This window comes from Acidiphilium sp. C61 (assembly GCF_905116885.1).
GTDB lineage: Bacteria > Pseudomonadota > Alphaproteobacteria > Acetobacterales > Acetobacteraceae > Acidiphilium.
In genome coordinates, this window is sequence record NZ_CAJHNI010000005.1 from 2,240,991 (window position 1) to 2,298,661 (window position 57,671).

Below are 57,671 nucleotides of genomic sequence, written 5' to 3' on the forward strand. Positions count from 1 at the left end.
TATCACTGGTCCTCGATCCTCGGCGGGCGGGGCTGGGGCTGGGCGACCGCCTTCGTCAACCTGCTCGGGCTGATCTTCGTCGTCGCCTCGGTGAATGTCGGCGCCTACGACCTGTTCACCAGCCTGATCCTCGGCAACATGTTCCATATCGACACGTCGCACTGGGGGTTCTGGCAGCAGACCGTCGCCGTCGTCCTGATCACCGCGAGCCAGGGCGCGTTCAACCACATGGGCATCCGCACCACCACGCGGCTGACCGATTTCTCCGGCTACCTGATCTTCTTCATCGCCATCGTGCTGACCATCGCGATGCTGGTGGGCGCGCAGCATTACGATTTTTCGCGGCTGTTCACCTTCATCAACTATTCCGGCAAGGCCGGCGGCGGCGTGGTGCCGCATAGCGGCAACCTGTTCTACCTCTTCATGCTCGGCCTGCTGCTGCCGCTCTACACCATCACCGGGTTCGACGGCGCGGCCCACACCTCGGAGGAGACGGTGAACGCACGGCGCACCGTGCCGCGCGGGATCATCAATTCGGTGTTCTGGTCGTTCGCCTTCGGCCTCGTGATGGAGGCCGCGATCCTGCTGGCGATGCCGGATCTCGGCAAGGCGGCGGCGCAGGGCGGCAACGTGTTCTTCAACCTGCTCGCCGGGTTGCCGGTGATCCTGCCGGTGAAATACCTGCTCTATGTCGGCATCGTCGTCGCCAACTATCTCTGCGCGCTGGCGGGGGTGACCTCGACCTCGCGGATGATCTTCGCCTTCGCCCGCGATGGCGGGCTGCCGGGCCATGCGATCTGGCGGCGGGTAAGCCCGACGCACCGCACACCGGTCGGCGCGATCTGGCTCACGGCGGGGCTCTCGGTCGCGGCGACGCTGTATTCGCCGGCCTTCGCGGCGCTGGCGGCGGGCTGCGCGATGTTCCTCTATATCTCCTATGCCATGCCGGTCGCGGCCGGCCTGCTGGCGGAGGGCAAGACCTGGACCGAGTTCGGCCCGTTCCGCCTCGGCGCGCTCTCGAAGCCGCTCGCGGTGATTTCGATCATCGGCGTGTTCGTGCTGATTTATATCGGCATCCAGCCGCCCAACGACATCCTGATCACCTACGGTCTCGGCCTGATCGTGCTGATGCTGGTGCTCTGGTTCGGGGTGGCGCGGGTGCGCTTCCCCGGCCCGCCGATCAGCCGCGAAGCGATCGCGCGCCGGGCGGCGGAAATCGCGGCCGAGGAACGCGCGGTTCATGAAGGGGCGGGAGGCTGAGATGGCCGCGACCCTGCCCACACACCTGCTGATCGGCGGCGCCTTCGAGCCGGGCGCGGGCGCGCCGGTTCCGGTGATAAATCCCAGGACCGGTGCGGTGATCGTCGAGATCGCCGAGGCGGATGCCGGCCAGGTGGCCCGCGCGGTGGAAGCCGCCGGGCGCGCCTTTCCCGCTTATGCGGCGCTGCCGCCGGGCGAGCGCGCGGCGATGCTGCTGCGCCTCGCCGATGCGATCGAGGCGGAGGCGGAAGACTTCGCCGCGCTGGAGGCGCTGAATTGCGGCAAGCCGCGCCCGGCCGTGCTGCGCGACGAGATTCCCGCCATCGTCGACTGTTTCCGCTTCTTCGCCGGTGCTGCGCGCTGCCTTTCGGGCAGTGCGGCGGGCGAGTATCTCGCCGGCCATACCTCGATGATCCGGCGCGATCCGATAGGCCCGGTCGCGCAGATCGCGCCGTGGAACTACCCGCTGATGATGGCGGCGTGGAAGATCGCCCCGGCGCTCGCCGCCGGCAACACGGTCGTGCTCAAACCCTCGGAACTGACGCCGCTGACCGCGCTGAAACTGGCGCGTGTCGCCGCCGGCATTCTGCCCGAGGGCGTGCTCAACGTGATTTCGGGGCGCGGGACGAGCACCGGCCAGGCGCTGATCGACGCGCCCGGGATTGCGATGATCTCGCTGACCGGCTCGATCGGCACCGGCGAGCGGGTGATCCAGGCAGCGTCGGCCTCGATCAAGCGCACCCATCTCGAACTCGGCGGCAAGGCGCCGGTGATCGTCTTCGACGATGCCGATATCGACGCCGCCGTCGCCGCGGTGCGGGATTTCGGCTATTACAATTCCGGGCAGGACTGCACGGCGGCCTGCCGGGTCTATGCCGGTGCGAAGGTCTATGACCGGTTCGTGGCCGACCTCGCCGCGGCGGTGGCGCAACTCCGCTATGACCGGGCGGATGATTCGGAAAACGACATCGGCCCGGTGATCTCGGCGGGCCAGCGCGAGCGGGTGGGCGGCTTCGTCGCCCGCGCGGCCGCGCTGCCGCATGTCGAGATCGTCGCCGGCGGGCGCGACGCGGCGGGGGCCGGGTTCTACTACGAACCCACCGTGGTCGCCGGCGCGGCGCAGGACGACGAGATCGTGCGCCGGGAGGTGTTCGGCCCCGTCGTGTCAGTGACGCGCTTCACCGATCCCGAGCAGGCGATCGTCTGGGCGAACGATTCCGATTACGGCCTCGCCTCGTCGGTCTGGACGCGCGATGTCGGGCGGGCGATGCGCCTGGCCGCCGGGCTGCGCTACGGCGCGACCTGGGTGAACTGCCACTTCATGCTCGCCAACGAAATGCCGCATGGCGGGCTGAAGCGGTCGGGCTACGGCAAAGACCTCTCGGCCTATGCGCTGGAGGACTATACCGTGGTCCGCCACGTCATGGTCCGGCTGGACTGATCCCGCCCGCGCCGGACGATGCGTCAGGGTGCTTCTTTCAGGTGGAAGGATTTCGGCCGGGTCAGATGCTCGAAGCCGATCCGCGACAGGGTGCAGCCGCGGCCGGAATCCTTCACCCCGACCCAGGCCAGCGCCGGGTCGAGATAGTCGCAGCGGTTCATGAACACGGTGCCGGTGTCGATCGCGCCGCCGATGCGGGTTGCGGCCTCGATGTCGCGGGTCCAGACCGAGGCGGTGAGGCCATAGGGGCTGTCGTTCATCAGGCCGATCGCCTCCTTGTCCGAGCCGACCTTCATGATGCCGACGACCGGGCCGAAGCTCTCGCTGCGCATCACGTCCATCCGGTGATCGACATTTACCAGCACCTGCGGCGCGAGATAGGGCGTGCCGGGTCGGCTTGCGGGGAACCGCGCCTCGTCGATCAGCGCCGCAGCACCGGCGGCGAGGGCGTCGGCGATCTGGCCGCGCACGAAATCGGCGCCGGCGGCGTTGACCATCGGGCCGAGCGTGGTCGCGGCGTCGAGCGAATGGCCGAGGCGATAGGCGTTGGTGGTCTCGACGACGCGGGCGATGAAATCGTCATATACGGCGGCATCGACATAGATCCGCTCGATCCCGCAGCAGGACTGGCCGGAATTGAAGAAGGCGCCGTCGACCAAATTGTCGGCGGCGTGGACGATGTCGGCATCGCGCCGGACATAGGCGGGATCCTTGCCGCCGAGTTCGAGGCCGATGCCGGCGAAGCGGTCGGCGGCGGCGCGGACGACGCGATGGCCGGTCGCCACCGAGCCGGTGAAGGCGATGAAATCGACGCGCGGATCGCGGATCACCGCCTCGGCGTCGGCATTGGCGAGGTGGAGCACCTGAAAGACATGCTCGGGCAGGCCGGCGGCGGCGAAGGATTCTGCGAAGCGCTCGGCGCAGAGCAGCGTCTGCGAGGCCTGTTTCAGCACCACGGCGTTGCCGGCGAGCAGGGCGGGGACGACGCTGTTGACGGTGATCAGATAGGGGTAGTTCCAGGCACCGATGACGAAGACGACGCCGAGCGGCTCGCGGGTGATGAACCGCTCGAAACCGGCGACCGGCGTGGGTCGGACCGGTGCGAGCGACTCCGCGGCGAGCGAGATCATCATCCGTGCGCGTTCGGCAACGCCGCGGATCTCGCCCGGCGTCTGGCTCACCGGACGTCCCATCTGCGCGCTGATCTCGGTGGCGATCGCGGCGCCATTGGCGGTGAAATGCGCGACGAAGCGCTCGCAGATCGCCATCCGCCCGGCAAGGTCGACGCGCCGCCAGGCCTTCTGCGCGGCGGTGGCCCGCTCCAGCGCCTGCTCGATCTCGGCCGGCCCGGCAAGGGCGCGGGCGGCGACCTCGGTGCCATCGGCGGGGGAGAGGATGCGGTGAATCCGGGGATGCTCGGCCACGGTTGGACCTCCATTCTGCGCTTGATCAGTCTGCCATGCCGCCGCGCGGCCCGGCAATGACATCAGAGCGCAGACTGGCGGGCGGCTTGCCAATGCGGGCCTGGCAATCGCAAGCCAGGATGATCGCGGCAGAGTCGTGAAACCGGCTGGCGCGATCTGTGGTCTTCTGGATAATTATACGTGCCGGACGCCAGGATATCTGATGCTTTCCGGCTCGATGCCCGGCATGCGGGCAGGACAGGAGACAGACGTCATTGCAATGCGCCGAGCGTGTATTCGGCCACTTCACGGGGAGAGATTCACGATGACCATCGACTATCAGATTCACGACCTTGGTGATTTTCGTCTGCAGGGCGGGGCCACGCTGCGCGGATGCCAGCTCGCCTACAAGACGTTCGGCACATTGAACGCCGACAAGAGCAATGCCATCGTCTATCCGACCTGGTATTCCGGCCAGCATCATGACAATGAGTGGCTGATCGGTGCCGGGCGTGCTCTTGATCCGGCAACGCAGTTCATCATCATCCCGAACATGCTCGGCAATGGCCTGTCCTCCTCGCCAAGCAATACGCCGGAACCTTACAACGGACCGCGTTTCCCGAAGGTGACCGCGTATGACAACGTGCGCGCGCAGCATCATCTCGTCACTGAAAGATTCGGCATTTCACGGCTCCGGCTGGTCACCGGCTGGTCGATGGGCGCGCTACAGACGTTTCACTGGGGGGCGATGTATCCCGACATGGTCGAACGGATCGCGCCATTCTGCGGATCGGCAAAATGCTCGCGCCATAATTTCGTGTTTCTCGAAGGGGTGAAGGCGGCGCTCACGGCCGATGCCGCGTTTGCCGAGGGCTGGTATACGACCAAACCGGCGAAGGGCCTCAGGGCGATGGCGCGCGTGTATGCCGGGTGGGGGTTTTCCCAGGCTTTCTATCGCGAGGAACTCGACCTGAAGACGCTTGGCTATTCCTCGCTGGAGGATTTCCTGATTGCCTTCTGGGAGGGGTTCTTCCTGCCCAAGGACGCGAACAATCTGCTGGCCATGCTGTGGACCTGGCAGAATGGTGACATCTCCGCCAACGAGCTCTATCACGGCGACTTTCGCAAGGCGCTGGGCGCGATAAAGGCCAAGGCGCTGGTCATGCCTGGCCAGACCGATCTGTATTTTCCGCCGGAAGACAGCGCGTTCGAGGTGAAGCACATGCCGAATGCGACGCTGGTGCCGGTTCCATCCATCTGGGGGCATTTCGCTGGCGGACCTGGGACCAGCGTGCAGGATGTCGAATTCATCAACCAGAAATTGAAGGAACTGCTCGCCAGCTGACGCTTGGCACGCCACCTGCGGACGCGTGGCCCGTGATCGAAAGCGCCAAAGCCATGTCGCATTTCGATCAGGCCGCGTGTTCAAGGGCGAGGCCACTCCGCCCGGCGCGGATGGTCTCGGTCTGGCGTTCTGCGGGCGTTGTGCGGGAATTCAGGCCATCGGCGTTTGGATCGCTTGAGTTTGATGGCGAAGAAGGTGTCCATCCTACAAGCAAATTAATATATCGATCAATCTCAATATAAAATTCATGATAATGTGAAAATACCTTTTTATCTACCCTGCAATTTTTCCTGCTTCGTTCGAATTCGAACCCATCGCAGGATGGCGCTTACCGACAACTGACTCTCCAACCGAGAGTGCCGAAACCACGACGACATCGTCGTTCACTGCTGCCACGCTTGGAACCGCCTTGTCGATCAGCTCTGGAGCTTCATGTCCATCGGACTGCGCCAATGGGCACACGGCTCCTGATCAATAGTATTTCCGATTGACCGGCTCAAGTGAGTGGTTAATGATGAACGTTAGTACATTCTTGTCTCCGCCGCCATGGTCGCCCCCCCCCCCCCCGATTCCGCTTCGCTCCATCGACGGCCACTGAGCGGCCTTATCTTCCTGGCATTCGGAGGACTGATGATCTGCTTGGCTCTGACCGGCCACTGAACTTGTACCTTGCTATGATCAGAGCCTCCCTCGCACAGCTATGTGTCAAGTGACAGGCAGTTCCTTAAACATTGGCATTGTGCAACGTCTCTCATTGAACGGCCACACCCTCGCCATAAAAATGCCAAGGCAGAATCGCTTCCGCTCCATCCTCCCGCTGACGCCAGGTTGAGTACGAGCGCTCACTCGGCCGCGAGCCTGACCTCAATCGGGATGCCCTCGATCGGACATTCCTCGGTCCCGAGGCTCGGCCGTGTAAGACCTTCGACCTTCGCGCGTACCGCCTCAGGATTTTCAATCCACTCGCGATAGAAATCGTAGGGGCAGACTGCCTTGCCAGGCTCGTTTTCGTGAGAATTCACCATTCCGGTATATCCACGATGGAGCAGTTTGAAGAGGTGGTTCTCCGACTGGCCATTACGGCGTGCATCACGCAGTAGGGACTTCGAAAGTTGCGCATACTGGATGCCATACTCCTCCTCCCCGCACTCGCCGAGCGTGCGCCCGTCGAACCCGATGATCGCGGAGTGTCCGAAATAGGAATAAACCCCGTCGAAGCCAGAGGCGTTGGCAACCGCGACATAGACATTGTTGGCCCAGGCCATGGACTTGGCCATCATGACCTGCTGGTCCTTTGCGGGATACATGTAGCCCTGGCAGCGAACAACCAGTTCCGCCCCCTTCATCGCGCAATCGCGCCAGATCTCCGGATAGTTGCCGTCATCGCAGATGATCAGGCTGATTTTCAGGCCCTTCGGGCCCTCGGTGACATAGGTCGTCGACCCTGGATACCAGCCTTCGATCGGCGTCCATGGCATGATCTTGCGATATTTCTGGACGACCTTTCCTGTGTCGTCGATCAGGATCAGCGTGTTGTAGGGCATCTTGCGCGGATGCTCCTCATGACGTTCTCCGGTCAGCGAAAACACGCCCCAAACCTTTGCCTTGCGACAGGCTTCGGAAAAGATCTCGGTTTCGTCGCCGGGAATGACGGAAGCAGTCTCCAACATCTCGTTACGGTCATACATGATGCCGTGCGTCGAATACTCGGGGAATATTACCAGGTCCATGCCGGGCAGACCGGATTTCATCCCGATCAGCATTTCAGCGATCTTCTGTGCGTTGGCCAGTACCTCGGCCTTGGTGTGCAGCCGGGGCATCTTGTAGTTGACGACCGCGACTCCGACCGTGTCGTTGCTTGCGGAAATATCACCATGCAGCATGAGCTTTTGTCCTTGAGAGGTGAAAGGGACGTGGCGGGCCGCCGGCCCAGCCACGCGAATCAGCAGCGGGCGATCAAACCGTCGGCGAGCCGAACGACAGCGATGGCGCGGCATGCGGCTTCTTGCACATGTCAGCACAATCGCTGTCGAGCGAGCAGCAGAGCGAGCAGATGCTGCCCTTGTGAAATGGGCATCCGGTCATGTCCTCCGGCTCGTATTCGAAGCCGCAGGCAACGCAGTTCATCGCGGTATGCCCGACACCCGGATGATAGGAGGGGTCACGCGCGATGTAGTATCTACCCTTAGTGATGACCGCGACGATCGGCGACAGCACGAACGCAACGGCCAAAGCGATGAAGGAGGAGAAGGCGGCCGCATAGGCGCCGAAGACACCGAAGAACGCGAGCACCGAGATGATCGAGGCGATCACCATCGAGCCGAACCCGACCGGATTGAAATTGTAGAGATGCGCACGCTTGAACTCGACGTAGGACGGGCTGAGCTTGAGCAGCGGCTTGTTGATCACGAGATCCGCCGTCACCGCGCCGATCCAGGCAACAGCGACGTTCGAGTAAAAGCCGAGGATCTTGCCGAGGAAGTGGAACATGTTGAGTTCCATCATCGTCAAGGAAATGCCGATATTGAGGAAGATGTAGACGAAGCGCCCCGGATGAGCGTGCAACAGGCGGGAGAAGAAGTTGGACCACGAAAGCGAGCCTGAATAGGCGTTCGTGACGTTGATCTTGATCTGGGAGAGGATGACGAAGAATGTCGCCACGCTAATCGCCAACATCCCGGCGCCGAACATCGAGGTGAAGCCGGCATGATACATCTGGATCGGCTCGTTCGCCTGCGCCAACGGGGTTCCGTGTGATACCGCGACGGAGGCAAAGAACGAGCCCATGAGCTGTTTGGTGGCACCGAGAATGACCCAACCGGGGCCGGCGCCGAGCACGGCGAGCCACCAGCCGATCGAGTTTTTCTCCGTCTTGTCCGGCATGAAGCGGAGATAGTCGGCTTGTTCGCCAATCTGCGCGATCAGCGACAGTGCGATCCCGGCGGCGGAGCCGAACAGCAGCGGATTGAAGCCTGAGCCGCTCGGCGACGAACCGGCGAAGCCAATCCAGCCAGAAATAGCATGCGGATCGACGGCGAGCACTGCGATCGGCGGACTGAACAGCAGAAACAGCCAGATCGGCTGGGTCCACACCTGCAGCTTGGAAAGCAGGGTCATACCGAAGGCAACGAGCGGAATGATCAATAGCGAGCCGACCGCGTAGCCGACGGGCAGCGGGATACCGAAATAGAGGTTGAATGCCTGCGCCATGATCGAACCTTCAAGAGCAAAGAAAATGAAGGTGAAACTGGCATAGATGACCGAGGTTATGGTCGAGCCCAGATAGCCGAAACCCGCACCGCGGGTAAGCAGATCAACATCGACATTGTATTTCGCGCAATAATACGCGATCGGAATGCCGGTCAGGAAAATGACCGTCGCCGCCGCGAGGATGCCCCAGAACGCGTTGGCAAAGCCGAACTGCACGGCGAGAGAGCCGCCGATCGCCTGGTCGGCAAGATAGGCAATCCCGCCCAGTGCTGCCGAGAACACGGCATATTGCGACCAGGTCCGGAAGCTCCGGGGCGCGTAGCGCAGGGAATAGTCCTCGATGACAGGATTATTGACGAAGCGGTTGTAGGAACGCCGCGGCGCGGCGGGAGACATCTTGCCCGGTGTCGTTGTCGACATGGTTCTGCCTTTCGAACGGAATAGAAGAATGCCGTGAATGGCAGAAGCAGATCACAGGACGCGCGCTTCGGGGCATGGGCCGTATTGCGATCCGGCCTTCGTGGAATCGCGTAATCGGGGCTACGTAGACCCGAGCGCCTTGAGAGCGGCGACGACGGCAGTCGCGCGGTTCTCGACACCAAGCTTGACGAATATCTGTTCGAGATGCTTGTCGACCGTACGTGGACTTACCGTGAGGATTGTCCCGATATCGCGGTTCGACTTGCCACGCGCGAGCCAGAGCAGCACCTCAGCCTCACGCGGCGTCAGCGCCGCATGTGCCCGGAGCCGCGCGAGATCGCCGGCCACATCCTCGACTGTGACACGGAGCAGAAACTCATCCGCACCAATCTGGCCAAGCAGCACGAGTTCCACCGCGCGCCCGCCGGGGTCGAGCAGCCGGGTCTCGCTGCTGACTTCACGGGCGATGCGCTCGGTCAGCCAGTCGGCCGCCGTCTTCGGCAGCCTTTCGCCAGCGCCGAGTCCGGTCAATTCAGCTGCCTGTCGGGTGCTCCACAGTACTTGCCCGCCGCGATCGGCCGCGAGGAGGAAGCGACCAGACGCATCCATTGCCGCCTGCACGCTTCGGGTGAGCCCTGCATTGGCAAGATGTACTTTGAGCCGCGCGACGACTTCATCCGGCCGGACCGGCTTGGTGACATAGTCGACGCCGCCAGCCTGCAATCCGTCGATCACGTTGTTAGTCTCGGTGAGGCCGGTCATGAAGATGACCGGCACGAGGCCGCACCCCGGAATCTGCTTCATCCGCCGACATGTTTCGAAACCGTCGATGCCAGGCAACATGGCGTCGAGCATCACGGCGTCAGGCGTGATGCGCGCCATCACCGCAAGCGCCATCTCGCCCTGTAGAGCGACGAGCACATTGTAGCCGGCCTTTTCCAGCGTCTCGCTCAGCAGGCCGAGCATCGCAGGATCGTCATCGACGACGAGGATTGTCGGGCGGAAACTCATTCTACTTCCCCGCCGAGAGAGGCGAGCAGCCCCGCCAATTCGACCAGCCGGAAGGCATCGAGCTTGGCACGTAGAACGCCGACCGGTGCCGCCAGGTCGGGATCGCTGTCGGCGATTTCGTCAAGCCGCGCCCGCAAGGGACGGAGAAATCCGATTTCGGCGAGGCGACGCAGATCAACGGCGTAGGGTGCCAGCCGCGAGAGGTCTGGCCTGCTCCCGGCGCCAGCCGGCAGGGGCTCGGATTGGTCGGACGTCCACTCGATGCGCAACGAGGCGCCGATCGTTGCCAGCAGCGACCGGAGGTCTACCGGCTTGGCAAGCGCGTCGTAGAACGGATGCGGGGCCTTTCGCCGGCGCACGATTTCACCCGCGTCGGCCGATAGCAGGATAATCGGCGTCGACTCGTGACCGCTTGCGCGAAGTCGTGCAGCGAGTTCGGCGCCGCTGATGTCGGGCATCGAAAGATCGACGATGAACAGGTCGGGGTTTGCTGATGCCGCGAGACGCAGACATCCCTCGGCATCCGGCGCCGTCAGTACATCAAAGCCGAGAGGGCCCAGCGCATCCACGATCAGGGTGCGGTGCAGAACGTTGTCGTCCGTCACCAGAATGCGGCGACGGCGTCCGACATAGCCAGTGAAGACCGGCCGGGGTGAAGCGACCATGACGCCGGGGCCGCGGTGCGAAAGCATCAGCCGCAACGTGAAGCGGCTGCCGCAGCCAGGCGACGAGGTTACGGTCACTTCGCCGCCCAGGATCTGGGCGAGCAGCTTCGTGATCGTGAGGCCCAGCCCGATCCCGGGCGGCGCCGCGCCATCGCCGGCCGACAGGCGCTCGAACGGCTCGAAGATGCGCGCGACATCGGCATCGGCGATCCCTGGCCCGGTGTCGCTGACCATGAACTCGGCCACCTCGCCCGGCACCCTGACGGTGAGCCGGACCTCGCCTTCCCGGGTGAACTTGATCGCGTTCGACAACAGGTTGATCAGGATCTGGCGCAGCCGCGTTGGGTCAGTCATGACCGTTTCGGGCAACGTATGCGGACAGTCGAACGTGAAGGTGATGCCGCGCCCTGCCGCCTGCAAGCTGAACATATCGGCGATCTGGGTCAGGAACTCGTGCAGGCGAACCGGCTGGCGCTCAAGCTCGATCCGACCGGCCTCGATCTTGGCAATATCCATCAGCCCCTCGATCAGGCCGGAGAGATGCTCGCCGGAGCGGCGTATGATCAGCATCTTGCGGCGAACGCCTTCGGGGAGGCTGCCGTCGATCTCGAGCAGCTGGGCATAGCCGAGGATCGCGTTCAGCGGCGAGCGCAATTCATGGCTGACACCAACGACGAAGCGACTCTTCGCCAGGTTGGCAGCTTCGGCAACCTCGCAGGCGCGCGCCCGCTCAGCGTCGGTTCGGCGATGAGCCTCGATTTCGGCAAGCAAAAGCGCAGTCTGCTGCTCGACCTCCTGCTCCACCGCCTGGCGGGATTCGCGGGCCAATACAAACAGCCACGACACCACGCCTGCGATGATCGCGAGCACGAAGAAAGCATGCCAGCCAGTGAGCACAAGCAGGGCGGCGGCATCCGGGTCTGTCGGCTGCGCGAGCCAGACCAGCGTCAACAGAACCAGTGCCAGGAAGCCGCATGAGGTCACGAACACAAGAATGAAACGCATGAGCGGCGGTGAAAGGTGCCGACGCAGGACGCCTGGAAGAACTGGTGCCAGCATCGAGGACAGTTGCGCGCCGTAGCGCCCGTGCGGCTTGCAGGCGTCGTTGCAGCGGGCCTCCAGCGAGCAGCATAGCGAACAAATCGGCGCCGCATACACAGGACAATGGGCCATGTCGGCGATCTCGAACTCTTTGGCGCAGACGCCGCATTGGCACTCTGCCCCCCCGGCATGATCCGGTGGCGCGCGCCGGGCGAGGTAAAACCGCCCACCGGTCGCCGCGGCAATCGCGGGGGCTGCAAGGATCGCGGTCGCGAGCGCCAGCACCGGCGCAAACGCATGCAGGACCGGGCCCATCACCCCCCGCATCGCGATTCCACCCGCCGTCACCGCGAGCAGCATCGCTCCGAGCCCCACGGGGTTGAGGTCATAGAGATATGCGCGCTTGAATTCGATTGCCGGTGGCGCAAGCCCGAGCGGCTTGGCGATCGCGAGGTCGCCAAAGATGGAGCCGACCCAAGCACAGGCCAACACCGAGTAGAAGGAGAGGATCGGCTCGATGGCATGGTAGATGCCAAGATCCATTAGCAGCAACGCGATCGACACGTTGAACCCCATCCAGACGATACGCCCCGGATGGCGGTGGGTCAGGCGGGAGAAGAAGTTCGACCAGGCGATCGACCCCGCATAGGCATTGGTGACGTTGATCTTCAGCTGCGCCACGAGCACGAGCGCCACCGTAAGCGGCAGAGCCACCCTGCCGATACCGGGCGGCAGGATCGTCTGCCACGCCACGAGATACATCACGACTGGCTGGCCCGCGGCGCGCCCGGCCCCGCTGTGTACCGCGAGGACGACAAGCAGTGAGCCGGCGAGCAGTTTGATAACCGCTGGCACCACCCAGCCGGGCCCGGCAAGCGCAACCGCACTCCACCAGCGGATGCGCCCGCCAGGCCGCGGTGATGGCAGAAAGCGCAGGAAATCCACCTGTTCGCCGATCTGGACCACCAACGACATAATAACCGAGAGGGCCGCTCCGAAGTGGAGAGGGTCGAACGGCGCACCATAGCTGTGCCAGACACCGAGATCGAGCCTGCCGGCGGCAGCGGCAATCATCAGACCCAGCAGCGGCATGAAATTGAGAACGAGCCATGCACTGCGGGTGCGAGACTGAAACCGGCTTATGAAAGTGATGCCAAACGCCACCATGGGCAGCACCACGAGCGCGGCAACGATGTTGCCCAGCCAGGCGGGGACGCCGAAGCAGTAGGCAAGCATCCCGCTAACAATCGACGCTTCTATCGCGAAGAATATGAACGTGAACGACGCGTAGATCAGCGAGGTGATGGTCGAACCGAGATAGCCGAAGCCGGCGCCGCGGGTCAGAAGATCGATATCCACCCCGGCCCGTGCCGCGACCGCGGCAATCGGCCCTGCCGTCAGTCCGATGAGCAGTGCGCCGACGATGATCGCCGGTATTGCGTTGCTGGCGCCATAGGCGAGTGTGACTGTACCGCCGATCGCCTCAAGGGCGAGGAAGGCGGTCGCACCGAACGCAGTGTCGGCAACGCGGCCAGGTGAAAAGCGGCGCGCCCGATTGGCCGTGAAGCGGAGAGCGTAATCCTCCATCGTCTCGTTGCCGACCCACTGATTGTAGGTCCGTCTCGGGGGCGTGATACGCTGGCGCACGTTCAAGCGCTGTCCTTTCGGTCCTGCGGCGTATCCTCCCCTGACAACCATCTCGCCGCTTCGGTGGAATGACGTGGCGGATCGTTGACTGATTCATCACCCGCGGAAGTGCTTATGCATATACGGCGAACGCCGTATTCAATCCCGGCCCGATTTTGTCGACGGTCTGTGCAGATTTTGCAGCACATAAAAGGAGCATTCCGTGACGGAAACCCTGATCAAGGTCGACCTTGCCGGTTCGCCCTACGACAACGACATGATCCACAATCGCTGGCATCCGGATATCCCGATGGTGGCCACGGTCAAACCTGGCGACGATTTCATCCTCGAATGCTTCGATTGGACCGGCGGGTTCATCAAGAACAACGAAAGCGCCGCCGATGTGCGCGACATTGATCTGAGCACCGTCCATTTCCTCTCCGGTCCGGTCGCCGTCGAGGGGGCGGAGCCCGGCGATCTCCTTGTCGTGGACATTCTCGACATCGGGACTCTCCCCGGTAATGAGTGGGGATTCAATGGCTTCTTCTCGAAGCAGAACGGCGGTGGCTTCCTGACGGACCATTTCCCGCAGGCCCAGAAATCGATCTGGGACGTCAAGGGAATGTTCACCAGCTCACGACACGTCCCGGGTGTGCGCTTTGCCGGGCTGATCCATCCGGGCCTGATCGGCTGCCTGCCGGACGCGAAGCTGCTCGAAACCTGGAATGCGCGGGAGAACGCACTCATCGCGACCAACCCGACGCGTGTGCCGCCGCTGGCCAATCCACCGTTTCCGTCCACCGCACACATGGGTCGGCTCACCGGCGAAGCACGCACCGCCGCCGCGGCGACCGGTGCGCGCACCGTGCCGCCGCGCGAACATGGCGGCAATTGCGACATCAAGGACCTTTCCCGCGGTGCCCGCGTCTATTTCCCGGTCTATGTAAAAGGTGCCGGGCTGTCGGTGGGCGACCTGCATTTCAGCCAGGGCGACGGCGAGATCACCTTTTGTGGCGCGATCGAGATGCCTGGCTGGATTCATCTCGGGGTCCACAGCCTGATCAAGGGTGGGATGGCGAAATACGGGATCAAGAACCCGATCTTCAAGCCGAGCCCGATCAAGCCGGACTATAACGACTTCCTGATCTTCGAGGGTATCTCCGTCGATGATCACGGCGGCCAGCATTACCTCGACGTGTTCGTGGCCTATCAGCAGGCTTGCCTGAACGCGATCAACTATCTGACGAAGTTCGGGTACTCTCCGGCCCAGGCCTATGCCATTCTCGGGACCGCACCGGTACACGGGCACATCTCGGGCGTCGTCGATATCCCGAACGCCTGCGCGACCCTGTATCTGCCAACCGAGATTTTCGATTTCGACATCAACCCCGGCGCCGAAGGTCCGACAGTGCAGGCCCTCGGCGGTGCCGACGTCCTGCTTGCGCCCGATCTCTGACGGAGGATCATGCCATGCCGGTCTATGATTACGAATGTAAGAGTTGCGGCACGTTCGAGGCGCTTGCGCCGATGGCAGAATACAAGCGCTGTCAGCCCTGTCCGGGATGCGGCGCCTCGGCTGAGCGGGTGCTGATCTCGGCACCAATGCTGACGACACTCTCGGCTGCGCGCCGCACCGCATTCGCGGTCAACGAGCGGAGTGCCCATGCTCCGGACACCAGCCGACGGAGCGGCCGTCACCCGGCCGGTTGCGGCTGCTGCAAACCCAAGACGAAGGCCGACGGCGCAACTGCGAACAAGTCCTTTCCCGGTCGGCGTCCGTGGATGATCAGTCATGCGTGAACAAAAGCGCGTCCCGCACCCGACGCCACGATGCCCGCCACCGTAACGCGGTGGCGGCGGTTCCGGTCTGGCGAAAAATGCCCCGTTTCAGTTGCCGGCTGATGGTCATGATTGACAGCCCTTGCAGGACCCAGCGATCTTTTAGGCGACATGACGGCAATCCGCATGCCGGCGGGATGTCGAGGGGGCCGGATGGAGGCGAAAGGACAGAAACGGCTGGGCGCGACCATTCCTGTGCAGCGGATTTTGTGGGGGCTTGGCGCCGCCAATGTCGTGGCCTGGATCTGGGCGGCGGCTGCGTTCGGCGGGGCACCGCGGCTGCTCGGCATGGCGGGGCTGGCCTGGCTGTTCGGACTGCGGCACGCGATGGACGCGGACCATATCGCGGCGATCGACAATGCGGTGCGGCGGCTGGCCGGGCGCGGCCGGGCAGCGAGCCTCGCCGGGCTGTTCTTCTCGCTCGGGCATTCGAGCGTCGTCGTGCTGCTGGCGGCGGCGGTCTCGTTCGGGGCGGGGGCGCTGCGGGGGCATCTCGACAGCGTGACGCGCTATGGTGCGTGGGTCGGCACGATCGTCTCGGTCGGGTTTCTGGCGCTGATCGCCGGAGCGAATCTCGTGGCCTTGCGGGCGGAGACACGCGGCGCCGCGGCGCCTGGAGGCGTGCTGAGCTGGCTGGCACGGCCGCTGTTCCGCCTCGTGCGGCGGAGCCGGGACATGTATGCGATCGGGTTCCTGTTCGGCCTCGGCTTCGACACCGCGACGGAGATCGGGTTGCTCGCGCTCTCGGCCGCGGGGACGGCGCACGGGATTGCCGCGTGGCGGCTGATGGCGCTGCCGGCGCTGTTCACCGCTGGGATGTCGCTGGTCGATACCGCCGACAGCGCGCTGATGACGCGGGCCTATGGCTGGGCGCTGCGCGACGGGCGGGTCCGGCGGCGGTATAACGTCACGTTGACGCTGGTATCCGCTGTCACCGCCGTGATCATCGGCGGCGTGGAACTGATCGGTCTGATGAAATCTTCGTTCGGGTACGGGCTCTCGCGGGCGGCGGCGCTGCTTGCCGCCCACTGGTCAGAGCTCGGCATGGCGATCGCGCTGATGCTGGCGGGACTGTTTCTGGCCGCGATCCGGCGCGCCCGGGCCGCGGCAAGGATTGCGGGCCGGAGTCCCCCGGGCGCGCCGCCCGGCTGATACCTGCCCCCCCCCCACGCGCCTGGTTCCCAAGCAGGGGTGATCGTATCAGCCCTGTGCGTCCTGTGTCGCCGCCGGGGCGGGCCGCCAGTCGCGGAAGTACAGGCGGCCCAGACTTGCAGCAAGATCCATCAACAGGAGCTGAGCCTGGTCCAGATAGTCGTGAAGATTGCCGGCGAGCAGGCGCTGTGTTGGCGCGACATAGACATACTCGCGCAGGTACTCCGCCTGTTCGAGCGGATCGCCGAGGCCTTGGAGATGATGTAGCCGGGCGAGATCGCCGAGATGCGCCTCGATCCGGCGAACACAGAGCAGCAGCGAGCGCGGAAAGGACGGATCGCGCAACAGGAAACTGACTACATCCCCGATCGAGGCGCGGGCAGAGGAGAGCTGGCGGAACGCGTGATACCCGGCTGCGGCCCGCAACACTGCATACCATTGCGTAATCTCGATGACCTTGCCGGTTTCTCCTGCCCGCGGCGAAAGCAGGTGATATTTGATGTCGAGCAGGCGCGTCGTCTGGTCCGCCCGTTCGATCAGCCGGCCCAGCATGTAGAAATGCCAGCCCTGGCCGCGATACATCGTCCCCTCAGTGATGCCGGTATGGGCCTGCACGGCTTCCTTGAGCCGGACGCAGAGACGGGAAAGCCTGTCGCCATCCAGGGCGCCAGGCTCGATCTGACTTACAAAGCGATGGAACATGTTGATCTGGCGCCACATCTCGGTGGAGATCAGGGACCGCAGCGTGCGCGCGTTGGTTCGTGCCGCGGCGAGGCAATAGGGCACGCCCGTCGGGTTTTCGCGATCGAGCAGATAGAAGCGCCTTACGATATCGGGATACTGCGACACATCCGCCCCGGCTTCGGCCAGTCGTTGGGCGTCGTCATTGATGGCGAGCAGGGCGGACCACGCATCGGCCTCGCGACCGGGGCTTTCAAAGCTCTGGGTCACGTCGATAAGTCTCGCGAGATTTTCGATCCGCTCCAGATAGCGTGCCATCCAGAACAGGCTTTCGGCATCGCGGGCGAGGAGTTCGGGCTCGGCGCGCATGTCAGTTGGCCGCCGCGCGACCGGGCTGGTCGGCGAGCACCCAGGTGTCTTTCGAACCGCCGCCCTGGGAGGAATTGACGATCAGCGAATCGCGCCTGAGTGCAACGCGGGTAAGACCGCCGGGCAGAACCCAGCTGTCGCGACCGGTTACGACGAAGGGACGGAGATCGACATGGCGGGGCGCGATCCCATCATCCGTCAGCGTCGGGCCGACGGAGAGCGGGATCATCCCCTGACTGATCCAGTTTGCCGGATCGGCGAGCAGCGCGGCACGAGCTGCCTCGAGCTCCGCCCGGCTGGCACGGGGGCCGACGGTGATGCCATATCCGCCGGATTCGCCAACCGGCTTGACCACCAGCTCATCCAGATGATCGAGCGTGTATGCGAGCGCATCCTTCTCCCGACAGATATTGGTATCGACATTGGGCAGAATCGGATCTTCACCGAGATAGTAACGGATGATGCGGGGCATGTAGGCATAGATCGCCTTGTCGTCGGCGACCCCGGTCCCGACGGCGTTGGCGATGGCGACATTGCCAGCCCGCCATGCATCGATCAGTCCGGGAACGCCCAGCATCGAATCCGGTCGGAAAACGGTGGGATCGAGGAAATCGTCGTTCAGGCGCCGGTAAATCGCATGAACCGGGCGCGGGCCGGCCGTTGTGCGCATGTAAACACGCGCGTTCTCGACATTGAGGTCCGACCCCTGGACCAGCGGAATACCCATTTCGCGCGCGAGGAAGACATGTTCGAAATAGGCCGAGTTATAGATGCCGGGCGACAACAGCACCGCGCGCGCCTCGAGATCGGGGACGGGGGCCATCTCTTCCAGCGCGGCCCGCAGACGATAGCCGTAATCATCGACAGGGCGGAGACGCATGCCGGCGGCCAGATCGGGAAAGGCGCGAAGCATCAGGTGCCGGTTTTCGACCACATAAGATACACCGGACGGCGTGCGGGCATTGTCCTCCAGGATCCGGAACGTGCCGGCCTCGTCGCGCACGATGTCGATCCCGCAGACATTCACATAGCTTCCATGTCGGATCGGAAACCCGATCATCTCCGGGCGGAAACAGGGGTTCTGAAAGACAAGATCGCCAGGAACGACACCGTCCTTCACGATTTTCGCATCACCGTAGATGTCGCCGAGGAAGGCGTTGATTGCGGCGACGCGCTGGATCGCCCCGGCCTCGATATGTTTCCATTCCGACGGCGTAAGAATGCGCGGTATGCAATCGAACGGAAGGATGCGATCGATCGCGGTACTGTCGGAATAGACCGTGAATGTGATCCCGAGATCGATCAGCTCGGTTTCCGCCGCCTCGGCGCGACTGCGCAAGGCCTCCAACCCGATATGAGACAGGCGGCGACGCAGAAGAGCCGGAACGTCACCATCATCTGGACGCGGATGGGTCAGTTCGCAAAAGAAGCCGCCCGGATTGTAGCGCGCGAAGAGATCAGCAGGGATATCGGCTTCTGTCAGCCCCGTATGCGCCATAAGTACCGCTACCTCCGCTTGTTTCAGCGCCGGGGCTCGGGCGGATCTGTCGCCGGCCGCCGGCGCGATGACGTTTGCGCTGCGCTAGGCCGTGTCTTTCTGGCGTTATCTGCTATCCTCATATCAAGTATGACATGCCTTTGGAGCGCTCGGCAATAACCCACGATGACCTCTCCGATGATCGACGATTCTGATATGCTGAAACGATGGATGATGGTGCTTAAGCGGCGCGCAACGTGACCGGGACCAATCCCGCAAGGCGCTTTCTCCCCTTCGCGATGACGTTGGGGACGCGGGAGCTGGCGGCGCGCAAGGCGGCGCTGCGGCGGATGGCCGCCGTCCAGCTACCGGGCGTCGCTCGCGCGCCGGAATACGACCCGTTGCCGGTCATGTTGCCGGGTGGGTTAGCCGCGCGGCTCGGGCGAGCCCTTTGCCGCCGGGCAGCGCTCCTGGGGGGTGCGATCGACGATCTATACTCCGTTCGCAGCCTCGTTGCGGCGGGCACCGTATCGGCGGCCACGCTGTCGGCGGCCGATGGCTGGCTGCGACAGATGGTTGGCGATGCGGGGCTCGTCGCACCACGGCTGGCGCTCTACGCCGCCGACCTCGCGATCGACGCCGTGGGTGGCGCTGTAGTGCTCCGCGACCATGTCGATATCGTGCCTGGACTCGGCCATGCGATCGCGCTGCGCCGCTTTACCGGGGCAGCGATGCCCGAACTGGTGCGGTCGGTCACGTTGGTCGGGCGGGGGCCGGTGATCGAACGCTGGCGGGAAGACCTCGCGCACTGGGCGGGCGGCGGCCTTGTCGCGCTGTTGGAGGGCGAGGCAGAAAGCGCTGCGGATGATGGGGCCGATGCCGCGCTGCTAGCCCGGGCGATCGGCGCGCCACGGTTGCGACCTGCGGATCTGGACTGTTTCGGCGAGGCGCCCGAATTCCGTACGCTCACGGGCAGCCGGCCCGTGCGGCTGCTGATCCGGCGTATGGCGGCATCGGCGATCGATCCGCTGGAGCAGGGCGGCAACCCAGCAGCCGGCATTGCCGGGGTGTTGGGTGCGCTCCGGCGCCAGCAACTGGCGATGCTCAATGCGCCGGGAAGCGGGGTCATCAACGAGCCAGCCATCGCCGCCAGTATCGAGGTGGCTATCGGCGCGGCGCACGAGGCGGCATTCGGTGAGCCGATGATGTTGTGTGCCGGGGCTGGGGCAGATCTGCCGATCGTCCCCCTGGCGCCTGAGTCGGACAGTGCGGCGATGGGAGAGGCTGCATGTGTGCTGCGCCTGTTCGCGCTGCACTGTGGCTCGACCGGCTGGGTTGCGTTGCCCGGCGGGCTGGGCCTTGCACAGGGACCGGACGGGATGACGCACATGAAAGACGTCTGGGTGGTCGATCGCGGCGAGGACGCGGAAATGCCACGCCTGCCTGTCCGCGGCGCGGTCAGCCTCGCGCGGGCGGCGACCTCGGTCTTGCCGAGCCGTGCCGCGGACGATCTGTTCTGGCTCGGCCGTGCGGTCGAACGGCTGGAGGCGGCGGGGCGCCTCTGCGCGCTGGCGCAGAGCGGATTGGCGGAGTCAAGCGCACTGCCGCATGAACAGTTTCAGCGCGAGCTGCTCCTCAGGTGCCTGGCACGCCAGCAATTGATCTCCCCCGATCTCGCAGGGCGCAACGTTACCGCGCGGCAATTGCGCGAGGCGATCAGGGGCGAGGCGGTGTTCGCACCGCTGATTGAGGCGGTGCGCCGACTTCTTGCGGCAACGTCCGACCGGTTCAGCCCGACGATGCTGGCCACGATCGAGGGCGCGCTGGAACGGGTGCTGGCCGCGCGGGCAGCCGGCCTCGTGAAGCTAGTGCCGGCCATCTTCGGATTCGCCGCCACTTGTGCCGGCGTGATCGGCGAGGACGCGGCGCGGGACGGAGCACTCCTGTTCGCAACGCTCGGCCAGCGTCTGGAACGGCTGTTCGGGCTGGCGGGCAGTTTCGCGATCCTGCTCGAAGAGGAAGGCGGGCGGCTGGCTGCGGGGGCTTCGCTGGCGATCGAACTGATCGATGCGGGGATGACCTGCGAGCAGCGCTACGGCGGCATCCCCGAACCCGATACGGCGCTTCGGTTGCTACTGGCAGATCCGGCCTATCCGCGCAGCCTGCTTTTCCAGGCGATCGCACTGGCCGAGGGCTTCGAGCGGCTGGACGCGGCGGCCGAAGCGGCGGAGGCCAGAGCCATCGGCGTCGCGCTGAAGGCTGCGGCGGGTTCGGCGTCGCCGCGAACGGCATTGGCGGCCGTCGAGGCGCGGGCGGCGGATCTCTCCAGCGCGCTGACGGGGCGCCTGTTCGCGCCGCCGGCGAGCTGCCAGCATCGTGATGGAGCAGCACCAGCGTGATCTACGACCTGACCCATCGCACGCTTTATAAATACTCCGAACCTAGCCTGTTTGCGCGGCATCTCTTGCATCTGCTGCCGCGTACCCGTTCCGGGCAGCATGTGCGGGAGGCGTGTCTGAGGATCCTGCCGGTGCCGGATTTCCGTTTCGAGGAGATCGATTATTTTGGCAATGCGCTGACGACGATCGTGCTTGTCGCTCCACACGATATGCTCGAAATTACGCTTCGGGCCGTGATCGAGGTCGAGGCGCCGGCGGCGAGGAACGCCACGGCTGCGGGCGGAAGGGCGTGTGGCGCAACGGCGGCAGAGATTGCGGAGTTTTCGGTGACGACGGCGCTGACCCGCGCGGATGCAGCGATTGCAGCCTTTGCGCACGACGCTGCGGCAGGGCGGGGCGATGCGTTCGGCGTCGGGCTGGCCATGATGCAGGCGATCCATGAACGCTTCACCTATCGTCCGGGCGTGACCTCGGTGGCGACCACGGCGGCAGCGGCGCTGGCGCGCCGCGAAGGCGTCTGTCAGGATTATGCCCACGTCATGCTGGCGGCGCTGCGTGTGCTCGGCTTGCCGTGCCGCTACGTCTCCGGCTGGCTGCGCTCGGGTGAGGCGACGCGAGGGGCGGAACAAAGCCATGCCTGGGTCTCGCTGTGGACCGGTCCCGGACGCGGCTGGGTGGATTTCGACCCGACCAATAACATCGTGGTGGGGTGCGAGCACGCGACCCTCGCCTGGGGGCGGGATTTCGACGATGTCAGCCCGGTGCGCGGTGTCATTCGGGGCGGCGGGCAGCATATCCCGACCGTCGAAGTGGCCATGCAGCCGCGCACTTCCAGCTGATGTCGAGCCTCCTCGCGGCGAGACCGGACGGCGCGGCCGATCCATACAATGACTCACCCGATGCCGCGAATGCCTGAACGCACCACCTGCGCCCTCGCTCCCGCTGGCGGTTTCGCGCTACACTTCGTGCCCTGGCCCTTCCATCACCGCGGAAGCGCGTTCTGGCGGGTTGAGCGAGAAAACAATGACCGAACCGACAGACCATCGTGACGGCGTCGCCTTCCCGCAGGAGCGGGCCGTGCCGGGCAATGCCCGATTTTGAGCACCGCGCGCACCTCCCGCACATCCGTCCAGCGGATCATTCCACCGCGCCGCGCCTATAACCAATGGGTCGCTGATGACACGATGGAGGATTATGCGCTGCGCTTCACGGCGTCCCATGCCCGGCGCTGGTCAGCCTTTCGCGTCGGCAATACCGCCCTCGGTGCGATTTCCTTCCTCGCCTGCGAGGCGATCGGCGGCGCGATCACGCTGAGCTTCGGGTTCGACAACGCGATCGCGGCGATTCTCGCGGTCGGAATAGTGATGTTCATCCTCGGCCTGCCGATCTGCCTGTACGCCACACGCTATGGTGTCGATGTGGATCTGCTCACCCGTGGCGCGGGCTTCGGCTATATCGGCTCGACGGTCACCTCGCTGATCTATGCTTCGTTTACCTTCATCCTGTTCGCGATCGAGGCCAGCATCATGTCGGTCGCGATTAATCAAGTGCTCGGCATCCCGCCGTGGTTTGCCAACGTGATGAGCGCCCTCATTGTCGTCCCGATCGCCTTTTTCGGCTTTCGTGCGATCAGCCGGCTCCAGGTCTGGACCCAGCCGCTCTGGTTGTTGCTCCAGTTCGGCCCGCTAGTCTGGTTCGCCTGGCGGCAGACATCCCTGTTCGGGGGCTGGCGCGATTTCGCAGGCATCGGTGCCGGACATGAGCTTGGGCACGGGCTTGCGCTGATCCCGTTCGGCATGGCCGCATCGGTCTTGCTCTCGCTCCTGCCCCAAATTGGCGAGCAGGTGGATTATCTGCGCTTCCTGCCAGAACGTAGCGACACCGGAACGTTTCGCTGGTGGAGCGCCATGCTGCTCGCCGGCCCGGGCTGGGTCGTGATCGGCTGCGCCAAGCTGGCTGCGGGCTCCTTCCTCGCCTATCTCGCCGTGACCCATGGAATCGAGGCAACTGAGGCAACCCAGCCGGCAACGCTCTATCATCTCGCCTTTCTCGACATCACCGGGCATAGGGCGCTGGCTGGCGCCCTGACGCTGGTCTTCGTCGTCACCTGCCAGATCAAGATCAACGTCACCAACGCCTATGCCGGCTCGATCGCCTGGTCGAATTTTTTCTCCCGGCTCACCCATAGCCATCCGGGCCGCGTGGTCTGGATGATCTTCAACGTGCTGCTCGCCCTGCTGTTGATGGAAATCGGCATCTTCCGGATAATCGACAGCATCCTAGGCCTCTACGCGAATTTCGCGATCGGCTGGATGGGCACGCTTGCTGCCGACCTGATGATCAACAAACCGCTCGGTTTCAGCCCACCGGGGATCGAGTTCAAGCGGGCACACCTGTTCGATGTGAACCCTGTCGGCATCGGCGCAATGGGGCTGTCGGTTCTCACCTCCACCGTCATGGGTCTCGGCGGGTTCGGCGCCGCCGCCCACGCGCTGGCCCCCTTCGCCGGCCTCGTTGTCGCCCTCGTTGCCGCCCCCGCGATCGCCATCGCGACGCGCGGCCGCACCTATATCGCCCGTACGTCCGCGGCGGACGATGCCACGCCGTCACCGCGGCGCTGCATCGTCTGCGAAAACCCATTCGAGGCGCCGGACATGGCGCATTGCCCGGCCTATGGCGGCGAGATCTGCTCGCTCTGCTGCTCGCTCGATGCCCGCTGCCACGACATGTGCAAACCGGCCGCGCCCTGGCAGACCCTCCTTAGCACGCGCGTGCGCGCCGCCGCCGCAAGCGTCTTACCCGCTCCGGTAGCCGACCGGATCGACCGTCGCATCACCTCGTTCCTCGCCGTCTTCGCCCTGCTCACGCTTGCGACCGGGGCGCTCCTGCTGCTGATCGGCCTGGAATACCGTGCGATCGACCCGGCAGAGCGCGAGACCATCGCGACCACGCTCTGGATCGTCTTCCTCGCTCTTTTCATCATTGCCGGCGTGATCGCCTGGGTGCTGGTCCTGGCGCAGGCGAGCCGCCGCGCCGCCGAGGCCGAGAGCGCGCGCCAGACCTCGATGCTGATGGACGAGATCGCCGCGCACGAACGCACGGACGCCGCACTCCAGGCCGCGAAGGAGGCGGCAGAGTCCGCGAACATCGCCAAAAGTCGCTATATGGTCGGTGTCATCCACGAGATTCGCGCGCCGCTGAATGCGATCTCCGGCTATGCCCAGCTGCTGGAGCGCGCCGGCACGCTCGACCCGCAGGACGCCGCCCGCATTATCCGCCGCAGCGCTGAGCATCTTTCCAATCTCGTCGACGGGCTGCTCGATATTTCCAAGATCGAGACCGGCTCGCTGCAGCTCCACCGCGACCGCATCAATCTCGCCGAGTTCCTCGACCAGATTGTCGACATGTTCCGCCTCCAGGCCGCGGCGAAAGGGATCGCCTTCATCGACGACCGGCCCTCGTTGTTGCCTCGACTCGTCCATACCGATGCGAACCGGCTGCGCCAGATCCTGCTGAACCTGCTGTCGAACGCAATCAAATACACTGCCTCCGGCCATGTCCGCCTCCGACTCCGCATCCGCAGCCAGGTTGCCATCTTCGAGATCGAGGATACTGGCTGCGGCATTCGCGCCGAGGACATCGACCGGATCTTCGAGCCGTTCGAGCGCGGGCATCTTCCGGCGGCGCATGTGGTTGCCGGCACAGGGCTCGGCCTGACCATCAGCAAGCTGCTTGCCAACGTCCTCGGCGGCGAGATCACCGTGACCAGCATCGAGGGACAGGGTAGCCGGTTCCGGTTGCGGCTGATGTTGTCCGAGGCTGAAGCCGGCGATGTGTTTGCCCCCGCCGACCGGCGCATCGCCGGCTATCGCGGCCCGCGCCGCACGATCCTGCTCGTCGACGACGACCCGGCGCATGTCGAACTCATGCACGAAATCCTCGATCCGCTCGACTTCGCAGTTTTTGCCGAGCCAGATGGCGCGCGCGGCCTGTCGCGTGCGCGCGCCATCGTACCGGACCTCGCGATTCTCGATGTCTCGATGCCGGGCATGTCAGGCTGGGAGCTTGCGTCCCGCCTTCGCGAGGACGCCATGGGCAGGGAGATGCCGATCATCATGCTCTCGGGCAACCTGCACGAACTGCCCGCCGCGGCCGCCTGTGCTACCGCTCATGATGCCTTTCTGGCCAAGCCGCTGGATATCCGCGCCCTCCACGAGACCATCGGCCACCTGCTCCGTATCGAATGGATCGAGGCGCCCACCGAAGCGGAAGCGCCTTCGGAGCCGGTGATGCGTGCTCCTCCGGCGACACCGCCTCCCGCCGCAGCACCGGCGGTGGCTCCGGAACCGCTCGCGGCGGGGGATCTGCGCGACCTTCTCGAACTCGGCCGGATTGGCTATCTCACCGGCCTTGAGGAAAAGCTGGCCGAAATTGCGCGGAAGGATCCAGACCGCGCCGGGACGGTCGCCTATCTCGGGGCGCTGGTCGGCGATTTCGCCCTCACCCGCTTCACCACACTGATCGAGGCATGGCTTGAGGATGCGGAGAACGATGCCGGAGCCTGACAGCATCAAGCGCCGCGATACGGTTCTGATCGTGGACGATTCGCCGGAAACGCTGGGGTTCGTTCGCAGGGCGGTCGAGGCCGCCGGCATGGCGGCTCTGGTCGCGACCGACGGCGCCAGTGCGCTGCGGCTGTTGCACCGGATCACCCCCGATCTGATCCTGCTCGATGCGGTCATGCCCGGGCTCGATGGTTTCGAGACGTGCCGCCAGATAAAGACGGACGCGGTTCTCGCGCCGCTGCCGGTGATCTTCATGACCGGCCTGGCCGATACCGGCGATGTCGTGCGCGGGCTCGAAGCCGGCGGTGTCGACTATGTCACCAAACCGATCGTGGTCGACGAACTTCTTGCCCGCGTGCGCGTGCATCTCGAAAATGCGCGGACCGCGCGCCGCGCGCGATCCGCACTCGATGCAACCGGCCGCTTTCTCATCGCGGTCGATCGGGAAGGCAAGCTGATCTGGTGCACGCCGCAGGCCGAGCCGCTGCTCGCGGGCGCCGATCCGGCGCGCGGTGCGGCGGGGTTCGTACTGCCGCCCCCGCTGGTGCGGCTGCTCGCCGAACCGCATGCGGTCCCGCTCGGTGAAACCATGCTGGCCGTCGGGGACAGGACCGTCTCGATATCGTATCTGAGTCGCACCGCGCCCGACGAGTTCCTGTTCCGCATGAAGGAAACCGGCTCCGGGCAGGACGAGGCATTCCTGCGTGACTATCTCTCGCTGACAATGCGCGAGGCCGAGGTGCTGATCTGGATCGCGCGCGGCAAGTCCAACCGCGACATCAGCGACATTCTCGGCATCAGCCCGCGCACGGTGAACAAGCATCTCGAACAGATCTTCACTAAGCTCGGCGTGGAGAACCGAGCCTCCGCCGCGGCACTCGCCGTGCACGCGATGAGCCGCTGAACACCCAAGCGTTGGCCGCGCTTCAGATGTTCACCAGATGCGCGACGTCGTCGGCCTTCTCCTCGCTCGTGCTTCCCTCGCGTATGATCTGGCCGCGCTGCATCACCGCGAAACGGTCGGCGAAACCCCAGGCGAAATCGAGATACTGCTCGACGATGACGATCGTCACGCCGAGCTGGTCGCGGATCCGCCTGAGCGCCTCCTCGATCTGCTGGACGATGTTCGGCTGGATCCCCTCCGTCGGCTCGTCGAGCAGCAGCAGCTTCGGCTGCCCGGCAAGTGCCCGCCCGATCGCAAGCTGCTGCTGTTCACCACCGGAGAGAAGCCCCGCCTTGCGCGAGGCGATGGTCGCGAGCTTGGGGAACATGTCGAACACATAGTCGGGCACGCGTCGGCTGGGGTCCGGGCGGCCATCCAGCGCGGCGAGGCCGGTCGCGATGTTCTCGGCGACGGTGAGCTGCGGGAATACATGCCGCCCCTGCGGCACGAAGCCTATGCCCGCCCGCGCGCGCAGATGCGGCGCCGCTGTCGTGATCTCGGTGCCGCCGAAGCTGATCCGGCCCGAGATGCTCTTCTTGATACCGACGATCGTCTTGAGCAACGTTGTCTTCCCTACACCGTTGCGGCCGACCAGCGCGAGGGCGCCGCCATCCGGCACGGCGAGATCGACGTCCCAGAGCACCTGCGAGCGGCCATAGGCAGCACTCACCCGATCAAGCGTGAGCAGCATCCTTCGCCCTCCCCAGATAGACTGCCTCGACCTCCTTGTCGGCGCGGATGTCGGAAACGCTGCCCTCCCGCAATATCCTGCCTTGATGCAGCACCGTCACCGGGCCGTCCAGTGCCTCGACGAAGCTCATGTCGTGGTCGATCACCACCACCGCATGCCGCCCGGCAAGCGAGCGGATCAGCGCCGCCGTCCGCGCGGTATCGTTCCTGCCCATGCCCGCGGTCGGCTCGTCGAGCAGCAACAGGTCGGCGTTCGTCGCCATGACCATGGCGATCTCGAGCCATTGCATCTCGCCATGCGCGAGACTGCCGGCGGCAACGGTGGCGCGGTCGGCGAGGCCGACCCGTTCGAGGATGTCCGCGACGCGTGCCGTCTCGTCCGGCGGCACGCGTGAGGAGAGGCTCTGCCACAAGCCGCGATCTCGGCGCGCCGACACAAGCAGGTTTTCCGCGACGCTGAGATTGGGCAGCACCCCGGGAGCCTGGAACTTGCGGCAGATTCCGCGACGGACGATCTCGTGCTCCGGCAGATCGGTAATCGCCTTATCCTTGAACAGGATCCGCCCGGCGGTTGCCCGCACGCGGCCGATGATCGTATCGCACAGTGTCGACTTGCCGGCGCCATTCGGTCCGATCAGGATCCGCAGCTCGCCCGGTTCCACCACGAAGTTGACATTGTCGAGGGCCAGAAATCCGTCGAAATCGACGCTCACGCCCTCGACGCGGAGCAGGGGAGGTGGACGCATCACCATCTCGTTTCACTCCGCGTTGCGCGGGCGCAGGAGGGCCAGCCCAAGCCGGCGCCAGCCAGTTGCCAGTCCTCGCAGCTGCACGAGACCCGCGATCCCCTCGGGCAGAAAGGTTACGACCAGCACGAACATCAGCCCGAGCGCATAGAGCCAGGCGGATGGGAGCGCGCTACTGATCTCGTCCTTGGCGAAATTCACCAGCAGCGTGCCGGCGACCGCTCCCCACAGCGCGCCTCGGCCGCCGACCGCGACCCAGACGACCATCTCGATCGAAGGGATCACGCCAACCATCGCCGGCGAAATCACACCGGCCGCAAGGGTGAACAGGGCGCCCGCGAGCCCTGCGAGCATGCCGGCGATGGTGAAGGCAAGGACTTTGTAGGGTGTTGGGTCGTAGCCGAGGAATCGCACCCGGTTCTCGCCGTCCCGCGTGGCCCGGAGCACGGCGCCGAACCGGCTCGCCATCAGCCAGCGAAGCAGCAGGTAGGAGGCGATCGTCGATCCAAGCGTGACGTAGTAGAGCCCGACGCCGAACCCGTTGGAGTTGGTGCTGAAGCCGAACAGCCGCGAGAAATTGGTCAGCCCGTTGAACCCTCCGGTCAGGGATTGCTGGCTGACCAGCAGCGTCGAGAAGGCGAGCGCCAGCGCCTGGGTGATCAGCGCGAAATAAACGCCGCCCACCCGCCGGCGGAACACGAGCCAGGAGAATGCGGCAGCGACAAGGCCCGGCACCGCGATTACCGCGATCACCGAGACCAGCGCCGAGCGGAATGGCACCCACGCCAGCGGCAGGGTGGCGATCCCGCTCCAGACCATAAAGTCCGGCAGGTCGTTCGCCGCGTGCCCGGCGAGCTTGAGATGCATCGCCAGCATGTAGCCGCCGAGACCGAAGAACACGCCCTGTCCCAGGCTGAGAACGCCGCCCTGGCCCCAGATCAGCCCGATTCCGAGGGCGAGGATCGAATAGGCGAGGAAGCGCGCGAGCAGTGTCAGCGAATAGGACGAGACGAGTGAGGGTGCCGCCAGGCCGAACGCCACGACGGCGAGGCCGATGAGCAGCGGGGTGCGCGCCCCCGGATCGGCCAGACGCGTGCGGATGGTTTCGATGATCATGGCATCCCCCTCAGCTTTCCAGCGCGCGCGAGCGGATCGCGATTACGCCCTGCGGCCGCACCTGGAGGAACAGGATGACGAAGACCAGGATGAGCACCTGCGCAACGCTGACATCGACGAAGATCTGCGCCAGTGCAGAGATCATGCCCACCATGAAGGCCGCGATCGTGGTGCCGGTCAGGCTGCCGAGGCCGCCGAGAATGACGACGAGAAAGGCCGGTACGATATAGCTTTGCCCCACCGTCGGCGTGACCGGGCCGAGCAGGGCCAGCACTACGCCTGCCATGCCGGCGATGCCGGTACCAAGGGCGAACACCATGAGGTCGATCCGCCTCGCGTCGATCCCCGTCGCACTCGCGACCGGCCGGTCCTGGTTGACCGCGCGGACATACAGCCCGAGCCGCGTCTTCGTCAGCAGCAGCGCGATGCCGCCGAGCACGGCCGCGGTCAGAGCGAGGATGAAGAGCCGTGCCTCCGGCACTGCGAGACCGGCGAGCGGGCCGTGCTGGATCCGGATTGCCTTGTCCAGCCAGCGCGGTGCGACCACCTCGACGCCGATGGCCCCGAACAGGCTGCGTGCCCCTTGCTGGAGGATCAGGCTGACACCCCAGGTCGCGAGCAGCGTATCGAGCGGGCGGCTCGACAGCCTGTGGATCACGCTCCACTCCAACAGGGCGCCGATCAGCGCCGCGCCCAGGAAAGCCACCGGCATCGCGACCAGGATTGCGAGCGGCCCGGGCACGACATGCAGCGTCAGATAGGCGAGATAGCCGCCCAGCATCAGCATTTCGCCATGTGCCATGTTGATCACCCGCATCAGCCCGAAACTCAGGGCGAGGCCGAGTGCCGCGAGCACGAAGAGCGAGGCGACCGAAATGCCGTTGAAAATCTGCCCCAGGAAGAATGCCGTCTCGGTCATGGTAGCGGTTCCGTCATCGGGATGACATCCGGTCCGGCCCGAGGGCGATCACCTGCTCCGGCCGGACCGTTATCAGGTCATGTCAGTGAAGCTTGCAGCTCTTGCCTGGGAAGGTGAGCGGATCGTAGGGCTGTGGCTCGATTTCTTTCGGCGAGCTCCAGACGATCTTGAATTGCCCGTCGGGCTTGAGCTCCCCGATATAGGCCTTCTGAACCATGCTCTGGTTCTGCGCGAACTTTACCTCGCCAAGCGGGCTGTTCATGAAACCGAGCTTCACCGCCGCGGCACGCACCTTGTTCGGATCGAAGCTCTTCGCCTTCTCCGCCGCCGCCGCCCAGATGTAGACGTCTTCGTAGCCATGGACCATCGGGTCGTCGACCACCTGGTCCTTGCCGAACTTCGCTTGGTAGGCCTTGATAAATGCCTGGTTCATCTGGTTCGGCAGGCTCATGTAGTAGTTCCACGCGGTGAAGCTGCCTGCGAGCAGGCTCGGCCCCATCGCCTTCGCTTCCGGCTCGGCGATCGAGAAACTCATGATCGGCAGTTTGTCGGTGCTGATGCCGGCGGCGTTGAGCTGCTTGAAGAAGCTGACATTGGAATCGCCGTTCAGCGTGTTGATGATGATATCGGGCTTGCTCTGCTCGATCTTGGCGATGACGCCGCTGAAATCGGTCCCGCCGAGCGGAACGTACTGCTCGCCGACGACCTTCAGCTTGTCGTGGATGATGTGCTTGCGCAGGATCAGGTTCGCCGTGCGCGGATACACATAGTCCGACCCGAGTAGGAAGTAGCGCTTGTAGCCCTTCTGTTCCGCCCAGGTCAGCGCGGGCAGCGCCTGCTGATTCGGCTGCGCCCCCGAATACATGATGTTGGGCGAGCACTCGTTCCCTTCGAACTGGACCGGGTACCACAGCAGGCTGTGGAATTTCTGGAAGACCGGCAGCATCGCCTTGCGGCTGGCCGAGGTCCATCCGCCGAAGACTGTCACCACGTGGTCCTGCTGGATAAGCTTGGTCGCCTTCTGGGCGAATGTTGCCGGCTCCGACGCCCCATCCTCCTTGATCACCGCGATCTTGTGTCCGAGCACGCCGCCTTTGGCATTGATCTGGTCGATCGCGAGAAGTTCCGCGTTCTCCAGCGGCACTTCGCTGATCGCCATCGTTCCGGAGAGCGATTGCAGAACGCCGACCTTCACCGTTGGTTCGGCGTGAGCGAGCGGCGCACACAGGGCAGTTCCGGCGAGCATGAGAAGGGATAGGCCCGCTTTTTTCAGACGCATCGATGATGACTCCCCACAGGGTATTTGTTCAGGGCGAAAACGTGGCAGAACGGTAGGCGTCATTCGTTGCCTCGCGGTATCGGGCATTTGACGTATGGCCGCCCCTTATCAGACCGGGCGAATTTGCACCGTCGCCCGCCGGAGGGCGGTGCTGTAATTTCGAGCGATGTCGGGGAAAATGTTCGTGGGCTCCAACCTTGTTGCAGTATCGCCTGGCAGCGGTGCCGGTTCGGCAGGGGGGGAGTGTGTCTCCGGCGGCCGCCAACGTGCGATCAGCGCAGCGAGGATCGGCGTGACACGGAGGGCCGGAAAGACCGTGCTTGGTCGTCTCCATCAATCCGGGTCGCTGCGCCTCCGGCTGCCACGCGAAACATCGGCATCGGCGCCGACCGCGGTTCTGCTGAACACGGCGGGCGGCGTTGCCGGCGGCGACAGCCTTTCGCTGGATGTCGATTGTGGCGCTGCTACGTCCCTGACTGTCACTACCCAGGGTGCGGAACGCCTCTACCGTGCGCTGCCCTCGGACCCTGCATCGCGCATCGTCACGAGCATTAACCTTGCGGACGGAGCCTGCTGCGACTTCCTTCCTCAGGAGACGATCCTGTTCGACCGTTGTTCACTCGATCGGCAACTGGTGATCAACATGACAGGCTCTGCCCGCTTTCTCGGCATCGAGGCGATCATTTTTGGCCGGGCAGCGATGGGCGAGACGGTGCAGACCGCCAGGCTGCGGGATTCGATCACCCTGACACGCGACGGCGTGCTGCGATTTCACGAGGTTTTCCGGCCGCCCGGGCAGGTCGCCGCCTGGCGCCAACGGCCAACCGCCCTCGGCGGCGCGGCGGCGATGGCAACGATCTTGCTAGCCTGTCCGGACGCGGGCGAGCGTCTTGTCCCCTTGCGCGATGCGCTGGCATCGTTTCAGCTGGGTGCAAGCGCCTGGGACGGGCTGCTCGTGGGCCGGATCGTTGCGGCGGATGGCGCCGAACTGCGGCGTGCCCTGCTCGCATCGATGGGCGTGCTGCGGCAGGGCCGGGCGATGCCGCGGGTCTGGTCGTGCTGAAGGGAGAGAACGGTGAACCTGACTCCACGTGAGAAAGACAAGCTGCTGGTGGCGATGGCTGCCGAGGTCGCCCGACGGCGCCTGGCAAGGGGCGTCAAGCTGAACCACCCGGAGGCGGTTGCCCTGATTACCGATTTTATCGTCGAGGGTGCGCGTGACGGAAGCAGCGTTTCGGCGCTGATGGAGGAAGGCGCGCATGTCGTCACCCACGCACAGGTCATGGAGGGTGTCGCCGAGATGATTCACGACGTCCAGGTCGAGGCGACGTTTCCCGATGGCACCAAGCTCGTCACCGTCCACCGGCCGATTCGCTAACGCGTCATCCGGTCGGCCAGGGACGCAGCGTTTATCAACATGAAAGCGTGCCGTATCCGGTCCGGCGGGATCGGAAAGGGCGCCAGGAGAACAGGATGATTCCCGGAGAAATCATTTGCGCCGATGAAGAGATCGTCCTGAACGACGGACTCGAGGGGATCGCGCTCGATGTCGCGAACACCGGCGACCGGCCGATACAGGTCGGCAGCCACTACCATTTCGCCGAAGCCAATGCGGCCCTACGGTTCGATCGCGAGGCGGCGAGAGGCCGCAGGCTCGACATTCCGGCCGGCACCGCGATCCGCTTCGAGCCTGGCCAGAGCCGGCAGGTGGTGCTGATTCCGCTCCGGGGCGCCCGCCGTGTTGTCGGGTTCCGGGGCCATGTCATGGGAGACCTCGACTGATGGCACGTCTCCCGCGCTCAGCCTATGCCGATATGTTCGGCCCAACCGTCGGCGACCGCGTCAGGCTCGCGGATACCGAACTCTTCGCCGAGGTCGAACGCGATTTCACGGTCTATGGCGAGGAGGTGAAATTCGGCGGCGGCAAGGTCATCCGCGACGGCATGGGGCAGTCGCAGCGCGCGCAGGCAGATGGCGCCGCCGACACCGTCATCACCAACGCCCTCATCATCGATCACTGGGGGATCGTGAAGGCCGATATCGGCATCCGTGACGGCCGGATCAGCGGCATCGGCAAGGCTGGCAATCCCGACATCCAGCCGGCCGTCACCATCGTGATCGGACCGGGCACCGAGATCATCGCCGGCGAAGGCAAGATCGTGACCGCCGGCGGCATCGATGCGCACATCCATTTCATCTGTCCGCAGCAGGTCGAGGAGGCGCTCGCTTCCGGCATCACCACCATGCTTGGGGGCGGCACCGGCCCGGCGACCGGTACCGCCGCGACCACCTGCACGCCAGGGCCTTTCCACCTTGCGCGGATGTTGCAGGCGAGCGAGGGATTGCCCGTCAATCTCGGCTTTGCCGGCAAGGGCAATGCGTCGGCCCCGGCGGCGCTTGAGGAAATGATTCGCGCCGGCGCCTGCGCGCTGAAGCTGCACGAGGACTGGGGCACGACCCCGGCGGCGATCGACACCTGCCTTTCGGTCGCGGATCGCCACGACGTGCAGGTGATGATCCATACCGACACACTGAACGAGAGTGGCTTCGTTGAGGACACGATCGCGGCCTTCAAGGGGCGGACGATCCACGCCTTCCACACCGAGGGCGCGGGCGGCGGACATGCGCCGGACATCATCAGGGTCGCCGGCTTTTCCAACGTCCTGCCCAGTTCGACGAACCCGACGCGCCCCTACACCGTCAACACGATCGACGAACATCTCGATATGCTGATGGTCTGTCATCATCTTGACGCCTCGATCCCCGAGGATCTGGCCTTTGCCGAGAGTCGCATCCGGCGGGAGACGATCGCCGCGGAGGATATTCTGCACGACCTCGGCGCGCTGTCGATGATGGCCTCGGACAGCCAGGCGATGGGCAGGGTCGGCGAGGTGATCACGCGCACCTGGCAGACCGCCCACAAGATGAAAGTCCAGCGCGGCAAGCTTGCAATCGGCGACGAGGCAAGCGATGCCGCCGCCGACAACGCGCGGATCCGCCGCTACGTCGCCAAATACACGATCAACCCGGCCATAGCGCATGGGCTGTCGCGCGAGGTCGGCTCCGTCGAGGTCGGCAAGCTCGCCGATCTCGTCATCTGGTCGCCTGCGTTTTTCGGTGTGAAACCCGATCTGGTGATCAAGGGAGGGGTGATCGCGATGGCGATGATGGGCGATCCGAACGCCTCCATACCCACGCCGCAGCCGGTGCATGCGCGCCCGATGTTCGGTGCGTTCGGTCGCACCCTTGCCGCGACATGCGTGACCTTTGTCTCCGCGGCGGCGTTCGAGGACGGCATCGGCTCGCGACTCGGCCTGTCGCGCATGGTTCGCCCGGTTGCGAATGTCCGCGGCGGCATATCTAAGGCCTCGATGATCCTGAACGGGGCCACCCCGCTGATCGAGGTCGACCCCGAGACCTACGACGTCCGCGCCGATGGCGAATTGCTCACATGCGAACCCGCCGCGGTCTTGCCGATGGCGCAACGGTATTTCCTGTTCTGATGCGCGCGCAACGAGTGATCCGGGCCGGTGGATGGCTAGGCGACAGCGCTACCGACAGCGTGACCCTCGATTATGACCGCCGTCACCGCCGGCGTCTGGTGCTGACCACCGATGGCGGGCGCAACCTTCTGCTAGACCTCGCGGAAGCCACCCATCTGCGAGATGGCGATGGTCTGGACTGCGGCGATAAGGGGATCGTGCGGGTCATTGCCGCACCCGAGTCGCTGATCGGCATCGCCGCGCCCCCAGCCCTGCTGATCCGTATCGCGTGGCATCTCGGCAACCGGCATCTCGATGTTGCCTTTCAGCCCGGCGACGAATGCGGTTCGCTCCTGATTCGCGACGATCACGTGATCGGTGATATGGTCCGCCGGCTCGGCGCGACGGTAACTCCTGTCACCGCCCCGTTCGACCCCGAGTCAGGGGCCTATGACGGGCATCATCATTGACGACCAGCGGCGGCATAGGGTCAGGCGGGCTGATTCGCCTGCTGACGCTGTTGTCGCCGGCCTTCCCGATCGGCGGCTTCGCCTATTCGCACGGCCTCGAACAGGCGATCGACGCAGGCGACATCGCGAATGACGCCCAGCTCACGGACTGGCTGGCGGCGATGCTGACCGAGGGCGGCGGGCGGAACGATGCGATCCTGCTCCGCTTGTCGTATCGGGCGGTGGCCGGCGATCCCTCCGGCGCCGACCTCGCGGCGATTGCACTGCTCGCCCGGGCCATCGCCCCCTCCGCGGAACTGGCGCTCGAAACCCTGCAGCAGGGTGATGCCTTTGCCATCGCCGCGTCACCCTGGATGCCCGCGGCGCTTGCCCGGCAGCTCCGCGATCTGCGCCCGCTCGCCTACCCGGTCGCCTTCGGCACGGTCGCCGGGGCACAGGATTTCGGCGAGGACACCGCCGTTGCCGGCTATCTGCATGCCTGGAGCGCCGGGCTGGTCTCCGCCGGCGTGCGGCTCATCCCGCTGGGCCAAACCGCCGGGCTGGCCCTGCAATCGAGGCTTGAGGCGATCATCCTGGAAGTTGCCGCGGCAACTTGCGACGCCTCCCCGGACGATCTCTGGAGCGCCTGTCCGCGTGCGGACATTGCCTCCATGCAACACGAAACAACACACACGAGGCTTTTCCGCACATGACAAGACATGGACCCTTGCGCGTCGGCATCGGTGGCCCGGTCGGTTCCGGCAAGACCGCGCTGATGGACGCTCTTTGCCGGGCCTTCCGCGATCGCTTCGAGATCGCTGCGATCACCAACGACATTTACACGCGCGAGGATGCGGAGTTCCTCACGCGCGCCGGCTCGCTGGTTCCCGAGCGAATCATGGGCATCGAGACCGGCGGCTGCCCGCACACCGCCATCCGGGAGGATGCCAGCATCAATCTTGCCGGTTGTGCCGAGCTTTCCCGCCGGTTCCCGGGGCTTGATCTGCTGCTGATCGAGTCCGGCGGCGACAATCTTGCCGCAACCTTCAGCCCCGAACTTGCTGACATCACGATCTACGTGATCGATGTTTCCGCGGGCGACAAGATTCCGCGCAAGGGCGGTCCTGGCATCACCCGCAGCGACCTGCTGGTGATCAACAAGATTGATCTCGCGCCGCTGGTTGGAGCCAGCCTCGAGGTGATGGACCGCGATGCCCGGCGCATGCGTGGCGATCGTCCGTTCGTGTTCACGAACATCAAGGCAGGAAACGGCGTCGACGCCGTCGTCTCCTTCATCGTGAACGCCGGCGGCCTCGACGGCCGGAAGCAGGACTGGCAACACGATACGCCCCCCGACTAGCCGCCGTGGACGACCAGTTTCCGACAGGATCGGTCATGATCCAGTCACCACGCACATGCTGTGCAGATCGAAGGAACGAGTGGATGAACGATGCCAAAACCGCCCTCGGGCGCAAGATATTGCAGATCAAGAAGGCCAAGGGCTTGAGCTGGACGGAGATTGCCGCGCGGCTCGGCCATTCGCCCGTCTGGGTCTGCGCAGCCTGTATGGGCCAGATGTCCATGACCGCCGAGACCGCCGAAAAGGCGGCAATGCTGTTCGGTCTCGATCCTGAGGAGGCCGCGCTGCTGGCAGAAATTCCTTATCGCGGGTCGCTGCCGACTGAGGTCCCGACCGATCCGCTGATCTATCGCTTTTACGAGCTGGTTTCGGTCTACGGGACAAGCTGGAAGGAATTGATCCAGGAAGAGTTCGGCGATGGCATCATGAGCGCGATCGACTTCGACATGGCGATCGAACGCCAGCCCGACCAGAAAGGCGACCGCGTGAAGGTTACAATGAGCGGGAAATTTCTTCCCTACAAGCGATACTAGGCCCTGTGGGTATCGAACTAAGCCGCTGACGCGGTAGTTGCGTCTGAAGCAGCGGCTTTCCTGACGTGGTCTGGCGCGAGGCTCTGGACTCACCTGATCCATGATGTGACGGCGAGGACGAGGCAGATGCCTGCGAGGAAGTTTCGTGCGGTTTTGTCGTAGCGTGTGGCGATGGCGTCGAAGGGCGGAATGGCACGCTGACGGTGATGCGGTTCGGTCAGTTGGTTATCGACCAGGGCGAGCTTGTGCTGCTTCGCTTTGCGGCGAAGGAGGTAAAGAACGGGCGGCGTCTCGAATGCGAATTGCCGTCGCACCTGCTGCCGCACTTTCGCTACTACGTCGACGAGATCCTGCCCTTGATGGGCGGAGCCCAACCCGGGCCCTCGTTCTGGCGAAACGTCGACGGCTCACCGTTCGAGTATGCCGGGATCATGCAGATGTTCCGCCGCCTGACCGCCCGGGAACTTGGGCAAGCATTCGCCCCCCACGCCGCGCGCAGCGGAATGTCGACCGCGCTGGCCGCGATCGCACCCGACCAGCCCGGCCTTGCGGCTTCGGTGCTCGGGTCGTCCGAGCAGGTCGTCGAGCGGCATTATCTCAAGGCGACCATGCTTGAGGCCTCACGTCAGGCCAATGCGGCGCTGGAGGCCGAGCGGGAGGAGCTCAGGCTGCGTGCCCGCACCCTGCTCGCGCGGAGGAGGGGGACTCACATATAGGCGCCATAAAATATCAATATAATCATATATTTATATAGATATATGTCTGTATTTATGCTATATTATTCATGCAGACATCCTTGCATCGCAACCCTGACGCACCCGCGTGGACTATACCACGCGGGGCGGTTCCGTCTGCCTGACCGGCACGATCATCCATGCCGGTGCGTCTCGGGCTGATGCTTTCTGGAAACTGAACATGACCACAACAACGCTGATCCAGGCGCTGCGTGCTGATGCGCGCGCGAAGCTGGAGCTCGTCCATACGCTGGACGATCTCTACAACGCGACCGCGGTGCTGGCCGAGCTCATCGGCCTCATGCGCACGGCGCCTGAAGACCGCCCCCATGCCGCGGCGGGAGATGATCCCGAGCGGCTCCTGGCCGGCGACCTTCTGATGCTGGACACGGCGCGCGCGGATCTCGTCGCGCGTCTCGATGCCCATGGCCGCGCCCTCACGGCCGGCCTGTTCGGCGCCCATCAGGCGGCCGACCAGACCTGACTGCAGCCCCACCCTGCACAACGCGGGGTGGGGTTTTTGGCTTTCTGGCGGACGTTAATCGCACCATCCCCAAAAATTTTTCGCATTTATCCCTTTGATAAAGACAATCCCTGTATTGATCTGTCATTGCTAAATAGCACTACGGAGATGCGAAGGATTATTCGTCTCGTAGAGGGCATCTACGATGATGACCTTGAGAATGATGAGGATAGGGGCTCATTTGGCTGGTGGATTTGGCCGAATGGGGAATTGGAAGAGTGTCCAGACGCGGGCACCCATGTCGATCTTACGTGGGAGGAACTGGATCAGGACTTCGAAATCGTTGGCAAATGAAAATCTCAATCCACGGAGGAATTCTACGGAATCCGTAACCAGAGTTCTTCCCAGCGCCTTTAGCGGCTCCGTCACCACCGCTTTCGCCACTATGCCCTCGATCACCACCTGCTTAACGTCAGCTAGACGAACCTCGATCCGACCTTGGTTTTTGAGTGTGGCTGCTACATATTGCCAATTTTGCTGATCACGGACGTGTGATGCTTATTAACCTTATCTACTGCCACTAGTCTCGCGGCGTGTCGCCATCACAACGCCCGCAGAATACGCCGTCATGGCATGCCTTCAGTCAGACCACGCGCAGCTTAAAGATGTCCGAACGGTCCCATAAAATTGTGATCCGGAGAGCATTATCGGAGTTTGGGACAAATTTGTGGGCAAATCTTGCCGAAAAAGGGAAAAATTATTAAATATCAAGATAATAAAAAGCGGGTCTGGCGGAGAGGGTGTCCGAATAAATTTTTATATAAATCACTGAAATAATTGAATTAATTTAGAGATATTAGATATTATCCCACACTAAAACCCTCATATTTACCTGCGCCCCCTCGAAAAAATGCCTCTTTCACTCAAACCAGCTCTGCAGAAAGCGCCTCGGCTTGTTCAAGGACATTTTGTACCGCAGTGTCTTGGAGGTCAGGGGGATAGCCATATTTCCGTAGGATACGCTTAACCCTCCGCCGAATATCGGCCCGCGCGGAGACCCTATGCGCCCAATCGACGGTGATATTTTTCCGGATATCCTCGACCAGCTCATGGGCAATGACCCGCAAGGCAGGCTCACCCATCAGGTCGCGGGCGCTTTGGTTGTCAGCCAGGGCGTCATAGAACGCTATCTCGTCAGGGTTAAGGCCGCTTTCCTCGCCGCGCTCGCGGGCCTCACGGATTTCCTGGGCCAGGTTGATTAGTTCCTCCAGCACCTGCACCGTCGTCACGGCATTGCCGTGGTAGCGGGCGATTGCCGCGTCCAGCCGGTCCGAAAAAGCCCTGGCCTGGATCACGTTGCGCTTGCCTTGGGACTGGACCTCGCCGTTGAGCAGCTTGCGCAATGCCTCGATGGCCAGGTTTTTCTGGTCCATGTCACGGACCTCGGCCAGGAACTCATCGGATAGGATAGAAATATCCGGGCGGTCCAGCCCGACTGCCGCCATGATGTCCACGATTTCGGTGGAGATCACGGCCCGGCTGACAATCTGTTGGATTGCCAGCTCTCGCTCGGCGGCGCTGCGGCCGGTGCTGGCGGTCGTCTTGATCAAGGCGGCCCGCACGGCCTGGAAGAACGCCACCTCATCGCGGATTTCGCGGGCCTCCTCGCTGGCGGCGGCTATGGCGTAGAGTTTGGAGAGAAGCAGAACCGCGTCGGCATAGTGGAGGTGGGCGCGCTTTTTCTCCTCTTCCTTGGATTTCTCCGCCGCCAGCTCCTGTTGCAGCGTCAAAATCCAGTCCATCGCCCTCGCCATCACGGTAAGGCGCAGTTGCGGCGTGGCGGCCTCGGCCATTGCCGGGCGGTAATCGAAGCCCGCGGCCGTGTCCGGGCGGAACATGTCGCGCACGACCTCATAGCGCTCCATCATCGTCGCCACGGCGGCTTCCTCATCGATGCCGGTCTGTGCCCGGTCAGCACCGGAATACTGGCCGAGCGCGGTCTTCAGGTTCTGGGCGATGCCGATATAGTCCACCACCAGCCCGGCCGGCTTATCGCGGAACACACGGTTCACGCGGGCTATGGCCTGCATCAGCCCGTGGCCCTTCATAGGCTTGTCGACATACATCGTGTGCATGCTGGGTGCGTCGAATCCGGTCAGCCACATATCGCGCACGATGATGAGTTTTAGCGGATCGTTGGGCTTTTTGGCGCGTTTGGCGAGCAGTTCGCGCCTTGTCTTGGGGCGCTTGCCTATATGTGGCTGCCAGGCCGCCGGGTCAGAGGCGGCGCCGGTCATTACCACCTTTATTACCCCGGCATCATCGTCGTCGCTATGCCATTCTGGGCGGAGTTTCACGATTTCATCGTAGAGCGCCACACAGATACGGCGGCTCATGCACACCACCATCGCCTTGCCATCAAGCGCGGCAAAGCGGGCCTCCGCGTGTTTGACAAGATCAGCGGCGATCAAGGCCAATCGCTTTTCGGAGCCGACAACGGCCTCCACGCTGCCATATTTGCGCCCCAGCCGATCTTCTTCGCCCTCAACCAAGTCTTCCGTCAGTTCCGCAATCTCGGCGTCGATCCGGGGCTTGTCTTCCTCGGGAAGCTCAATGCGGGCCAAACGGCTTTCATAATAAATCGGCACGGTCGCACCGTCGGCCACGGCGCGGCTGATGTCGTATACGTCGATATAATCGCCGAAAATCTGCGGCGTGTTTACATCGCCGGTCTCAATCGGCGTGCCGGTAAAGCCAATGAACGAGGCATTTGGCAAGGCATCGCGCAGGTATTTGGCGAAGCCGTACGAAACCTGGCCCCCCCTGGCGTTAATCTTGCCTTTGAAGCCGTACTGGCTGCGGTGGGCCTCGTCCGCCATCACCACCACGTTGCGGCGATCTGTCATTAGCAGGAAATCCCGCTCGTCATCTTCGGGCATGAATTTCTGAATGGTGGTGAAGATCACACCACCGGAGGAGCGGGTAAGCAGTCTGCGCAATTCATCACGACCCTCGGCACGCTGCGGCGTCTGACGTAACAGGTCTTTGCATTGGCCAAAGGTGTTGAAGAGCTGCTCGTCCAGATCGTTACGGTCGGTTAGCACCACGATGGTGGGGTTGTTCATGGCCGGGTGCAGGATCACCTGGCGGGCGTAAAAAGCCATAAGGAGGCTCTTGCCTGAGCCTTGCGTGTGCCACACCACGCCAATGCGCCTGTCCCCATCACTTCTTGTGGCTTGCACTGTGTGGTCTAAGGCGCGGCGCACGGCGTGAAATTGGTGGTAACCCGCGATGACTTTTGCCAAGCCGCTGCCAGTATCGCTGAACAACGTGAAATCCTGCAGCAGTGCCAGCAAATGCCTCTGGTCCAGCACACCCTTCAGCAGGATTTCCAGTTCCGCCATGCCTTTGGCCACGCCATCGCCGCTGACGGTGCGCCAGGGCATGAAGCGTTCGCGGTCGGCGGTGAGGGAGCCGATGCGCGCGCTCAACCCATCAGAAATGACCAGCGCGGCGTTGGTGCGGAACAGGGCGGAAATTTGTGCCTTATAGGTCTGCAACTGGTTGAAGGCGCCATCCAGCGTGGCGTTTTCATCGCCAGCATTTTTCAGCTCTATGACAACGACCGGTAGGCCGTTGAGAAACAGTACCATATCCGGCCTGCGGTTGGTCTTCTGCTCAATTACGGTGAACTGGTTGACGGCCAGCCAGTCATTTGCGGCCGGGTTGGAAAAATCCACTAGCCTTACCAAATCGCCTTTTATGGTGCCGTCAGGTGCCGCAAACTCAACCGGCACACCTTCCACCAGATAGCGGTGCAGGCGACGATTTTCTTCCACCAGGCCGGGATATTCGGCGAGTTGCACGCGGCGGATCGCCTCCGCCTGCACTTCTGCCGGAATGGTAGGATTGAGTCGTGCTACGGCCGCGTTCAGGCGGGCAGAGAGGATGACTTCATCATAACTTGTTCGCTCAGGGTGGGCGCTGTCGGGCGCGATATCTGGCCCATGCAGGATAGAGTAGCCGAGCTCCGACACCCAGGCCAAAGCCGCATCTTCGACATGGGTTTCGGTAAAACGCGTCACGCACGCTCTCCGTCTTCAATGTAACTCAGCCATGGGATGGGGCGCATTATCGCCTTTGGTTCCTGCCCAGGAGGCGGCGTTGTCCATTCAAACGTAGCTGGATCAGGATTGAACAGCATCTTGTAATGCGCAGTCTGAAATTTCTTGCCGAACACATCCTCATAATCGAGCCAAATTTCCCACGGCTTGCCCGTTATCGATTGAAAATCGGTTATATTAAATTTCTCGTGGAGGCGGATGGGTATGACAAGCGGATCGGTTGGGCTGCCATAAAACGCTCCTGCGCCAAGCGCTGACAACTCCCACGGCTCTGTCATCCAGCCATTCATATCGAGAAATCGAAACCTGAGTTTCAGCTTCAGGGCTGGGCCGGTGCCTATATTTTGCAGCATGCAATTGATCACTATGCGGCCAAAGCTGGGCGCTTCCGGTGAAGGATCAATACTTTTGATTAGCTCTCCTCGCCCGGCCCATGGGTCAACATTGTTATAGGGTGTAAGGCAGCATATGGGCTTGAGGCGGTCTCGGTGCTGGCGCTCGACATCCTTACGCTGTTGCTGGCCTTGGCGGATCACGCAGAATGTCGCGATAGCCAAAGCTAAAGTGCCGATGCCCGTTAACGCGCTCCACAAATCGGCCCAAGAATTCATAGCGAATCAGCTTGTGCGTAACGGTTCCAGTTAAGGCGGACATACTCAGCCATACCCCGAGCGGGGGCATAGGGTGGATAGATTGCTTGGAAGGCGGCAATCGCCGCTACAATGTTCTTCTGTGCAAGAATATCCGTATGTTTCAGTAGATAAAGGAGCGCGATACTTGGCGACCGAGATTGACCCTGATTGCAGTGGAGTAGGATTTTGGAGTGGCTGATATTTTTGTGGATGGTCTCGATTGCCACATCGATGATTTCTACCGGAATGAAGTTTGGATTCGGTGCGTCAATGAGGTTGAGAATAAGCTGCCCTTCGCGCCACGCATAAAAATACTCTGCGCCCTTAGGTGCGCTCTTGCCCGGAGCGTACCCTAAAGCCCGGCTATGATACGGTTCTTTGCAGGCATGGATGAAAAACCAGCCTGCTTGACCGCTAAGGCGCCGCTCATCCGTCTCCGATCCAACAAAGAGATTGGGAATAACCTCAATCATGCCATGGCCTCCAGGACTTTTTCGGCGTCGCGGACACGGATTTCGCCGGACATAAGCTTGGGCAGGAGAAGGTCCCGGGTGGCGGCTAGGGTCTCGGTCTCCTCGGAATTCGACCGCATTCGCTGACGCAATGGTGCAACTAATCGGTCAAACTGGTTCCTTAGTTCGTCGTCGCTCCAAGGCACGGGGAGACGATAAACGTTGTTGCGATTTAGACCGGGTACCGCCGCATCGGTGTTCATAGATTCCAGGCCAAGTGTCTGTAAGTGATAGTAGCAAAAAGTTAGTGGAGCCATCGGCTTTATATAAAAGACCGTATCGATCGGAAAAAAGGGGCGGTCTTCCCAATAAAGTACCCCCACAGTTCCTTTTCGGCCAATGATGACGGATGGACCTTCAACTAATGCCTCATTGTGGTATCCGGTAACGCCACCCGACCCGTAAACCGGTACCGGTCCAGCCGACCTTTCGCTTGCCTTCAATGCCTTGCCATAGGCGAGCTCAAGAATATCTTCGACACGTCTTTGGCCCCACCCCTCCGGCTTGCCTTCATCATCCAGGCGGTCGGGGAAGAGGGACCAGATTTCTGGGGCGAGGTAGGGGGGGCGGCCTTCGGCTTTGGCGCGGGTGGGGCCGAAATCGACAAACCAATCCTTGAACACCGCCCGCGCCATCGCCTCCAGCGTCTCGTTCATCTGGCGGTCGAGTTCGATTTTGTCGTCCAAGGCCCCCAGGATGGACGCAATCCCCCGCTGGATTGGCAATGGCGGGTACGGGAGTTTGAATGATCTCAAGGATGCTAAGGGCTGCCCAATTCCGGGTGTGCCTACTTGTGAGGCATACTTTAGAATTTCTTCTCGGCCAGCCCGTGACTTAAAAAAGTAATAGACAAAAAGTGGATTAGCTTTTTTTTCGTCCAGATCAATTTTCATAAGGCTGGTGGACAGAAAATAACGTGAATATGCGCCTGTTGGCACCAGGGCAACTTCGCCCACGGAGCCACGATGAGGGAAAACAAGTGTGCTAGGTTTGACTACACACCTAGGCATGGAGTCAGCGAAGTTATCAGATATATAAACCCAATCGCCCTTCCATGCCCGGGTGTTTGAAATATTTGTTCCTCGAATAACAGGAACGCCCGAGGGCACATAGGTATCTGCTTTCATCGCAGAGCCGAAAGGGCCGATGGCGATTGCGCCGTTATTAGGTGCAGCAAGAGTACCGAGAGAGACGTCAGTCCATTCACCCATCACGACCGCCCCTCCGGCATGGCAAGAAACAACCCCACGAGCGCCGTATTGATATAATAATTATTCCGCCCGGCCTGGTGCTTATCCACAAACCCAGCCTCCGCGAGTGCATCAAGATATTTCGCCGCCGTCTGGCGTGATTTCAGATCAAGCTCCTTCTGCACATATTCGATGCGCGTGTACGGATGGCGGAACAGATTGTTAAGAAGCTCCTGGCTATAGAGTTTTGGCAGTTGCGCCCGCATGCGCTGCTTCACGCTGACCATCTGGCCGCGTATGCCTTCCACCAGGCCCAAGGTGGTTTGCGCTGTCCGCGCCACGGCCTCCAGCATATACATCACCCAAGCCTCCCACTCCCCCGTGTCGCGCACGGTTTGCAGCAGCCGGTAATAATCGGATTTGGTGCGGGTGATGTGGCCGGAGAGGTAGAGGATGGGAATGTCCAGCAGCCCTGTGCGGGTGAGGTAGAGCACATTGAGGATACGGCCAATGCGGCCATTGCCATCCGGGAAAGGGTGGATGCTTTCAAACTGGTGATGGATGAGCGCCATTTTTATCAGCGGGTCGAGGCCGGAGACACCATCATCGTTCACAAACCGCTCCAGGGCGGACATATGCGCCAATATCTCCTGCGCATCCTGCGGCGGCACAAAAACAATCTCGCCATTGGACTCGTTTTTGAGCGCCGTGCCGGGCGTGGCGCGGAACCCATCGTCCCGGCGCTTGAGCAGGCGAAACATATCAATGAGCGTGCCATTGCGGATCAACCCGCCGGTTTGTTGCAGGTGGGCATAGCCCAGGCGCAGCGCATCGCGGTACAAGGCTACTTCCTTGGCGGCGGGCGATTGCGGGCCTTCAGGGAAGAGGTCGGCCTGGAACAGCTCATCCTGAGTGGTGACGATGTTTTCCACCTCGGAGGAGGCTTTCGCTTCCTGTAAAGCCAGCGTGTCGATGAGAATGCCCTGGTTAGGGATCGTCGCCGCCCGGCCCTTGAGCTCCGCCAGCGCGCGGTTGGCCGCTGCCAGCGCCTTCAACACCGGTACGGTTTCAAGGTCCACCGCAGGGGGCAGTTTCGGGATAATGTATGTTGGCTTTAACATGAGAACCCAGACATGTTAAAAAAACTTCGTTTTATGAACATGTCGAGTCGATATGTCCATAAAAACCGAGTTTCGCGCACATATCATGGGGTCACCAACTTGAGCCGCTCCCGGATGGCGGCCGTGAGCTCATCGGCCTTGGCGAATTGGGCCTCCAACGTGGCATTCAGGGCCGCGAATCGCTCGGCAAACGGCACATCATCCTCTTCCGCCTCCGCTGCCCCCACATAGCGGCCAGGGGTAAGCACATAGCCGTGCCCCGCAATCTCAGCCCGGCTGGCGGCCTTGCAGAAGCCGGGGATGTCGGCGTAATCACCTGCTTCAGCCTCGCCGCGCCAGGCATGATAGGTGCGGGAGATTTGCTCGATATCGGCGTCTGAGAACTCCTTGCGGGTGCGGTCCACCAACGCGCCGAGTTTACGGGCGTCAATGAACAGGATTTCGTCCCGGCGGTCGCGGAAGCGGCCATTCTTCTTGTTGCGGCTCAAGAACCACAAGCACGCGGGAATTTGGGTGGAGTAGAAAAGCTGGCCGGGCAGCGCGATCATGCAATCCACCACGTCGGCCTCCACCATGGCACGGCGGATAACGTCCTCGCCACTCTGGGCGGAGGACATGGAGCCATTGGCCAGCACCACACCCGCCGTGCCGTTGGGTGCCAAGTGGTGGACGATATGTTGCAGCCAGGCGTAGTTGGCGTTGCCCACGGGCGGGGCACCGAATTGCCAGCGCACATCCTCCCGCAGGCGTTCGCCGCCCCAGTCCGAGATATTGAAAGGGGGGTTGGCGAGGATGAAGTCGAATTTTTTGTCGCGCCATTCATCCTTGTGGAAGCTGCCCTCGTTGTTCCAGGCGATGCCGCTGGCATCGATTCCACGCACGGCAAGGTTCATTTTGGCGAGGCGCCAGGTCGTGTAATTACTCTCCTGGCCATAGAGGGCGAGCTGACCGATGCGCCCGCCATGGGCTTCCAAAAACCGCTCGGCTTGCACAAACATCCCGCCCGAGCCGCAGCACGGATCATAAACCCGCCCCTCTACGCCACGCGCAAGGTCCGGGAAGGGCTCCAGCATTTCCACCAACACGCGCACGACGGAGCGGGGGGTATAGAATTCGCCGCCACGCTTGCCCTCGGAGCCCGCGAAGCCGCCCAGGAAATATTCGTATACGCGGCCCAACAGGTCCCGGGCCTTGGCGCCCTCGACTCCAAGGGCGATGCCAGAGATGAGGTTGATGAGCTCGCCCAGCATCACCTTATCGAGAGCGGGGCGGTTATAGTCCTTCGGCAATACCCCTTTGAGGGTGGGGTTTTCGGCCTCAATGGCGGCCATGGCATCGTCAATGAGCTTGCCGATGGTGGGCTGCGGGGCATTAGACTCAAGATGAGACCAGCGAGCCAACTTAGGCACCCAGAAAATGTTCTCACCTATATACTCGTCGCGGTCCTCGGCAGCTTCGGGGTCTTCGCGCAGCAGGGTTTCGTGCCTAGCCTCGAAAGCTAGGGAAATATGACGCAGGAAGATCAAACCAAGAACGACGTGCTTGTAATCCGATGGCTCAAGATTCTTACGCAGTTTATCGGCGGCGGCGAAGAGGTCGCGTTCCAGGGCCAATTGCCCTTCCGGAGCAGGGTTTTGTGCCGATTTAGTAGTCTCGCCCGATTTACGTGGCCGCCCTCGTGCCATGGTATCCAAGTCTCCGGTGTTCGTAATGTGCATCCATTGGTTAATTCATGGAGCAGGGATTGCAACCGGGGAAAGGGTGCGTTCACACATTTGGGCCAAGTATGGTTGCAAGGACGAGTAAGGGATACGGCCTGGAAGGAGCCGAAGGTCAAAAAATCTAATTTTTACAGCTCGTTGAGTTTTGCAATCTCTCTTAGTGCAGCTTGCTCGAAGCGCCTCACCTGGCGGATAATTTTTTGGTTTGTGCCAAAGGCAGTTGCACTGCGCCTGCCGTAGGATGAAAAATTTCGAAGTGTCCGGAGTGCCCCTTCTTCATTAATTTTGATATACGAAAAGCGGCGGTAAAGCTTCTTTGTGTGCACTTTACTTGGTGCTCCCGCTACGGCACGCCACTGCGCTGATTTTTTGGCACGCCGTATGGCTCGTTTCATCTTGCGCCACTGTCGGGCGAGTGAACTTTCACGAATCGCGGCTCCTGTTTCGCCAAAAGTGAAACCGAGATATTGCGCCATTTTAGTGGTGCTGGGCATAGCCCGCCCCTTCTCGAAAAGAGTCTTTTCGGTCTTGTGCGGAGCAATCTCCAGGTTTTCAGCAGTGATCAGACCTAAAATCTCGGCTTCTATCGCCAGCGCATCTTCAGGTCTGCAAATGACAAGAATGTCGTCGGAATAGCGACGGTAGAACGCACTGACCTTATCGCAACAAGCTCTGGCTGCTGCGTCAAAGTCCATCATGTAGAGATTGGAGATAGCGGCACTAATTGGTGTGCCCTGCGGGATTCCGCGACGATGACCTTTGGCCAACTCCGGATTGGCATGAAAGGCAATCCCCTCCGCCTTCAACTCCTCCATGCTGGCGATCCGGTTACGGCTTCTCTCCTTGAGGCGCTGCCCGAACAATGGATGGGCCTTCAGTTCTTCAAGATCGACATAGTGAAAGCGGGTAATGAAGCGAAAGACCTTGTACCAGTCATCCGCAAGCTCGATGACTCCCAGTAGAGATTTCAGCCGCCGCTTGAGAAGGCCATGGTCGAGAGTATCAAAAAAGCTCGTGATGTCGAAAGCCAAGAATACGACAGGGGCCGCTGCCTGCGCGAAAGCCATAGCCTTTGCTGCAAAATCATAGTTGCCCAGACCAAGCGCACGGTAAGCGATGACGTTGTCCGAGATGCCTGTCGCCTTGTATCGGGCGTCGAGCGCCTGATTAATCTGATGGGCATAGTAGGAAAGAATGCAGGCATCCCGGTGGGACGCATATTTGATTGGGCGTTCTTTCTGAGTGATCTTCCGCGTCCCAGTCGTTGCGCATTTTTTGTAGCGTGTCTCTGTCTTCGCGTAGTGGATGAGCGGTGAGAATGCGTGCCGCGACACTACGGCAGGGTCCATCACCTTGCGGGCAAAGGCGTCATTGACGGGCAGGTCAAAGTGCCGATAGCGGCGCGGCTTCAGCCAATCTGGCGGCACGCGGTCCCCCTCTCGCAGAGTTCGGGGGACTGGCCCTGACCCTGGGCTCCGGCCAAAACCGGGCGTCCCCCGAACGCACGCCACCTTCTGTCAGCCTTTGCGTTCAGCATCTCAACTCCAAACGCCTCGCTAACACGGGTCTCGAAACGCGAGGTGGTATAATGTAACCGTGGAGGTTCGAGCGATGCTCGATGTCTCATTCAATCTGGCGGCGGTCATCGTGATGCTTGTCGGCACCATGTGGCCGGGTCACCATATCGAGGTTGACAGTCTCAACAGTCCGACCGCCAAACCGATTCCTGACGGCAAATTATAATGGAAGCAAGGTGCTTACGCGTCAAGGGCCGTTCTGAATTCGCACCGATGGCCGTAACCGCCCAACGCCCAATACAGGCAGATACTCGTAAAGCCCCAGCTTCCTAATCGAGGCTTATTAAAGCGCCAGACCCTCGGATGAGGCAGCTTCATGCTCCTGCGCCGTGCGACTCCCCATACCGGCATTCACCTCCGCGCCAAGCGCGGTTTGCTTTAGTCCCGCGCGCTCCAGTAGAGCACTCACAAGCTTGCCCCGGTCATTGGTGTAAATGGCGGTGGCCTCCTTGGCGCGGGAGAGCGCTACATAGAAGCTCTTTTGATCCAGCAGGTTCGTGGCGGCGCTATCGGCGTGGATAAAGGTTCGCTCAGCGGTTCGCCCCTGAGCCGCGAAGGCTGTCGCCACATAGGCGTGGGCAATGTGCTGGTCTCGGGGGCTATCCAGGGTAAGCGTCTCAACCTTGCCCCTGGCCAGCCGGACCGTGGCACTGCGCGTGCCGGGGTCAATGGCGGTAATCTCGCCCTGCTGGCCGTTGATCCGCCCCAGGGCGCGGTCATTGCGGGTGAACTGCATCTTATCTCCCGCCCGCAGCTCAATTGTCTCGGCGCTGAAGGCTTGAGACTGCGCCGCCCCCCATTGGCGAAGCCGCCAGTCGATCGTCCTGCCGGTCTGGTCAGCCAGCAAGATCGCCGCCTTGCCGGTGTCGATGCCGGTCACCCGGTAGGCCTGCGCCTTGGATACGCCCTTGTCGGCATAATCCTTGGCGAAGCGGATCATGTCGCCGATGGCATAGCTGTGCAGGTCTTTGGCCTCGGCACGGGTCATATCCTTGGAAACAAACCTTGGCACGGTGATCGCCGGGCCGTGAAGCTGGCCACGATCGGCAAGGGCATGGCGGATTTCCTGGGTCAGCGTATCACGCCCTTCGCGGGACGGCTCGATCACCAGCGCCTTGCGCCTCTCTTTGGTGTCCAACCTGGCGTAATCCTGGGCGATCTGGGCAAAGCGGGCCTCGCGGGTGCCTTGCTCGACGATGCGCCCGCCGCCCGAATCCAGGGCGGCCAGGGCCTTCTTGGCATCACCAGCCAAGCTGGCCTCCACCGCTGTTTTGGCGTGCTCGTTGGTCTGGCGCAGGATTTGGGTGAGGCGGGCAGTTTCCATGCCAGCACCCTGTAGCTGGGCGAAGGCAGCGCCTGCCTCAACGGAACTAAGTTGCGCCGTGTCACCCACCAGCAGCACCCGCGCCCAGTGGGATTCGGCCAAACCCAACAGCTTAGCGGCATCGGCGGTTGAAATCAGCGAAGCCTCATCCACAATCCATAGCCGCTCCTTCGTTGTGGGGCGGCCTGGCGCGAGTAAATGCCGGGCCAACGTGTCGGCGCGGACCTCAAGCGCCTCTCCCAAAACCTGCGCCGCCGATGCCGTGGGGGCGAGTGCTACCACCTGGATGCCCCGCGCCTCGGCCTCCCGCGCGATGGTCGTCAGCACCGTGGAGGTTTTGGCGGTGCCTGCCGCCCCCTGCAAACCAATAACCCGGTTGCGGCTGGCAAGAATTTGCCCCGTCGCTATCCGCTGCTCGTCGGTCCAGCCATGTCCCTGATGGGCGCTGCGCCGCTCGGCCTCGGCAACAACACGAGCGGCGGCAACCGGAGACAAGATCGGTTCCACCTGCTGACGGGCTTGCTCTTCCAGCCGCAACATCGTGGTCTCGTTGGCGATACTGGCGGCGGTGGTGAAGCCCTCAAACGTCACTCCGCGCCGGTCAAGGCACGCGCGCGCCTCCAACCCGCCGGTCTTCTCCGAGCGGGCGATGGCGGCGGCAATGTCATCATGTCCAACGCGGCCCATGCCAAACCGCCCCGCCGCCTCATGCAGCGCCGTGGTGGAGAATACGGATTGCCGCTCGCCCAGCATCGCCGCCCCCTGCGCCACGGCCCGGTCAGCCGCCAGCTCGCGTGTAAACTCCTGGTCAACGCTGAGGGTGGCATTTCCCCGCGCCTCGGCCTGGGCAACCAAACCCCGCCGTGCTTGTTCATCCCATCCGGCTGTATCGGCGGCCTCACGCCATGCGCCGATCAGCTCGGCATGAGGTAAGGCTTCTTTGGCCAGCCGTGTATCCAGCGCGGCGATCTGCTTCTCGGCGGCGCTGGCCTTGGCCCGGCTTTTGCCCCGCTCGGCCAACCGGGCCTCAATCGCCGCACTGCGCTGACTGAACGCCTCCAGGGTTTCTTCGCCAATACCGGCAATCTCGAAGGTCGAATCCTTGCCGCGCTCAATGGTGTAACCAAGACGCTGCACTTCGGCAGCCAACTCCTGGCGAAAAACGGCGCCCATCTGCTTTTGCATCTGGTAGAACGCGCGCGGTTCCAAGCTGCGCCATTGCCCGGCCTCATCGCGGGTCATGTTAAGAATGACATTGTGGGTATGAAGCTGCGGGTCGAGCGCCCGGCTGGTGCCATGCCGGAAAGAGGCGATGACCAGATTGCCGGTCGCCTCCCGCCGGACAGAGCCGTCCTCCCGGATGCGGGTGGCGGTAAAATGCTGCTCCGCCAGTCCCAGCGCGGTTTTCACAGCCCGCTCATGGGCAGCGATGAGGCGGCGGTCCCCCGTCACCTCAGCCATGATCGAAACGGATTTGGGTGCGCTGAAGGTCACATCCCAGCCGGGCCGGTGCTCCCATTCACCGTCGCGCATCGTGCCCAAGCTTTGACCGGCGACATGCCCCTCCAGCAGGCGGGCGAACTGCTCTCGGTCAACGGTCCCGGCCAGGTTCAGTACCTGCGCGCCGTGGCCCAACCATTCCGAGGGGGCAAGGCCCCCTTCGGCATAGTAAGATTCATCTGCCTCATAGTACCTGGCGGCCTGCCCGGCGCTGGTCAGGGCGGAGATTGTCGCCACCATCACACCGGCCCCGGTCCAAGAATTGTACCCTGGATAGGGGCGCCGTGCGTTTTAGCCTTCTGGGCCTCTTCGGCCTCCTGCAATCCGCCCCAGAGTGTTTCCGAAACATCGGCGGGGATGAAGTCAGGCTGCCTGGCCGGGCCACGCGCGATGATATGGTCATTCGTCAGCTTGATCTTCGCCACTGGTAAGCCATCAGGCAGCAGCAGATAGCCGGTGTGTTTGGGCAAGCGCAGATCGCTTTCCAGCACGGCGGCGCGTAATTCGCGCATCGTGCTCAAGGTCCGCTGCGGTTTGCCCGTTTTGGGGTCGAACATCTCGGCCAGGGTCGGGATTTCCACCTCGACGCTGCCTATGGTTGCCGATGCCCATTCCCGGCTGGCATGGTCGCTCATTTGGAGAAATAATTTGCTGTTACAGCAGCCCAAGAGAGCCTCGCTACCATCTGGGCCGTAATGCCCGCGCATCTGACCGATGGTTTGGAAGGACAGGATGGCACAAGCACCAAATTTGCGGCCCTGCGGCAAAAGGCGTTCGAGGTTCTGGACCCGGGGGAGGTCTGCCAATTCGTCCAGCAGGAACCACACTCTGCGGGTTGGGCTGGCGGACAAACCCAGCATGGCCGACGCGGCACATTCGAGCCACAGAGCCATTAGCGGTTTCATGGCCTCGAAAAAATCTTCCTGACGCGGCACAAATATCCATGGTTTGCGCCCCCTATGCTGGTCAATCCCCTTGAAAAATTTGGAAACCGAGAAGGAAGCCTCACCATCCCGAGGCGTTGTGCGCAAGAACATGAGCAAGCTCACCGCCTTGACCAACATAAACAGCACGCTGGCGGTGGCACGGTCGGCGCTTTTCTCGAAGGTACGGGCCGATGATGTGTTGGCTAACCAGCTTTCCAGCTCCTGGCGCGGCATAGATTGCAGCGCATTCAGTAATCCTTTTAATGTGCATTTCTCATCACGCCAGAGATTTCGTATTATGTTTGAAACGAGATTGCGGGATGTCTCCAGCCAAATATCCTTATCTTCATCGCCGGTCTCATTGATGAGGTAACGGGCAATCCGGTCGGCGTCGGCTGGGTGGATAATCTCAGCGAAGGGGCTCCAAAATGCTCCGCGCTGATCAAACGGGTTCAAAATGATATCACCCCGTGCCGGATCGTAATAATTGGCGACGAATTCGCCGCTGGTGTCGTATACCAACGCTGCCTCGCCTCGGGTTTCTATGACATCGAGCTGAAGTCGGAGCTGCGTTGTTTTGCCGCCGCCGGTTGTGCCGATCAAAGCGACGTGCCGGGTTTCCAATCCACTTGGCAGGGTGACGTCGCCAAATTGCAGGCGCGGTTCGTTGTTTTCCTCGGCTGTCATGTCAGCCAGGGTCGTTTGACTGACCATCCGCGTACCCCGGATGACCCGATCCGCCAGGCGCTCTTCTTGCTTGCGCCGCCGCCGGTCAGACGTCAGCCAGAGGCCAACCATTCCTCCGGCAAAGCCCAATCCGCTACCCAGCCCGAGGGTTCGGGCAAAGCTTACCGCTTCCTGGCGCAATGGCTGGAACCTTGCCCATTCTTTGACCCCAGTGCGCGCGGTTTGGCCGTGCCAGGCTATCGTCATCTCCGGGTCAGACGCTAAATCTGACAGGAGAAAACTGCTGAAGGCGGCTATGCCATATTCAGCATCAACCTGTATTTTCGGCGGACTGGTCATCACCGCCCCAAAGGCCAATGCGCCGATCAGCGCGCTGCCCACCAGTACGCGCGCATTGAAGCGGAATTTAACTTGACCATCGGCGCGGTCACGCGCCCGCAAGGCGGCAATATGCGCCCGGTTGCTGCTGTCTTTGGACATTATGAATCTCCGGCAAGCTTAATTTGTCGGGTAAAAGCATCTTGAATAGCCTGAGTGAGCTTGCTCTGATCTGCACTAGGACCGGCTGCGGCGCGGGCGTAGGTGTAGGCGGCGCACGCGACAAATAGCGTGCGCTCTGTTAGGCGCTCGACATGGGCCAGCCGCGCGGCAAGCGCCCCGATCTCCTGGGCAATCTCAGCAGTGAGCTGTGGCGCGGTTTGGTCATCGGAGAGCGAGGCAATGCCCACCCGTACACACTGTTGCAGTAGGGCGTAGGTACTGGTCTCGCGGGCCTGTGCGGCGCGTTGCAGGGCCTTACTCAGCGTCAGAGGGAGGCGCACGGAGTGCTGAACAAACTTCATGGTCAGTCCTCTCCCCGCATCCGGCGCGCATCCTCGGCCAACTCAGGCGTAGCGCGAGGTATCGAGCACCCGCCATATGCGCACCCGGATCGCACCCGTAAAAAGCCGCGAAACTCAGCCGCAGGCCAGTGCGTGCGGTGTGTTCCTCTTTCCTTGCCTCGATGCGCAGCATCGGGGCTCTCATCGAGGCAAAAGTGCCGGGGTTTATGCATCTGCCGCCCCCCGATACTGATGTTGAGGCGTAATCTTCCAACGGCCGCACATGGTCTCATCAGCCCATTGCCGGATGCTCGCCTCGATTCCCGCCTTGATGCGGATATCCAGGTCTTGGGCCTCTTCAGACGAGAGGCGCGCGGTCAGGCCTGGCGTCTCGACCAAGCCACCCGCCGGGCGGTAGCCTCGTTCATCGGTTATCGAAGGGCCGTCGATGCGGCAGAGGGAGGCCGTTCCCAGGTAGACATTGAGGGGCGGCACGTCCCAGCGATGCCAGAGCGCGACAGCGCAGCGATAGGTGTCGCCGGTCCGGCCTTCCCGGGTCAGCATCTCTATGATCGGTTTGACGAAGTGAGCGATACGCGGAGTTGACCGCACGGTGAACGTGGCGGCATCCTCGGGGAAAAAGCGGGCACGCAAACGGGCGGCGATAGTCTGAAATAAAGGCATAGGGTATCCTTTCCGTGCTCTGGGCACGAATCCGTGAAGTTCAATTTTTAAAGGAGATGCGGGCGGCCCCAGGCTGGTTAGTTGCAATGGGGCCGGATCAGCCCGTCAGGGATAGGTTTGGGTGGGAAGGCTCTGGAGCCATTGATCGATCTCGCCGGATCGCCAGCGGATACGTCCCCCACCTAGAACTACGGGGCGTGGAAAATCCTGGTGCCGCATGCGGCGGTAAATAGACGAACGGCTCTTGTAGCCGGTTAGACGCATAACGTCGTTGATCGTCAGCAGGCGGGTTGTAGGGACATCTTGGCTCATCGTGCGTTAACCAGTTCAGTTTCAGGTTATGCGCACGCTGCCGTTTATCGACGGAAAGGTCTCTGCATAAATCGGAAGAATCGGAAGAATTCAGAGTCTGGCCAGGAAGAATAACTAATTAAAGCTTAACTAATTTTACAATCCACAACGATCGTAAATGCGTCTAACAAGCTTTACGAGCGTTTCATGACCCAATGGGTCTGTGGACTCTAAGGCAAAAACAGCCTCTTCAATTTGTTTCACAAACTCAGCCCGGCTACGAGGGAAGCCATTTTCAAAATAAATACGAAAAGCCTCTGCCACAGTTATTTCCCATTTGTCCTTATCTGGTTTCCTGCCGGAAGCATTCTTTTTCAAACTGTCGGATTGATCTAGTTTCTTATAAGGCTCTTCATAAACGACGATATTTTCATACACGATTTTTTGATTTCCGAATTCCATTTTAATTATTCTATCGTGTATTATGTCAAACAGCATTCCCTCAGCGACGATTCCGATCGACAGCATCTTCTTGAATATCTGCCAAAACTCAATATCAATGTGCTTTATGCTGTACTCTCCAGGAATACCGCCGGTAGCATAAAACTCATTATCGATAAATTTTCTGATAAAAGTACTTTGAGCCTGTAGCGGATCATCGCATCCGCGCGCATGCTTTTCATACGAATCGTATAAAGTAATCCCATCCATCAATATGTAAATCCAAAAATATTTGTTGGATTGTAGACCGAGCTTTCCTTTTCCCAAGCTCGTGCAACTAGACAATAAAACATCACTCCTGGGCGACCTGAATTTGATTTTATATCAAGCCAAAATTTCTCAGAATGATATTCTGCATTTCTACCTCCTATCACAGTATGTACCCCAGGCCTCCATGAGCGCCTTCCGCTTCTCCAGCAGATTGCCCCGCCGGTAAGCTGCCTCGACCCTGTTCCCAATGGCATGGGCCAAGGCCATCTCGGCGATATCTCCGTCAAAGTCTGTCTCTTCTGCCACCCAATCGCGGAAAGAGGAGCGGAAGCCATGCGGCACGGCGGCGACTTCCATGTCGCGGCAAATCTTGGTCAGCGTCATATCGGAAAGTGGCTTGCCACCGCGCTGGCCGGGAAACACCAACTCGCTCCGTGCCTCTCTGTAGTCTTTTGCTCGCCGGAATACGTCCAGGGCAGCCGATGACAGCGGCACAATATGCTCCCGCCCGGCCTTCATACGTTCGGCCGGGATCGTCCATAGAGCGTTGTCCAGATCGACTTCGCCCCAAGTCGCACCGCGTATCTCGCCGGACCTAGTCGCAGTAAGAATCAGCGCCACAAGAGCGAGCCGCCCTACCGTATCCCGCTCTTTGAGCTTAGCAACGAAAGCCGGAACCTCGGCATAGGGCAGCGCCGTATGATGCGCCCCCTTAGCCCTAACCTTGGGCAGCGAATTATTGATCGTGGCAATGGGCAGGGGAGTCGCCCGGTACCCTTTGCCGACAGCCCAGTCGATGATCGTGTTGATCCTTTGGCGCACGCGCCGGGCTGTTTCCGGCTTTTTAAGCCAAATGGAAATCACGGCATCCCGGACGTGGTGGAAATCAATCACGGCAACCGATAATTCGCCCAGCATTGGGAATGCGTATGTTTCAAGGCTGGATAGCCACTGTGCCCGGTGCTTCTGGTTCCGCCAGCTCGCCTTGTGCTCTGCAAACACCAGCGCGGCGGCTTCCTTGAAGGTGGGTATCCCGGCCTCTTTTCGCCGCTCGGCAACGGGGTCAAGTCCAACCTCAACCTGCGTCCGCACCTTCGTGGCGCGCTCACGGGCCAATGCCAGCGACACCTTCTTTGCACTCCCAAGCCCAACGTCCCGGCGCTTGCCGCCCTTCTGCACCCGACAAACCCAGGACTTCCCGCCCCGAGGGCTGATAACAAGGTAAAGGCCGT

Annotated in this window: 48 protein-coding genes and 1 pseudogene (2 of these 49 cut by a window edge); 22 read left to right on the plus strand and 27 right to left on the minus strand. The window is 62.3% G+C overall.

The genetic code is table 11. From position 1 onward, the window contains the following. Together HUW10_RS13415 and HUW10_RS13420 are read left to right on the plus strand one after the other, a co-directional pair. Positions 1-1,260: the 3' portion of an amino acid permease gene (locus tag HUW10_RS13415; RefSeq protein ID WP_174503961.1), read on the plus strand. It extends 291 nt beyond the left edge of the window; only the last 1,260 of its 1,551 coding nucleotides appear in the window; its start codon lies beyond the left edge, outside the window; it ends in the stop codon at positions 1,258-1,260. Further along, positions 1,241-2,701 (plus strand): gamma-aminobutyraldehyde dehydrogenase, encoded by a 1,461-nt coding sequence (locus tag HUW10_RS13420; protein ID WP_201712615.1) that lies wholly within the window; start codon positions 1,241-1,243, stop codon positions 2,699-2,701. The genes HUW10_RS13415 and HUW10_RS13420 overlap by 20 nt, the downstream gene beginning before the upstream one ends. A gap of 23 nt (positions 2,702-2,724) precedes the next feature. On the opposite strand, the gene HUW10_RS13425 is transcribed toward HUW10_RS13420, so the two are convergent. Then, the gene (locus HUW10_RS13425; protein WP_174503962.1) at positions 2,725-4,125 is read right to left on the minus strand and encodes an aldehyde dehydrogenase family protein; all 1,401 of its coding nucleotides are present in this window, start codon (positions 4,123-4,125) and stop codon (positions 2,725-2,727) included. A gap of 304 nt (positions 4,126-4,429) precedes the next feature. Here HUW10_RS13425 and HUW10_RS13430 point away from each other — a divergent pair, with 304 nt between their 5' ends. Further along, positions 4,430-5,449, plus strand: a complete 1,020-nt coding sequence (locus tag HUW10_RS13430; protein ID WP_174503963.1) for an alpha/beta fold hydrolase — start codon at positions 4,430-4,432, stop codon at positions 5,447-5,449. Between the two features lie 342 nt (positions 5,450-5,791). Beyond that, positions 5,792-5,920, plus strand: a pseudogene (locus HUW10_RS13435) (IS630 family transposase); the annotation flags it as partial. A gap of 371 nt (positions 5,921-6,291) precedes the next feature. On the opposite strand, the gene HUW10_RS13440 reads toward HUW10_RS13435, so the two are convergent. From HUW10_RS13440 to HUW10_RS13455, 4 genes are all read right to left on the minus strand, one after another. Continuing rightward, positions 6,292-7,446 (minus strand): aliphatic amidase, encoded by a 1,155-nt coding sequence (locus HUW10_RS13440; RefSeq protein WP_236656390.1) that lies wholly within the window; start codon positions 7,444-7,446, stop codon positions 6,292-6,294. Beyond that, positions 7,406-9,079 carry a cytosine permease gene (locus HUW10_RS13445; RefSeq protein WP_201712616.1) on the minus strand — a complete coding sequence of 558 codons (1,674 nt, stop codon included), beginning with the start codon at positions 9,077-9,079 and terminating at the stop codon, positions 7,406-7,408. Before HUW10_RS13445 ends, HUW10_RS13440 begins: the two co-directional genes overlap by 41 nt. Before the next feature lie 120 nt (positions 9,080-9,199). Beyond that, positions 9,200-10,090, minus strand: coding sequence for a DNA-binding response regulator (locus tag HUW10_RS13450; RefSeq protein WP_174503964.1), 891 nt, complete (start codon positions 10,088-10,090; stop codon positions 9,200-9,202). Next, a complete protein-coding gene (locus HUW10_RS13455; RefSeq protein ID WP_236656519.1) occupies positions 10,087-13,443 on the minus strand; it encodes a hybrid sensor histidine kinase/response regulator in 3,357 nt (1,118 codons plus the stop codon). The genes HUW10_RS13450 and HUW10_RS13455 overlap by 4 nt, the downstream gene beginning before the upstream one ends. 202 nt (positions 13,444-13,645) lie before the next feature. Here HUW10_RS13455 and fmdA point away from each other — a divergent pair, with 202 nt between their 5' ends. The 3 genes from fmdA (at position 13,646) to HUW10_RS13470 (ending at position 16,413) form a co-directional block, all read left to right on the plus strand. Then, a complete protein-coding gene (gene fmdA, locus HUW10_RS13460; RefSeq protein WP_174503966.1) occupies positions 13,646-14,878 on the plus strand; it encodes a formamidase in 1,233 nt (410 codons plus the stop codon). Between the two features lie 14 nt (positions 14,879-14,892). Next, complete coding sequence (locus tag HUW10_RS13465) at positions 14,893-15,222, plus strand: zinc ribbon domain-containing protein (RefSeq protein WP_174503967.1); 330 nt, start codon at positions 14,893-14,895, stop codon at positions 15,220-15,222. Between the two features lie 192 nt (positions 15,223-15,414). After that, positions 15,415-16,413 (plus strand): HoxN/HupN/NixA family nickel/cobalt transporter, encoded by a 999-nt coding sequence (locus HUW10_RS13470; protein WP_174503968.1) that lies wholly within the window; start codon positions 15,415-15,417, stop codon positions 16,411-16,413. Between the two features lie 48 nt (positions 16,414-16,461). On the opposite strand, the gene HUW10_RS13475 is transcribed toward HUW10_RS13470, so the two are convergent. Then, entirely contained in the window at positions 16,462-17,463 is a 1,002-nt protein-coding gene (locus HUW10_RS13475; RefSeq protein WP_174503969.1) for an alpha-E domain-containing protein, read from the minus strand. 1 nt (position 17,464) lies between these two features. After that, positions 17,465-18,961 (minus strand): circularly permuted type 2 ATP-grasp protein, encoded by a 1,497-nt coding sequence (locus HUW10_RS13480; protein ID WP_174503970.1) that lies wholly within the window; start codon positions 18,959-18,961, stop codon positions 17,465-17,467. Between the two features lie 236 nt (positions 18,962-19,197). Between HUW10_RS13480 and HUW10_RS13485 the strand changes: the two genes are divergently transcribed. The 4 genes from HUW10_RS13485 (at position 19,198) to HUW10_RS13500 (ending at position 26,808) form a co-directional block, all read left to right on the plus strand. Continuing rightward, the gene (locus HUW10_RS13485) at positions 19,198-21,339 is read left to right on the plus strand and encodes a circularly permuted type 2 ATP-grasp protein (protein ID WP_174503971.1); all 2,142 of its coding nucleotides are present in this window, start codon (positions 19,198-19,200) and stop codon (positions 21,337-21,339) included. Then, on the plus strand, positions 21,336-22,178 hold the full coding sequence (locus HUW10_RS13490) for a transglutaminase family protein (protein ID WP_174503972.1): 843 nt from the start codon (positions 21,336-21,338) through the stop codon (positions 22,176-22,178). The genes HUW10_RS13485 and HUW10_RS13490 overlap by 4 nt, the downstream gene beginning before the upstream one ends. A gap of 258 nt (positions 22,179-22,436) precedes the next feature. After that, on the plus strand, positions 22,437-25,904 hold the full coding sequence (locus HUW10_RS13495) for an ATP-binding protein (RefSeq protein ID WP_236656392.1): 3,468 nt from the start codon (positions 22,437-22,439) through the stop codon (positions 25,902-25,904). Then, the gene (locus HUW10_RS13500) at positions 25,891-26,808 is read left to right on the plus strand and encodes a response regulator (RefSeq protein WP_174503973.1); all 918 of its coding nucleotides are present in this window, start codon (positions 25,891-25,893) and stop codon (positions 26,806-26,808) included. Before HUW10_RS13495 ends, HUW10_RS13500 begins: the two co-directional genes overlap by 14 nt. 22 nt (positions 26,809-26,830) lie before the next feature. Here the strand turns inward: HUW10_RS13500 and urtE are convergent, their stop codons facing one another. The 5 genes from urtE to urtA form a co-directional block, all read right to left on the minus strand. Further along, the gene (gene urtE, locus HUW10_RS13505; protein ID WP_174503974.1) at positions 26,831-27,538 is read right to left on the minus strand and encodes an urea ABC transporter ATP-binding subunit UrtE; all 708 of its coding nucleotides are present in this window, start codon (positions 27,536-27,538) and stop codon (positions 26,831-26,833) included. Continuing rightward, positions 27,522-28,283, minus strand: coding sequence for an urea ABC transporter ATP-binding protein UrtD (urtD, locus tag HUW10_RS13510; RefSeq protein ID WP_174503975.1), 762 nt, complete (start codon positions 28,281-28,283; stop codon positions 27,522-27,524). The genes urtE and urtD overlap by 17 nt, the downstream gene beginning before the upstream one ends. A 12-nt stretch (positions 28,284-28,295) precedes the next feature. Beyond that, entirely contained in the window at positions 28,296-29,399 is a 1,104-nt protein-coding gene (urtC, locus tag HUW10_RS13515) for an urea ABC transporter permease subunit UrtC (protein ID WP_174503976.1), read from the minus strand. Between the two features lie 10 nt (positions 29,400-29,409). Next, positions 29,410-30,318 carry an urea ABC transporter permease subunit UrtB gene (gene urtB, locus HUW10_RS13520; protein WP_174503977.1) on the minus strand — a complete coding sequence of 303 codons (909 nt, stop codon included), beginning with the start codon at positions 30,316-30,318 and terminating at the stop codon, positions 29,410-29,412. A gap of 82 nt (positions 30,319-30,400) precedes the next feature. Next, positions 30,401-31,597 (minus strand): urea ABC transporter substrate-binding protein, encoded by a 1,197-nt coding sequence (gene urtA, locus HUW10_RS13525; RefSeq protein WP_174503978.1) that lies wholly within the window; start codon positions 31,595-31,597, stop codon positions 30,401-30,403. 316 nt (positions 31,598-31,913) lie between these two features. Here urtA and HUW10_RS13530 point away from each other — a divergent pair, with 316 nt between their 5' ends. From HUW10_RS13530 to cynS, 8 genes are all read left to right on the plus strand, one after another. Then, positions 31,914-32,660, plus strand: coding sequence for an urease accessory protein UreD (locus HUW10_RS13530; RefSeq protein ID WP_217425399.1), 747 nt, complete (start codon positions 31,914-31,916; stop codon positions 32,658-32,660). A gap of 12 nt (positions 32,661-32,672) precedes the next feature. Then, positions 32,673-32,975, plus strand: a complete 303-nt coding sequence (locus HUW10_RS13535) for an urease subunit gamma (protein WP_174503980.1) — start codon at positions 32,673-32,675, stop codon at positions 32,973-32,975. A 95-nt stretch (positions 32,976-33,070) separates the two neighbouring features. Continuing rightward, positions 33,071-33,379, plus strand: coding sequence for an urease subunit beta (locus HUW10_RS13540; RefSeq protein WP_174503981.1), 309 nt, complete (start codon positions 33,071-33,073; stop codon positions 33,377-33,379). Then, entirely contained in the window at positions 33,379-35,100 is a 1,722-nt protein-coding gene (ureC, locus tag HUW10_RS13545; RefSeq protein ID WP_174503982.1) for an urease subunit alpha, read from the plus strand. Before HUW10_RS13540 ends, ureC begins: the two co-directional genes overlap by 1 nt. Next, positions 35,100-35,549: an urease accessory protein UreE gene (locus HUW10_RS13550; protein WP_236656393.1), complete on the plus strand. Its 450-nt coding sequence runs from the start codon at positions 35,100-35,102 to the stop codon at positions 35,547-35,549. The genes ureC and HUW10_RS13550 overlap by 1 nt, the downstream gene beginning before the upstream one ends. Then, positions 35,546-36,241 (plus strand): urease accessory protein UreF, encoded by a 696-nt coding sequence (locus HUW10_RS13555; protein ID WP_174503984.1) that lies wholly within the window; start codon positions 35,546-35,548, stop codon positions 36,239-36,241. The genes HUW10_RS13550 and HUW10_RS13555 overlap by 4 nt, the downstream gene beginning before the upstream one ends. Further along, the gene (gene ureG, locus HUW10_RS13560; protein WP_174504887.1) at positions 36,238-36,888 is read left to right on the plus strand and encodes an urease accessory protein UreG; all 651 of its coding nucleotides are present in this window, start codon (positions 36,238-36,240) and stop codon (positions 36,886-36,888) included. Before HUW10_RS13555 ends, ureG begins: the two co-directional genes overlap by 4 nt. Before the next feature lie 83 nt (positions 36,889-36,971). After that, positions 36,972-37,421 (plus strand): cyanase, encoded by a 450-nt coding sequence (cynS, locus tag HUW10_RS13565; RefSeq protein ID WP_174503985.1) that lies wholly within the window; start codon positions 36,972-36,974, stop codon positions 37,419-37,421. 89 nt (positions 37,422-37,510) lie between these two features. Here the strand turns inward: cynS and HUW10_RS13570 are convergent, their stop codons facing one another. After that, positions 37,511-37,735 carry a hypothetical protein gene (locus HUW10_RS13570; RefSeq protein ID WP_174503986.1) on the minus strand — a complete coding sequence of 75 codons (225 nt, stop codon included), beginning with the start codon at positions 37,733-37,735 and terminating at the stop codon, positions 37,511-37,513. Here HUW10_RS13570 and HUW10_RS13575 point away from each other — a divergent pair. Together HUW10_RS13575 and HUW10_RS13580 are read left to right on the plus strand one after the other, a co-directional pair. Beyond that, positions 37,724-38,137 carry a hypothetical protein gene (locus HUW10_RS13575; RefSeq protein ID WP_174503987.1) on the plus strand — a complete coding sequence of 138 codons (414 nt, stop codon included), beginning with the start codon at positions 37,724-37,726 and terminating at the stop codon, positions 38,135-38,137. The genes HUW10_RS13570 and HUW10_RS13575 overlap by 12 nt on opposite strands. A gap of 199 nt (positions 38,138-38,336) precedes the next feature. Beyond that, the gene (locus HUW10_RS13580; protein WP_174503988.1) at positions 38,337-38,639 is read left to right on the plus strand and encodes a hypothetical protein; all 303 of its coding nucleotides are present in this window, start codon (positions 38,337-38,339) and stop codon (positions 38,637-38,639) included. A gap of 902 nt (positions 38,640-39,541) precedes the next feature. Here HUW10_RS13580 and HUW10_RS13585 read toward each other — a convergent pair. The 7 genes from HUW10_RS13585 to HUW10_RS13615 all read right to left on the minus strand — a co-directional run bounded on the left by HUW10_RS13585 (position 39,542) and on the right by HUW10_RS13615 (position 49,345). Further along, the gene (locus HUW10_RS13585; RefSeq protein WP_174503989.1) at positions 39,542-42,703 is read right to left on the minus strand and encodes a type I restriction endonuclease subunit R; all 3,162 of its coding nucleotides are present in this window, start codon (positions 42,701-42,703) and stop codon (positions 39,542-39,544) included. Continuing rightward, positions 42,700-43,353 (minus strand): hypothetical protein, encoded by a 654-nt coding sequence (locus tag HUW10_RS13590; protein ID WP_174503990.1) that lies wholly within the window; start codon positions 43,351-43,353, stop codon positions 42,700-42,702. The genes HUW10_RS13585 and HUW10_RS13590 overlap by 4 nt, the downstream gene beginning before the upstream one ends. Then, complete coding sequence (locus HUW10_RS13595; protein ID WP_174503991.1) at positions 43,350-43,847, minus strand: dual specificity protein phosphatase family protein; 498 nt, start codon at positions 43,845-43,847, stop codon at positions 43,350-43,352. The genes HUW10_RS13590 and HUW10_RS13595 overlap by 4 nt, the downstream gene beginning before the upstream one ends. After that, the gene (locus tag HUW10_RS13600; protein WP_174503992.1) at positions 43,844-45,097 is read right to left on the minus strand and encodes a restriction endonuclease subunit S; all 1,254 of its coding nucleotides are present in this window, start codon (positions 45,095-45,097) and stop codon (positions 43,844-43,846) included. Before HUW10_RS13600 ends, HUW10_RS13595 begins: the two co-directional genes overlap by 4 nt. Continuing rightward, positions 45,097-46,155, minus strand: coding sequence for a Fic family protein (locus HUW10_RS13605; RefSeq protein WP_236656394.1), 1,059 nt, complete (start codon positions 46,153-46,155; stop codon positions 45,097-45,099). The genes HUW10_RS13600 and HUW10_RS13605 overlap by 1 nt, the downstream gene beginning before the upstream one ends. Before the next feature lie 125 nt (positions 46,156-46,280). After that, positions 46,281-47,882, minus strand: a complete 1,602-nt coding sequence (locus HUW10_RS13610; protein ID WP_174504888.1) for a class I SAM-dependent DNA methyltransferase — start codon at positions 47,880-47,882, stop codon at positions 46,281-46,283. Positions 47,883-48,046: 164 nt separating this feature from the next. Further along, complete coding sequence (locus HUW10_RS13615) at positions 48,047-49,345, minus strand: reverse transcriptase domain-containing protein (protein WP_174503994.1); 1,299 nt, start codon at positions 49,343-49,345, stop codon at positions 48,047-48,049. 184 nt (positions 49,346-49,529) lie between these two features. Between HUW10_RS13615 and HUW10_RS18475 the strand changes: the two genes are divergently transcribed. Continuing rightward, positions 49,530-49,661: a hypothetical protein gene (locus HUW10_RS18475; protein ID WP_255540072.1), complete on the plus strand. Its 132-nt coding sequence runs from the start codon at positions 49,530-49,532 to the stop codon at positions 49,659-49,661. 117 nt (positions 49,662-49,778) lie between these two features. On the opposite strand, the gene mobF is transcribed toward HUW10_RS18475, so the two are convergent. From mobF to HUW10_RS13650, 7 genes are all read right to left on the minus strand, one after another. After that, positions 49,779-52,559 carry a MobF family relaxase gene (mobF, locus tag HUW10_RS13620; RefSeq protein WP_174503995.1) on the minus strand — a complete coding sequence of 927 codons (2,781 nt, stop codon included), beginning with the start codon at positions 52,557-52,559 and terminating at the stop codon, positions 49,779-49,781. Next, entirely contained in the window at positions 52,559-54,412 is a 1,854-nt protein-coding gene (locus tag HUW10_RS13625; RefSeq protein ID WP_174503996.1) for a type IV secretion system DNA-binding domain-containing protein, read from the minus strand. The genes mobF and HUW10_RS13625 overlap by 1 nt, the downstream gene beginning before the upstream one ends. After that, positions 54,412-54,774 (minus strand): hypothetical protein, encoded by a 363-nt coding sequence (locus HUW10_RS13630; RefSeq protein WP_236656395.1) that lies wholly within the window; start codon positions 54,772-54,774, stop codon positions 54,412-54,414. The genes HUW10_RS13625 and HUW10_RS13630 overlap by 1 nt, the downstream gene beginning before the upstream one ends. A gap of 204 nt (positions 54,775-54,978) precedes the next feature. Then, a complete protein-coding gene (locus tag HUW10_RS13635; protein WP_174503997.1) occupies positions 54,979-55,437 on the minus strand; it encodes a hypothetical protein in 459 nt (152 codons plus the stop codon). Positions 55,438-55,542: 105 nt separating this feature from the next. Further along, positions 55,543-55,749, minus strand: coding sequence for an AlpA family transcriptional regulator (locus tag HUW10_RS13640; protein WP_174503998.1), 207 nt, complete (start codon positions 55,747-55,749; stop codon positions 55,543-55,545). A 135-nt stretch (positions 55,750-55,884) separates the two neighbouring features. Continuing rightward, positions 55,885-56,439, minus strand: coding sequence for a hypothetical protein (locus HUW10_RS13645; protein WP_174503999.1), 555 nt, complete (start codon positions 56,437-56,439; stop codon positions 55,885-55,887). A 150-nt stretch (positions 56,440-56,589) separates the two neighbouring features. Then, on the minus strand, positions 56,590-57,671 hold the 3' portion of the coding sequence (locus tag HUW10_RS13650; protein ID WP_174504000.1) for a site-specific integrase. 64 nt of this gene lie beyond the right edge of the window; only the last 1,082 of its 1,146 coding nucleotides appear in the window; its start codon lies beyond the right edge, outside the window; the stop codon is at positions 56,590-56,592.

Bases quoted from the DNA above. Each gene is read 5' to 3' on its own strand.
- HUW10_RS13420 (WP_201712615.1), top strand. From the start codon at position 1,241: ATGAAGGGGCGGGAGGCTGAGATGGCCGCGACCCTGCCCACACACCTG.
- HUW10_RS13430 (WP_174503963.1), top strand. From the start codon at position 4,430: ATGACCATCGACTATCAGATTCACGACCTTGGTGATTTTCGTCTGCAG.
- HUW10_RS13440 (WP_236656390.1), bottom strand. From the start codon at position 7,446: ATGCCGCGCCATCGCTGTCGTTCGGCTCGCCGACGGTTTGATCGCCCG.
- HUW10_RS13445 (WP_201712616.1), bottom strand. From the start codon at position 9,079: ATGTCGACAACGACACCGGGCAAGATGTCTCCCGCCGCGCCGCGGCGT.
- HUW10_RS13450 (WP_174503964.1), bottom strand. From the start codon at position 10,090: ATGAGTTTCCGCCCGACAATCCTCGTCGTCGATGACGATCCTGCGATG.
- HUW10_RS13465 (WP_174503967.1), top strand. From the start codon at position 14,893: ATGCCGGTCTATGATTACGAATGTAAGAGTTGCGGCACGTTCGAGGCG.
- HUW10_RS13470 (WP_174503968.1), top strand. From the start codon at position 15,415: ATGGAGGCGAAAGGACAGAAACGGCTGGGCGCGACCATTCCTGTGCAG.
- HUW10_RS13475 (WP_174503969.1), bottom strand. From the start codon at position 17,463: ATGCGCGCCGAGCCCGAACTCCTCGCCCGCGATGCCGAAAGCCTGTTC.
- HUW10_RS13480 (WP_174503970.1), bottom strand. From the start codon at position 18,961: ATGGCGCATACGGGGCTGACAGAAGCCGATATCCCTGCTGATCTCTTC.
- HUW10_RS13500 (WP_174503973.1), top strand. From the start codon at position 25,891: ATGCCGGAGCCTGACAGCATCAAGCGCCGCGATACGGTTCTGATCGTG.
- urtE (WP_174503974.1), bottom strand. From the start codon at position 27,538: ATGCTGCTCACGCTTGATCGGGTGAGTGCTGCCTATGGCCGCTCGCAG.
- urtD (WP_174503975.1), bottom strand. From the start codon at position 28,283: ATGCGTCCACCTCCCCTGCTCCGCGTCGAGGGCGTGAGCGTCGATTTC.
- urtC (WP_174503976.1), bottom strand. From the start codon at position 29,399: ATGATCATCGAAACCATCCGCACGCGTCTGGCCGATCCGGGGGCGCGC.
- urtB (WP_174503977.1), bottom strand. From the start codon at position 30,318: ATGACCGAGACGGCATTCTTCCTGGGGCAGATTTTCAACGGCATTTCG.
- urtA (WP_174503978.1), bottom strand. From the start codon at position 31,597: ATGCGTCTGAAAAAAGCGGGCCTATCCCTTCTCATGCTCGCCGGAACT.
- HUW10_RS13540 (WP_174503981.1), top strand. From the start codon at position 33,071: ATGATTCCCGGAGAAATCATTTGCGCCGATGAAGAGATCGTCCTGAAC.
- ureC (WP_174503982.1), top strand. From the start codon at position 33,379: ATGGCACGTCTCCCGCGCTCAGCCTATGCCGATATGTTCGGCCCAACC.
- HUW10_RS13550 (WP_236656393.1), top strand. From the start codon at position 35,100: ATGCGCGCGCAACGAGTGATCCGGGCCGGTGGATGGCTAGGCGACAGC.
- ureG (WP_174504887.1), top strand. From the start codon at position 36,238: ATGACAAGACATGGACCCTTGCGCGTCGGCATCGGTGGCCCGGTCGGT.
- cynS (WP_174503985.1), top strand. From the start codon at position 36,972: ATGAACGATGCCAAAACCGCCCTCGGGCGCAAGATATTGCAGATCAAG.
- HUW10_RS13580 (WP_174503988.1), top strand. From the start codon at position 38,337: ATGACCACAACAACGCTGATCCAGGCGCTGCGTGCTGATGCGCGCGCG.
- HUW10_RS13590 (WP_174503990.1), bottom strand. From the start codon at position 43,353: ATGAATTCTTGGGCCGATTTGTGGAGCGCGTTAACGGGCATCGGCACT.
- HUW10_RS13595 (WP_174503991.1), bottom strand. From the start codon at position 43,847: ATGATTGAGGTTATTCCCAATCTCTTTGTTGGATCGGAGACGGATGAG.
- HUW10_RS13600 (WP_174503992.1), bottom strand. From the start codon at position 45,097: ATGGGTGAATGGACTGACGTCTCTCTCGGTACTCTTGCTGCACCTAAT.
- HUW10_RS13610 (WP_174504888.1), bottom strand. From the start codon at position 47,882: ATGGCACGAGGGCGGCCACGTAAATCGGGCGAGACTACTAAATCGGCA.
- HUW10_RS18475 (WP_255540072.1), top strand. From the start codon at position 49,530: ATGCTCGATGTCTCATTCAATCTGGCGGCGGTCATCGTGATGCTTGTC.
- mobF (WP_174503995.1), bottom strand. From the start codon at position 52,559: ATGGTGGCGACAATCTCCGCCCTGACCAGCGCCGGGCAGGCCGCCAGG.
- HUW10_RS13625 (WP_174503996.1), bottom strand. From the start codon at position 54,412: ATGTCCAAAGACAGCAGCAACCGGGCGCATATTGCCGCCTTGCGGGCG.
- HUW10_RS13630 (WP_236656395.1), bottom strand. From the start codon at position 54,774: ATGAAGTTTGTTCAGCACTCCGTGCGCCTCCCTCTGACGCTGAGTAAG.
- HUW10_RS13635 (WP_174503997.1), bottom strand. From the start codon at position 55,437: ATGCCTTTATTTCAGACTATCGCCGCCCGTTTGCGTGCCCGCTTTTTC.
- HUW10_RS13640 (WP_174503998.1), bottom strand. From the start codon at position 55,749: ATGAGCCAAGATGTCCCTACAACCCGCCTGCTGACGATCAACGACGTT.
- HUW10_RS13645 (WP_174503999.1), bottom strand. From the start codon at position 56,439: ATGGATGGGATTACTTTATACGATTCGTATGAAAAGCATGCGCGCGGA.